62 protein-coding genes and 1 pseudogene (2 of these 63 cut by a window edge) are annotated in these 55,193 nt (G+C 62.1%); 35 read left to right on the top strand and 28 right to left on the bottom strand.

Annotated features, from left to right (window positions below):
• Positions 1-661, top strand: the 3' portion of a protein-coding gene (locus AC13F2_RS09530) for an SDR family NAD(P)-dependent oxidoreductase (RefSeq protein WP_196847947.1). It extends 137 nt beyond the left edge of the window; the window shows 661 of its 798 coding nt (coding positions 138-798); its start codon lies beyond the left edge, outside the window; it ends in the stop codon at positions 659-661.
• A 145-nt stretch (positions 662-806) separates the two neighbouring features.
• Positions 807-1,760, top strand: coding sequence for a hypothetical protein (locus AC13F2_RS09535; protein WP_221596208.1), 954 nt, complete (start codon positions 807-809; stop codon positions 1,758-1,760).
• A 40-nt stretch (positions 1,761-1,800) separates the two neighbouring features.
• Here AC13F2_RS09535 and gmk read toward each other — a convergent pair whose 3' ends face one another.
• From gmk to AC13F2_RS09550, 3 genes are read right to left on the bottom strand one after another with little or no spacing between them, the layout of a single operon-like run.
• A complete protein-coding gene (gene gmk / locus AC13F2_RS09540; RefSeq protein ID WP_103022321.1) occupies positions 1,801-2,448 on the bottom strand; it encodes a guanylate kinase in 648 nt (215 codons plus the stop codon).
• Positions 2,449-2,503: 55 nt separating this feature from the next.
• Entirely contained in the window at positions 2,504-2,950 is a 447-nt protein-coding gene (locus AC13F2_RS09545) for a hypothetical protein (RefSeq protein ID WP_482964272.1), read from the bottom strand.
• 32 nt (positions 2,951-2,982) lie between these two features.
• On the bottom strand, positions 2,983-3,486 hold the full coding sequence (locus AC13F2_RS09550) for an SspB family protein (RefSeq protein ID WP_103022323.1): 504 nt from the start codon (positions 3,484-3,486) through the stop codon (positions 2,983-2,985).
• Positions 3,487-3,600: 114 nt separating this feature from the next.
• Here AC13F2_RS09550 and hisB point away from each other — a divergent pair, with 114 nt between their 5' ends.
• From hisB to AC13F2_RS09595, 9 genes are all read left to right on the top strand, one after another.
• On the top strand, positions 3,601-4,194 hold the full coding sequence (gene hisB / locus AC13F2_RS09555; protein ID WP_103022688.1) for an imidazoleglycerol-phosphate dehydratase HisB: 594 nt from the start codon (positions 3,601-3,603) through the stop codon (positions 4,192-4,194).
• Complete coding sequence (gene hisH / locus AC13F2_RS09560; protein ID WP_272020510.1) at positions 4,187-4,813, top strand: imidazole glycerol phosphate synthase subunit HisH; 627 nt, start codon at positions 4,187-4,189, stop codon at positions 4,811-4,813. The genes hisB and hisH overlap by 8 nt, the downstream gene beginning before the upstream one ends.
• The gene (hisA, locus tag AC13F2_RS09565; RefSeq protein ID WP_196846907.1) at positions 4,810-5,538 is read left to right on the top strand and encodes a 1-(5-phosphoribosyl)-5-[(5-phosphoribosylamino)methylideneamino]imidazole-4-carboxamide isomerase; all 729 of its coding nucleotides are present in this window, start codon (positions 4,810-4,812) and stop codon (positions 5,536-5,538) included. The genes hisH and hisA overlap by 4 nt, the downstream gene beginning before the upstream one ends.
• Before the next feature lie 16 nt (positions 5,539-5,554).
• Positions 5,555-6,325 (top strand): imidazole glycerol phosphate synthase subunit HisF, encoded by a 771-nt coding sequence (gene hisF, locus AC13F2_RS09570; RefSeq protein ID WP_482964271.1) that lies wholly within the window; start codon positions 5,555-5,557, stop codon positions 6,323-6,325.
• A gap of 73 nt (positions 6,326-6,398) precedes the next feature.
• Complete coding sequence (locus tag AC13F2_RS09575) at positions 6,399-6,560, top strand: hypothetical protein (RefSeq protein ID WP_482964270.1); 162 nt, start codon at positions 6,399-6,401, stop codon at positions 6,558-6,560.
• 33 nt (positions 6,561-6,593) lie between these two features.
• A complete protein-coding gene (locus AC13F2_RS09580; protein ID WP_221596200.1) occupies positions 6,594-6,908 on the top strand; it encodes a phosphoribosyl-ATP diphosphatase in 315 nt (104 codons plus the stop codon).
• A complete protein-coding gene (locus tag AC13F2_RS09585; protein WP_221596198.1) occupies positions 6,908-7,303 on the top strand; it encodes a histidine triad nucleotide-binding protein in 396 nt (131 codons plus the stop codon). Before AC13F2_RS09580 ends, AC13F2_RS09585 begins: the two co-directional genes overlap by 1 nt.
• 126 nt (positions 7,304-7,429) lie before the next feature.
• On the top strand, positions 7,430-7,555 hold the full coding sequence (gene ykgO / locus AC13F2_RS09590; protein WP_006833921.1) for a type B 50S ribosomal protein L36: 126 nt from the start codon (positions 7,430-7,432) through the stop codon (positions 7,553-7,555).
• Between the two features lie 89 nt (positions 7,556-7,644).
• Positions 7,645-8,250, top strand: coding sequence for an HAD family hydrolase (locus tag AC13F2_RS09595; RefSeq protein ID WP_221596196.1), 606 nt, complete (start codon positions 7,645-7,647; stop codon positions 8,248-8,250).
• 67 nt (positions 8,251-8,317) lie between these two features.
• On the opposite strand, the gene AC13F2_RS09600 is transcribed toward AC13F2_RS09595, so the two are convergent.
• The gene (locus tag AC13F2_RS09600) at positions 8,318-8,659 is read right to left on the bottom strand and encodes a DUF8200 family protein (protein ID WP_103022329.1); all 342 of its coding nucleotides are present in this window, start codon (positions 8,657-8,659) and stop codon (positions 8,318-8,320) included.
• A gap of 183 nt (positions 8,660-8,842) precedes the next feature.
• On the opposite strand from AC13F2_RS09600, the gene AC13F2_RS09605 reads away from it, so the two are divergent.
• Entirely contained in the window at positions 8,843-9,397 is a 555-nt protein-coding gene (locus AC13F2_RS09605; RefSeq protein WP_221596192.1) for a winged helix-turn-helix transcriptional regulator, read from the top strand.
• 48 nt (positions 9,398-9,445) lie between these two features.
• Here AC13F2_RS09605 and AC13F2_RS09610 read toward each other — a convergent pair whose 3' ends face one another.
• Positions 9,446-10,243, bottom strand: a complete 798-nt coding sequence (locus AC13F2_RS09610; protein ID WP_482964269.1) for a hypothetical protein — start codon at positions 10,241-10,243, stop codon at positions 9,446-9,448.
• Positions 10,244-10,475: 232 nt separating this feature from the next.
• On the opposite strand from AC13F2_RS09610, the gene AC13F2_RS09615 reads away from it, so the two are divergent.
• Complete coding sequence (locus tag AC13F2_RS09615) at positions 10,476-10,823, top strand: hypothetical protein (protein WP_199797711.1); 348 nt, start codon at positions 10,476-10,478, stop codon at positions 10,821-10,823.
• Positions 10,824-10,857: 34 nt separating this feature from the next.
• On the opposite strand, the gene AC13F2_RS09620 is transcribed toward AC13F2_RS09615, so the two are convergent.
• A complete protein-coding gene (locus tag AC13F2_RS09620; RefSeq protein ID WP_482964319.1) occupies positions 10,858-12,366 on the bottom strand; it encodes a YifB family Mg chelatase-like AAA ATPase in 1,509 nt (502 codons plus the stop codon).
• Between the two features lie 119 nt (positions 12,367-12,485).
• On the opposite strand from AC13F2_RS09620, the gene AC13F2_RS09625 reads away from it, so the two are divergent.
• From AC13F2_RS09625 to yihA, 6 genes are all read left to right on the top strand, one after another.
• Positions 12,486-13,415 carry an alpha/beta hydrolase gene (locus AC13F2_RS09625; RefSeq protein WP_482964268.1) on the top strand — a complete coding sequence of 310 codons (930 nt, stop codon included), beginning with the start codon at positions 12,486-12,488 and terminating at the stop codon, positions 13,413-13,415.
• 123 nt (positions 13,416-13,538) lie between these two features.
• Entirely contained in the window at positions 13,539-13,673 is a 135-nt protein-coding gene (rpmH, locus tag AC13F2_RS09630; RefSeq protein ID WP_057884309.1) for a 50S ribosomal protein L34, read from the top strand.
• 88 nt (positions 13,674-13,761) lie between these two features.
• Positions 13,762-14,145: a ribonuclease P protein component gene (rnpA, locus tag AC13F2_RS09635; RefSeq protein ID WP_482964318.1), complete on the top strand. Its 384-nt coding sequence runs from the start codon at positions 13,762-13,764 to the stop codon at positions 14,143-14,145.
• A complete protein-coding gene (yidD, locus tag AC13F2_RS09640; protein WP_103022332.1) occupies positions 14,142-14,351 on the top strand; it encodes a membrane protein insertion efficiency factor YidD in 210 nt (69 codons plus the stop codon). Before rnpA ends, yidD begins: the two co-directional genes overlap by 4 nt.
• 68 nt (positions 14,352-14,419) lie before the next feature.
• Entirely contained in the window at positions 14,420-16,216 is a 1,797-nt protein-coding gene (gene yidC / locus AC13F2_RS09645; RefSeq protein ID WP_482964267.1) for a membrane protein insertase YidC, read from the top strand.
• Entirely contained in the window at positions 16,213-16,866 is a 654-nt protein-coding gene (gene yihA / locus AC13F2_RS09650) for a ribosome biogenesis GTP-binding protein YihA/YsxC (RefSeq protein WP_482964266.1), read from the top strand. Before yidC ends, yihA begins: the two co-directional genes overlap by 4 nt.
• Before the next feature lie 45 nt (positions 16,867-16,911).
• On the opposite strand, the gene AC13F2_RS09655 is transcribed toward yihA, so the two are convergent.
• Positions 16,912-17,136: a hypothetical protein gene (locus tag AC13F2_RS09655; RefSeq protein WP_375245982.1), complete on the bottom strand. Its 225-nt coding sequence runs from the start codon at positions 17,134-17,136 to the stop codon at positions 16,912-16,914.
• Positions 17,137-17,802: 666 nt separating this feature from the next.
• Positions 17,803-17,961 (bottom strand): hypothetical protein, encoded by a 159-nt coding sequence (locus AC13F2_RS09660; protein WP_482970464.1) that lies wholly within the window; start codon positions 17,959-17,961, stop codon positions 17,803-17,805.
• 216 nt (positions 17,962-18,177) lie between these two features.
• Here AC13F2_RS09660 and AC13F2_RS09665 point away from each other — a divergent pair, with 216 nt between their 5' ends.
• Complete coding sequence (locus AC13F2_RS09665) at positions 18,178-18,642, top strand: hypothetical protein (protein WP_482964323.1); 465 nt, start codon at positions 18,178-18,180, stop codon at positions 18,640-18,642.
• A gap of 215 nt (positions 18,643-18,857) precedes the next feature.
• On the top strand, positions 18,858-19,943 hold the full coding sequence (locus tag AC13F2_RS09670; protein WP_482964324.1) for a mechanosensitive ion channel family protein: 1,086 nt from the start codon (positions 18,858-18,860) through the stop codon (positions 19,941-19,943).
• Positions 19,944-19,973: 30 nt separating this feature from the next.
• Here the strand turns inward: AC13F2_RS09670 and AC13F2_RS09675 are convergent, their stop codons facing one another.
• The gene (locus tag AC13F2_RS09675) at positions 19,974-20,393 is read right to left on the bottom strand and encodes a VOC family protein (RefSeq protein WP_397489908.1); all 420 of its coding nucleotides are present in this window, start codon (positions 20,391-20,393) and stop codon (positions 19,974-19,976) included.
• Between the two features lie 172 nt (positions 20,394-20,565).
• Here AC13F2_RS09675 and AC13F2_RS09680 point away from each other — a divergent pair, with 172 nt between their 5' ends.
• Both AC13F2_RS09680 and AC13F2_RS09685 read left to right on the top strand, forming a co-directional pair.
• Positions 20,566-21,225, top strand: coding sequence for a glutathione S-transferase family protein (locus AC13F2_RS09680; RefSeq protein WP_103022340.1), 660 nt, complete (start codon positions 20,566-20,568; stop codon positions 21,223-21,225).
• A complete protein-coding gene (locus AC13F2_RS09685) occupies positions 21,192-22,082 on the top strand; it encodes a S1/P1 nuclease (protein ID WP_482964325.1) in 891 nt (296 codons plus the stop codon). The genes AC13F2_RS09680 and AC13F2_RS09685 overlap by 34 nt, the downstream gene beginning before the upstream one ends.
• On the opposite strand, the gene AC13F2_RS09690 is transcribed toward AC13F2_RS09685, so the two are convergent.
• Complete coding sequence (locus AC13F2_RS09690; protein ID WP_482964326.1) at positions 22,079-22,546, bottom strand: cupin domain-containing protein; 468 nt, start codon at positions 22,544-22,546, stop codon at positions 22,079-22,081. The two genes, AC13F2_RS09685 and AC13F2_RS09690, sit on opposite strands and share 4 nt — an antisense overlap.
• Positions 22,547-22,575: 29 nt before the next feature.
• On the opposite strand from AC13F2_RS09690, the gene dapE reads away from it, so the two are divergent.
• On the top strand, positions 22,576-23,712 hold the full coding sequence (gene dapE, locus AC13F2_RS09695) for a succinyl-diaminopimelate desuccinylase (RefSeq protein ID WP_482964327.1): 1,137 nt from the start codon (positions 22,576-22,578) through the stop codon (positions 23,710-23,712).
• A 21-nt stretch (positions 23,713-23,733) separates the two neighbouring features.
• Entirely contained in the window at positions 23,734-24,972 is a 1,239-nt protein-coding gene (locus AC13F2_RS09700; RefSeq protein ID WP_103022344.1) for a dicarboxylate/amino acid:cation symporter, read from the top strand.
• Positions 24,973-24,975: 3 nt separating this feature from the next.
• On the opposite strand, the gene AC13F2_RS09705 is transcribed toward AC13F2_RS09700, so the two are convergent.
• From AC13F2_RS09705 to dapB, 3 genes are read right to left on the bottom strand one after another with little or no spacing between them, the layout of a single operon-like run.
• The gene (locus tag AC13F2_RS09705; protein ID WP_482964328.1) at positions 24,976-25,368 is read right to left on the bottom strand and encodes a hypothetical protein; all 393 of its coding nucleotides are present in this window, start codon (positions 25,366-25,368) and stop codon (positions 24,976-24,978) included.
• 31 nt (positions 25,369-25,399) lie between these two features.
• Positions 25,400-26,071, bottom strand: coding sequence for an endonuclease III (gene nth, locus AC13F2_RS09710; RefSeq protein ID WP_301642191.1), 672 nt, complete (start codon positions 26,069-26,071; stop codon positions 25,400-25,402).
• A complete protein-coding gene (gene dapB / locus AC13F2_RS09715; protein ID WP_482964329.1) occupies positions 26,068-26,799 on the bottom strand; it encodes a 4-hydroxy-tetrahydrodipicolinate reductase in 732 nt (243 codons plus the stop codon). Before dapB ends, nth begins: the two co-directional genes overlap by 4 nt.
• An 81-nt stretch (positions 26,800-26,880) precedes the next feature.
• Between dapB and AC13F2_RS09720 the strand changes: the two genes are divergently transcribed.
• Positions 26,881-27,582 carry an NAD-dependent deacylase gene (locus AC13F2_RS09720; RefSeq protein ID WP_482964330.1) on the top strand — a complete coding sequence of 234 codons (702 nt, stop codon included), beginning with the start codon at positions 26,881-26,883 and terminating at the stop codon, positions 27,580-27,582.
• On the opposite strand, the gene AC13F2_RS09725 is transcribed toward AC13F2_RS09720, so the two are convergent.
• The 4 genes from AC13F2_RS09725 to rpsT all read right to left on the bottom strand — a co-directional run bounded on the left by AC13F2_RS09725 (position 27,571) and on the right by rpsT (position 31,051).
• On the bottom strand, positions 27,571-28,344 hold the full coding sequence (locus AC13F2_RS09725) for a HesA/MoeB/ThiF family protein (protein WP_482964331.1): 774 nt from the start codon (positions 28,342-28,344) through the stop codon (positions 27,571-27,573). The genes AC13F2_RS09720 and AC13F2_RS09725 overlap by 12 nt on opposite strands.
• Positions 28,341-28,775 carry a DUF983 domain-containing protein gene (locus AC13F2_RS09730; protein WP_482964332.1) on the bottom strand — a complete coding sequence of 145 codons (435 nt, stop codon included), beginning with the start codon at positions 28,773-28,775 and terminating at the stop codon, positions 28,341-28,343. The genes AC13F2_RS09725 and AC13F2_RS09730 overlap by 4 nt, the downstream gene beginning before the upstream one ends.
• 112 nt (positions 28,776-28,887) lie before the next feature.
• Positions 28,888-30,351 (bottom strand): chromosomal replication initiator protein DnaA, encoded by a 1,464-nt coding sequence (gene dnaA, locus AC13F2_RS09735; protein ID WP_103022350.1) that lies wholly within the window; start codon positions 30,349-30,351, stop codon positions 28,888-28,890.
• A gap of 439 nt (positions 30,352-30,790) precedes the next feature.
• A complete protein-coding gene (rpsT, locus tag AC13F2_RS09740; protein ID WP_103022351.1) occupies positions 30,791-31,051 on the bottom strand; it encodes a 30S ribosomal protein S20 in 261 nt (86 codons plus the stop codon).
• Positions 31,052-31,262: 211 nt separating this feature from the next.
• Here rpsT and msrB point away from each other — a divergent pair, with 211 nt between their 5' ends.
• On the top strand, positions 31,263-31,664 hold the full coding sequence (msrB, locus tag AC13F2_RS09745) for a peptide-methionine (R)-S-oxide reductase MsrB (protein WP_103022352.1): 402 nt from the start codon (positions 31,263-31,265) through the stop codon (positions 31,662-31,664).
• A gap of 110 nt (positions 31,665-31,774) precedes the next feature.
• Entirely contained in the window at positions 31,775-33,937 is a 2,163-nt protein-coding gene (locus AC13F2_RS09750) for a transglycosylase domain-containing protein (RefSeq protein WP_482964333.1), read from the top strand.
• A 109-nt stretch (positions 33,938-34,046) separates the two neighbouring features.
• Here AC13F2_RS09750 and AC13F2_RS09755 read toward each other — a convergent pair whose 3' ends face one another.
• The 3 genes from AC13F2_RS09755 to hflK form a co-directional block, all read right to left on the bottom strand.
• Positions 34,047-35,579, bottom strand: a complete 1,533-nt coding sequence (locus tag AC13F2_RS09755) for a Do family serine endopeptidase (protein ID WP_221598061.1) — start codon at positions 35,577-35,579, stop codon at positions 34,047-34,049.
• 151 nt (positions 35,580-35,730) lie between these two features.
• Complete coding sequence (gene hflC, locus AC13F2_RS09760; protein ID WP_103022354.1) at positions 35,731-36,564, bottom strand: protease modulator HflC; 834 nt, start codon at positions 36,562-36,564, stop codon at positions 35,731-35,733.
• Position 36,565: 1 nt separating this feature from the next.
• Entirely contained in the window at positions 36,566-37,744 is a 1,179-nt protein-coding gene (gene hflK / locus AC13F2_RS09765; protein ID WP_482964334.1) for a protease modulator HflK, read from the bottom strand.
• 76 nt (positions 37,745-37,820) lie between these two features.
• Between hflK and AC13F2_RS09770 the strand changes: the two genes are divergently transcribed.
• From AC13F2_RS09770 to AC13F2_RS09785, 4 genes are read left to right on the top strand one after another with little or no spacing between them, the layout of a single operon-like run.
• Positions 37,821-38,783, top strand: coding sequence for an Mrp/NBP35 family ATP-binding protein (locus AC13F2_RS09770; RefSeq protein WP_482964335.1), 963 nt, complete (start codon positions 37,821-37,823; stop codon positions 38,781-38,783).
• Positions 38,762-41,059: a xanthine dehydrogenase family protein molybdopterin-binding subunit gene (locus AC13F2_RS09775; RefSeq protein ID WP_482964336.1), complete on the top strand. Its 2,298-nt coding sequence runs from the start codon at positions 38,762-38,764 to the stop codon at positions 41,057-41,059. Before AC13F2_RS09770 ends, AC13F2_RS09775 begins: the two co-directional genes overlap by 22 nt.
• Positions 41,056-42,084: a ferrochelatase gene (gene hemH, locus AC13F2_RS09780; protein WP_482964337.1), complete on the top strand. Its 1,029-nt coding sequence runs from the start codon at positions 41,056-41,058 to the stop codon at positions 42,082-42,084. Before AC13F2_RS09775 ends, hemH begins: the two co-directional genes overlap by 4 nt.
• Before the next feature lie 38 nt (positions 42,085-42,122).
• Complete coding sequence (locus tag AC13F2_RS09785; RefSeq protein ID WP_482964338.1) at positions 42,123-43,523, top strand: cytochrome P450; 1,401 nt, start codon at positions 42,123-42,125, stop codon at positions 43,521-43,523.
• Here the strand turns inward: AC13F2_RS09785 and AC13F2_RS09790 are convergent, their stop codons facing one another.
• Entirely contained in the window at positions 43,524-43,682 is a 159-nt protein-coding gene (locus AC13F2_RS09790; protein ID WP_103022359.1) for a DUF1674 domain-containing protein, read from the bottom strand.
• A gap of 56 nt (positions 43,683-43,738) precedes the next feature.
• On the opposite strand from AC13F2_RS09790, the gene AC13F2_RS09795 reads away from it, so the two are divergent.
• Complete coding sequence (locus AC13F2_RS09795) at positions 43,739-44,971, top strand: RsmB/NOP family class I SAM-dependent RNA methyltransferase (RefSeq protein ID WP_482964339.1); 1,233 nt, start codon at positions 43,739-43,741, stop codon at positions 44,969-44,971.
• 327 nt (positions 44,972-45,298) lie between these two features.
• Positions 45,299-45,898 (top strand): response regulator, encoded by a 600-nt coding sequence (locus tag AC13F2_RS09800; RefSeq protein ID WP_196846879.1) that lies wholly within the window; start codon positions 45,299-45,301, stop codon positions 45,896-45,898.
• On the opposite strand, the gene AC13F2_RS09805 is transcribed toward AC13F2_RS09800, so the two are convergent.
• On the bottom strand, positions 45,884-48,133 hold the full coding sequence (locus tag AC13F2_RS09805) for a sensor histidine kinase (protein ID WP_482964340.1): 2,250 nt from the start codon (positions 48,131-48,133) through the stop codon (positions 45,884-45,886). The two genes, AC13F2_RS09800 and AC13F2_RS09805, sit on opposite strands and share 15 nt — an antisense overlap.
• 113 nt (positions 48,134-48,246) lie before the next feature.
• Here AC13F2_RS09805 and AC13F2_RS09810 point away from each other — a divergent pair, with 113 nt between their 5' ends.
• Positions 48,247-49,056, top strand: a complete 810-nt coding sequence (locus tag AC13F2_RS09810) for a class I mannose-6-phosphate isomerase (RefSeq protein ID WP_482964341.1) — start codon at positions 48,247-48,249, stop codon at positions 49,054-49,056.
• A 45-nt stretch (positions 49,057-49,101) separates the two neighbouring features.
• Here the strand turns inward: AC13F2_RS09810 and AC13F2_RS09815 are convergent, their stop codons facing one another.
• The 6 genes and pseudogenes from AC13F2_RS09815 to AC13F2_RS09840 all read right to left on the bottom strand — a co-directional run.
• Positions 49,102-50,013, bottom strand: coding sequence for an ROK family protein (locus tag AC13F2_RS09815; RefSeq protein WP_482964342.1), 912 nt, complete (start codon positions 50,011-50,013; stop codon positions 49,102-49,104).
• A 133-nt stretch (positions 50,014-50,146) separates the two neighbouring features.
• Positions 50,147-51,526, bottom strand: a pseudogene (locus AC13F2_RS09820) (PepSY-associated TM helix domain-containing protein).
• Positions 51,527-51,540: 14 nt separating this feature from the next.
• Complete coding sequence (locus AC13F2_RS09825; RefSeq protein WP_482964343.1) at positions 51,541-53,544, bottom strand: TonB-dependent receptor family protein; 2,004 nt, start codon at positions 53,542-53,544, stop codon at positions 51,541-51,543.
• Between the two features lie 71 nt (positions 53,545-53,615).
• The gene (locus tag AC13F2_RS09830) at positions 53,616-54,029 is read right to left on the bottom strand and encodes a DUF2946 family protein (protein WP_103022365.1); all 414 of its coding nucleotides are present in this window, start codon (positions 54,027-54,029) and stop codon (positions 53,616-53,618) included.
• Between the two features lie 58 nt (positions 54,030-54,087).
• Positions 54,088-55,065: a GTP 3',8-cyclase MoaA gene (gene moaA / locus AC13F2_RS09835; RefSeq protein WP_482964344.1), complete on the bottom strand. Its 978-nt coding sequence runs from the start codon at positions 55,063-55,065 to the stop codon at positions 54,088-54,090.
• 89 nt (positions 55,066-55,154) lie between these two features.
• Positions 55,155-55,193, bottom strand: the 3' end of a protein-coding gene (locus AC13F2_RS09840; RefSeq protein WP_482964345.1) for a glycoside hydrolase family 3 C-terminal domain-containing protein. Its footprint extends 1,995 nt past the window's final position; the window shows 39 of its 2,034 coding nt (coding positions 1,996-2,034); its start codon lies beyond the right edge, outside the window; its stop codon occupies positions 55,155-55,157.

A 55,193-nucleotide genomic window follows, 5' to 3' on the forward strand; every position in this document is an offset into this window, starting at 1 on the left:
CGACGAGATCGAGGAAACCTGCGCCGAGCTGGGCGACAGGGTGATCGGCATCCAGGGCGATCTGTCGACGATCTCGGGCATCGAGGCGCTGGTGGAAGAGCTGTCGAGCCGCGAGAGCAAGCTCGATATCCTTGTCAACAATGCCGGGGCGGCCTGGGGCGTCGACTATCTTGAGTTCCCGGAAGCGGGCTGGGACAAGGTCATGGACCTCAATGTGAAGACGCCGTTCTTCCTGACCCAGAAACTGCACACGCTGCTGACCGCCGCCGCCAGTGCGGACAAGCCGGGCAAGGTGATCAACATCACCTCGATCGACGGGCAGCGGGTCAATCCGTGGGAGACCTACAGCTACCAAGCGTCGAAGGCTGCGCTCATCCACCTGACCCGCCGGATGGCGGCGCGGCTGGTGAAGGACCACATCTACGTCACCAGCCTGGCACCGGGGGCTTTCCCGTCCAGCATGAACCGTGCAGCGCGCGACCATGAGGAGAAATCGGCCGCCGGCATTCCGAGCAAGCGCGTGGGCGACAAGCTGGATATGGGCGGCACCGCCGTATACCTCGCCAGCAGGGCCGGGGACTATACCATCGGCGAGACGCTGACGGTCGATGGCGGCATTGTGAATGCTCTGCTTCCGACCCACTTTGCCGATCCGGGATAAGGGTTCGAACCGTTGATCCGATAAGCGCCACTACCCGTTGAAGGAGAGCGGAATTTCCTTGCGGGTGGCGTTGCTGCCAAGCTAACTGGCGCGAATATTTTTCAAGCAGTCAGCCGGCATTCGCCAGCGGTGAGGGGTCGATAAAGTGCGTAGTGTTTCCGTCCGTGCCATCAGTGCAGCACTGTGCTGCGTTCTCGTAACCGCGTGCGGCGGTGACGATTCGCCGACCCCGACCCCCACCGAAAGCCCGACGCCCGGGCCCTCGCCGAGCCCCACGCCGACGCCGACCGAAGTCGATTTCGATTTCTCGACCGATTTCACGTCGAGCATCACCAACTCGGCCTATGCCTTCGCCTATTTCGCGCCGGAAGGCGGCACCGAAGTGTGGAGCGACGGTTCGCGCCGCAACGGCCAGAGCACGATCACATATGAGGTCGCGCCGGAGAACGTCGAATACACTTGGCCCGACACGCTCGAGCTGGAAAGTTTCACGGCAGCAAACCTGCTGAATTCGTCCCCCACGATCAGGACGTATCGCAAGGGAACCACGGACGGGCTCCAGATGGAGCTGCCGTTCGAGCACGTTCTGCGCGTCGCCTATGAAAAGTCGCAGTCATTCATCCGCGACACGGTGCCCGGCACGCTGCGCAGCTTCCGCTATGCGCTGTTCTTCAATCCGGTCACCACGGATACCACTATCACGGCCAACCTTTCCTATACCGGCACGCCGCAGGCGACCGGCGGCGAGGCAGGCGTAACGCCGTCCGGCGCCATCACGTCGCCCGAAACCACTTTGGTCGTCGGTCCTGACGGGAACAACATCAAGATCAACGGCACGATCCGTATTCTGGAAACCGTCAATGGCAATAACGTCGTACGGGCCGTTCTCCCCATTTCCGGGAACGTGGGTACCAACGGATTCTTCAATGGGCTGATCGAGGACGAAGCCAATGGCTTCGCCGGCAATTTCGTCGGATCGCTCGCCGGACCTTCGCGCGAGGAAGTGTTCGTCGTCTTCTATGTCGTCAAGGTGGACGATGAAGGCGAGGAAGACGAAGACGATGTGCGCAAGTACATCGGATCGCTGATCGGCAGCTGATCCATAACCGGACGGGCAGGGCGACAGGCCCGCCCGTCTGCTAGTTCATGAGTTCGCGAACGAACGGGATCAGCCCGGTCTGGCGCTGGCGCTTCATGCGTTCGGCATCGAGAATTTCGCGCACTTTCGCAAAACACGCGTTCACATTTTCATTGATGACGACGTAGTCGTAAGCATCCCAGTGGCTGATTTCCGCGCGCGCACGTTCCATGCGGGCGGCGATTACATCGTCGGCATCGGTACCCCGGCTACGCAGCCGCCGTTCCAGTTCGGCGATGCTTGGCGGGAGGATGAACACCCGGACGACGTCCTGCTGATCCTTCTGGTAGAGCTGCTGCGTACCCTGCCAGTCGATGTCGAACAGAAAGTCCTGGCCTTCCTTGAGCGCGCCGCGGATCCGCCCCTTGGGGGTGCCGTAGCGATGGCCGAACACGGGCGCCCATTCGTAGAAATCGTCTTCCTCGACCATGCGGTCGAATTCGGCGTCATCGACGAAATAATAATGCACCCCGTCGATTTCGCCCGGACGAGGAGGGCGGGTCGTCGCGCTGACCGACAGTTTGATCTCTTCGTCGGCGCCCAGCAACATGCGGCTGATCGTCGTCTTGCCTGCACCGCTGGGCGATGAAAGGATGAAGAGCAGGCCCCGCCGGGCCAGTTTGTCGTGCGAAATCGTGGAATCGGTCATGCGCGCTGTTGGCGCATGAGGCACAGGCGAATCAAGTCCTGCCGACGGATAAGTTTCAGTTCTTGTCGTCGCGCCCGGCCTGCCTGCGCAAGGACCGGTCGCCTTCTCTGCGGGCCTTGCGTTTCGACTGACTGCGGTCGAACAGCACTTTCAGGGCAAGGCCGGTGCCCACCACCAAGGCCCCCGGAACAGAACGGGTAGCGACTTTGGTCACGCCGTAAGCCGCCAGCGTTTGCAACACGGAGCGGTTTTCGACCGCTTCCTTGGCAAACTTCGTGCCGTACTGTTTGCCAAGGACGGCTTTCTCAACCGCCATCCGCGACAGGCGCCCGGCACTGCGCAGCGCAATGTCATGAATGATGAGATTGGTTGCGGGGTTCGTGCTGGGCCCGGCGACCACGTGCCGATGTCTCGCGGCGCGATCGGGTGCACTGATGGGTTCACCGACCATGTCGGTGATGTGATCTGGTTTGTCCTGCCTGTTTTTCCGGCGTTTCGCCATGTCCTGCCCCGCTTGCCGGGACGGCCCGGCGCCTACTTCTTGCGGCCGAAATCGACCGTGACGACATTCGAACCGTCGTCTGCTCCCTTAACGCCTTCCTCTGCGGCCTGTTCCGTACCGTCATTGTCGGGATGTTCGGTTGGAGCGGGGGCCATGTCGTTGACAGTGGCCTGAAACTGGAGCCCGAAATCCACGGCAGGATCGACGAACTGCGTGATAGCCGCGTAAGGAATGTCCAGTTCTGCCGGCACCTGATTGAACGACAGGCCGACGGCAAAACCGTCTTCCCGGACATTGAGGTTCCAGAATTTGTTCTGGAGCACGATCGTCATTTCGTCAGGGAACCGTTCGCGCAGGCTGGCCGGGATGGATACGCCCGGAGCATGTGTCTTGAAGGTGATGTAAAAGTGATGGGCGCCGGGAAGTTCGCCGCCACCATCTTCGATTTCACTCAGCACACGCCCGACGACGGCGCGCAAGGCTTCCTGGACGATGGAATCGTAAGGGATCAGGCTGTCGGGCGTCTCTTCGCTCATGCGCTGCTAGGTGGAGCGAGGCGCGTCATGGGTCAAGCGCTTTAAGCGCGCCTTTACCCTGCCGATATGCGCAATTTCTTGCGCCCCGCCCGCCACCGCTCTAGCGCGGCTGCCATGCGTACAGGCCGTATCGAGCGTAACACTGCGGAAACCAATATTCTTGTGGACGTCAATCTCGACGGCACAGGAAGCTATGACGTCGCAACGGGCATCGGTTTCCTCGACCACATGGTCGAACAATTTGCGAAACATTCGCTGATCGACGTGACCCTGAAGGTGGAAGGTGATCTGCATGTCGATCAGCATCATACGACCGAGGACAGCGCATTGGCGCTCGGCCAGGCACTGTCCGCCGCTCTGGGCGATAAAGGCGGTATCGCGCGTTATGGCAGTGCCTATTCGCCCATGGACGAAACGCTGGCCCGGGTAGCGCTCGACATTTCCGGGCGACCCTATCTCGTGTGGCGCGCAGGCTTCAGCCAGGAAAAGCTGGGCGAGTGGGACACCGAGCTGATCGAGCACTGGTTCCATTCGGTCGCGCAGACCTGCGGCCTGACGCTGCATGTCGAACTGCTATACGGCACCAACAACCACCATATCTGCGAGGCGATCTACAAGGGCTTTGCCCGTGCTATGCGGGCTGCGGTCGAAGTCGATCCGCGCAAGGGCGGCACGATCCCGAGCACGAAAGGGCAGTTGGGTGGCTGAGATAGTCGCCCTCGTTGATTACGGCGCGGGCAATCTGCACTCGGTCGAGAACGCGCTCCGCAAGGTGGGCGCGACGGTAAAGGTCACCGCTGACCCGGACGTGCTGCGCGCGGCAGACCGTATCGTTCTGCCGGGCGTCGGGTCGTTCCGGGCCTGCGCCGAAGGACTGCGGGCCGAACAGGGCGTGATCGAAGCGATGCACGAACGTGTCTTCGTCGGCGGGGCGCCCTTCCTGGGCATTTGCGTCGGCATGCAGTTGCTCGCCGCGCGGGGGCTGGAACACGGCGAGACACCGGGTCTCGGCTGGATCGACGGGACCGTTCGTCTGATCGAGCCGATCGATACCAGCGTAAAGGTGCCGCATATGGGCTGGAACGATGTGGCACCCCTGCCGCATGCACGAAGGCACGAAGTCGTTGCCGAAGGCGAAGCCTATTTCCTGCATTCCTACCACTTCAAGGCGCGTTACCGCGAAGATGTGCTGGCGATGAGCGATCATGGCGGCGGGCTGGTGGCGGCAGTGGGCCGCGACAATGTGGTCGGCGTGCAGTTCCATCCCGAAAAGAGCCAGGCCTACGGGCTGGACCTGTTGAGCAAGTTTCTGGAGTGGAAGCCGTGATCGTTTTCCCCGCAATCGACCTGAAGGGCGGCGAAGTCGTCCGCCTTGCCGAAGGCGATATGGACCGCGCGACGGTCTATGGCGATGATCCGGCCGCGCAGGCCAGACTTTTCGACGCTGCCGGGGCAGGCCATCTGCATGTTGTCGATCTGGACGGCTCGTTCGCGGGTTCGGCGCAGAACCGCGAAGCGGTGGAGGCGATCGTCGCGGCATTCCCGGGTTATGTGCAATTGGGCGGTGGCATTCGCACGCCAGCTGATGTCGAAGGCTGGTTCGAGGCGGGCGTTGCGCGCATCGTGATCGGGACCGCGGCGCTGAAAGATCCGCAATTCGTCAAGGACATGGCCCGCGAGTATGAAGGCGGCATAGTCGTAGCGGTCGATGCGCGCGACGGCATGGTCGCGACCGATGGCTGGGCCGAAGTTTCCGATGTGTCGATTGTCGACATGGCGCGCCGGTTCGAAGACGCGGGAGTTGCCAGCCTGCTGTTCACCGACATCGGGCGCGATGGCCTGCTTAAGGGCGTGAACATCGACGCGACCGTCGATCTCGCGAGGCGCGTCGATATCCCGGTCATCGCCAGCGGCGGCGTGAAGGGGCTCGACGACATCCATGTCCTTTCGCTCTACGCCAATGAAGGCATCGAAGGGGTCATCACCGGGCGGGCGCTCTATGACGGGCGCCTGGACCTTGCGGCAGCGCTCGCCATGGCGGCACGGCAATGAGGGTGAGGGTTTTGCCATGACCGTGAGGGTTCGCGTCATCCCCTGTCTCGATGTGCGCGACGGGCGCGTGGTGAAGGGCGTCAATTTCGTCGATCTCAAGGATGCGGGCGATCCGGTAGAACAGGCCCAGGCCTATGACCGGGCAGGCGCCGACGAGCTCTGTTTTCTCGATATTTCGGCCAGTCATGAAGGACGCGGCACGCTCCTCGACATGGTACGCCGCACGGCGGAGTTCTGTTTCATGCCGCTGACCGTCGGAGGCGGCGTGCGCAGTGTCGAGGATGCCCGCGCATTGCTGCTGGCCGGCGCCGACAAGGTCGCCGTCAATTCGGCTGCCGTATCCCGCCCTGAACTGGTGCGGGAGATTGCCGAAAAGTTCGGCAGCCAGTGCGTGGTTGCCAGTGTCGATGCCCGCGCCGCAACGAGCGGTTCGGTGCGCGGCTGGGAGATATTCACCCATGGCGGACGCAAGCCGACCGGTATCGATGCCATCGAACACGCGGTCAGGCTGGCGGAACTGGGCGCGGGGGAATTGCTGGTCACATCGATGGATGGCGACGGCACCAAGCAGGGATACGATGTCGAACTGACTAGGGCGATCGCGGATTCGGTTTCCGTGCCGGTGATCGCCAGCGGAGGCGTCGGCACGCTAGAGCATCTGGTGGAAGGCGTGACGCGCGGCCACGCCAGTGCCGTTCTGGCCGCCTCGATCTTTCATTTCGGGGAACATACCATCGCCGAAGCGCATGCTGCCTTGCGCGCGGCTGGGTTGCCGGCGCGCGGTTAGGGGGTTTCGTCCCGCGGCGGGACGACCCGACTTGATTGCAGGCGCCAGGCAAAGAAGGTGGTAAGGGCGCCCCATGACCCTCCAGTTCGTCTCGCTTGCTGCGCATATTGCGAATATCGGAGGTTCCACTGCCATGCACCTGCAAATGGTCGAACCCAGTGCCATGGTGCTGGTTCTGATCGGGCTAGCCGGTGTGGTGGTCGGGCGTTTCCTGCTGGGACGTAACCCGGATTGACGCTGTAAGGGCGGTCCGTGCATAGCGCGGGTCATGGAAACGCTATCCCGCCTCGAACAGACGATCGCGCAGCGACGTACGGCCGATCCGTCCCAGAGCTATGTCGCGAGCCTCCATGCCAAGGGCCTGCCGCAGATCGCCCGCAAGCTGGGCGAGGAAGGCGTCGAAGCCGCGGTTGCAGTCCTTTCGGGAAGCGGTGAGGAACTGGTCGGCGAAGCAGCCGATATTCTCTTCCACCTGATTGTCGCCCTGAATGCGCGCGACGTTCCGCTTGCCGATGTTCTGGCCGAACTCGACCGGCGCGAGGGCGTTTCGGGTATCGAGGAAAAAGCCAGCAGGAGCGCGTAATGCCGATCGATCCGACCCAGCCGTATGACGACGACAATATCTTCGCCAAGATCTTGCGGGGCGAGATACCATCGAACAAGGTCTACGAGGACGAGTGGGCTTACGCCTTCGAAGATATCAATGCGCAGGCGCAGGTCCATGTGCTGGTCATTCCCAAGGGGCGATATGTCAGCTGGGACGATTTCAGCGCAAAGGCGGGGCCGGACGAGATCGCCGGTTTCGTCCGCGCTGTCGGCAAGGTCGCCCGCGATCTTGGGCTGGTGGAGCCCGGTTATCGCATGATGGCGAATATCGGCGCGCACGGGGGCCAGGAGGTCCCGCATCTGCATGTCCATCTCTTCGGCGGCGAGCCGCTGGGGCCGATGATTGCGAGGGGACGCGGGGCGGGCAAGTAAGTCGACCCGGTCCTGCGGCGAAGCCGGAAAGAGGTTGACCGAATCCCCGGGGCCGGTTAACGGGCCGCTTGATTTCGGCGCGTCGGAGCACCATCTCCGGCGCGCATTTATTTCACGAGAGACATCATGAAGATCCGCAACAGCCTCAAGTCGCTCAAGAGCCGTCATCGCGATTGCCGCGTGATCCGCCGCCGTGGGCGCACCTATGTTATCAATAAGACCAACCGCCGTTTCAAGGCCCGCCAGGGCTAATTGCGGCTCCGCCCGATAAGGGCGGATGCGTTGTTCGACCGGCCCGGCTCCGATGAGGAGTGCGGGCCGTTCGTGTTTGAGGTGGCGTGATGCAGGTCGAAGCGGTCGTGTTCGATGTGGGGCGAGTGCTCTATCAATGGCGTCTCGCCCAGCTGTTCGAGAAGATCGTCGACGATCCGGTGCGTTTACAGACACTGCTCGATGACGTCGTGACCGAGGAATGGCATTTCCAGCACGATCAGGGAAAACCTCTGTCGGAAATGGTGCCGGAACGGATCGCGCAGTTCCCCGATTTCGAACCGGAAATCCGTGCTTATGCCGCGCGTTTCAACGAAACCATTCCGGGGCCGGTGCCCGGCAGTCATGCGCTGGTGGATCGGCTCGACAGACGCGGTGTGCCGCTATTCGCGATCACCAATTTCGGACATGAATTCTGGGCGGGCTTCAGGCCCACGGCACCCATATTCGATACGTTTCGCGATATCGTGGTGTCGGGTACGGAAAAGCTGGCCAAGCCCGACGCGGCAATCTTCGATCTTGCCGAGACGCGGTTCGGCTATCCGGCAGAAGCGATGCTCTTCATCGACGACAATCACGCCAATATCGAAGGTGCGGCGAACTGCGGCTGGCAGGTGCATCATTTCGTCGATGCGCCTCGACTGGAGGCTGATCTCGAGAGGCGGGGGCTGATATGAAAAAGACCCCGGCCTGAGCCGGGGTCCTGAGTTGCCACCCGATGGAGAGGGGTGGGGATCGACTGGATCATGCGTTGCACTTGGCAAGATTGTCGGCATCCAGCGCTTCATCCTTGGCCGTGAAGGATGTGATCTGGCCATGTTCGCGCTGCAGTTCGCGGCAGACGCGGAGCGGGCGCGAGTTGCTTTTCTGCGCGACACAGGTGGTGCCCTTGCAAGCCCAAGCCACGCCGCCAGCGATAGTGGTCGATGTCTTGGTCACCGGCTGTGCCAGTTCGACGGTGTAGAACATGGAGCCGGATTTTGCTTCCGCGCTGGACGGGGCGATGGCGGCGCCGAAGATGAGCGTGGTGTAAGCAAATGCGGCCGCAAGCGCGCCGACATTGGTTGATCGCGAGAGAGTGGTCATGAGAAGTCCCTTTCTAATTGCAAATTTTTCAACGGAGATTGCTGTTGTTGCAACTAGGTTGCAATTCGCAACTTATCCTGAAAGACCGGATAGCGACATAGGTTTCGTAATGCAACCTAAATTTGAAGAATTTGGCAAAATGGTTTTTTGCGCTAGATAGGTTTCTGGAAAAGGACTGAAATTATGGGCGAGATCCGCGAACCGCTGCGTGAACTGACCGAATGTGGCCTGCCACAGGCGTTGGAGGCGATGGGAGAACGATGGTCTTTCATGATTCTGCGCGCGAGTTTCAACGGGCTGCACCACTTCGAAGAATTTCTCACTGAACTGGGCATTGCCCGCAATATCCTGTCCAACCGTCTCGCCAAGCTGGTCGAAAACGGAATTCTCAAGCGGGACCCCTGTGCTGACGACAAGCGCAAGATCGAATATCGCCTGACCGAAAAAGGGCTGGACCTGCTCCCGGCCATGGTGGCTCTGCGCCAGTGGGGGCAGAAATACGGCGCAGAAGTGGTCGAAAATCCTGTGCTCGTCGACGAACGCGACCGGCTGCCGATCGGGCCGACGTCGATCCTCAGTCACGATGGCCGCATTCTCGGCCCGGCAGACCTTCACCTCGTCGAACGGAACAATCTCGGAATTCGTGCGGATGGATCAAAAGCCGAGGGCGGCGAGCCGATCGATCGGGGCGACGTCGTACAATTTACCGGCGGGCAGAAGACCAAGAACGCTGCTTGAGCAGTATGTACCCGCACAATCGGGCGAGGAGCCCCTGCTCACAGTGGTCTATCGCGCTGCAGCGCCTCTGATTCCGTAATCGATCCTTATTCTCACCCATTCGCCCACCATGGGGCGACCGCCTTTTTGCGGTGGGCGGACCTTGAATTGCCATGCCGCCGCCTGGACCGCGCGGCCAATGCCCGAGCCCTGAGGCGATTCGCCGACGATCACGCAATCTTCCACGCGGAAGTCGGGAGCGGTCCTGCAGTCGATCAGGCCCCAGCCGGGGCCTTGGGCAGTAGAAAGATAACCGGCCAGTTCATCATCATACGGTCGCCTGTACCAGCGAGCGGCATATAGCGGTTCGCCATTGGGCCCGCTGCCGGCGATGCGCGGCGTGTCCCCGGGGGCGGGAGTGTCTGGCGGGCCATAGGCCTGCGCGGGCGGACCCTGCGCCGGGGAAGCGGACGGCGCCTGTCTCGGCGTCTCCTGGAGCGAGAAATCGTTCCGCAGGATCGGTCTGGGGACTGGCACTGGCTGCGAAACGGGCGGCTGCGGTGTCGTTTCGTCCTGGGGTGGCTGTTCAGCAGTGGGCTGTTGCGGCGCTGGCGCCGGCGCGGCGGCAGAAGGTGCCGGGGCTTCGTCAGGCTGGTCTGCCTCATCGGGGGCCGACGTGAAAGCAACCAGCGTGTCGCGAACCTGACCTGCCTGCTCTTTCACCGATCCAAGTGAAAGCAGTATAAGAACCAACAGGGCTTCGAGCGCCAGTGCCAGCGCCAGTGCGGGCAACCGCTGGCGCAGTTCGGGACGTAGTTCGCCATAGCGTCGCCGCAGCGAATCGATCGGGGTGGTGCGTTCTGTCACGGATACTGCGGCGTTCTGACGTCAATGCCTCTAGCCGGCGCAAGCCGACAATTCATGCCTACCCCACGTATTTCCGCATGGGCCAAACGATGCGCAGTTACAAGAAAAGCATAGGGGCGTGTGAATATCACCGCTCAGTGCCACCGTGACGTCATCGTTAAAACGATCTCAACACGTCGCCGTCACAAAATGGCATTTCGCGAATCCAACCCTGCAGCGCGGACGGGCCATTGTGATCGAAATCGAAGTTCAGAATGAAACGCACCAGGACGTGCATCGTATCAAAGCGATGTGTGTGCCGCGCATTGGCGAAGGCATCCGACTGAAAGAGCCGAACGGGCAATGGGCGTCCTACGACATTCTCGATGTCTGGTATCAACAGGCCGAATTCGGCGAAATATGGGTGCCGTACATTCATGTCCGCATGACCCCGGAAGAACTGAAGGCGATCGAGATGTCGCGGGCGAACCCGCTGGTCGATCGCGGTCAGCAGATGCCGATCGAGGATTTCCTCAAGAAATTCGAAGGCGATTACGAACACGAAACGGTCAGGCTCAACCTCGACATGAGCGAGGATTGATCGCCACGCGTCATGGCGCTGCGGTCGAGGGCCATCAGGCTCTGGGCGCCTGTCTGCGATAACTGAGCGCCTCAGCAACATGGATCCGGCCGACTTCCTCTGCACCGGCGAGATCGGCGATCGTACGCGCCACGCGAAGCATGCGCGTATAGCTGCGTGCCGACAGGCGCATGGCTGTTGCCGCCTGCATAAGTAGTTGCCGCCCGGCCTCGTCAGGTGTGGCAAAATGTTCCAGCGCGTCCCCTTCGAGATCCGCATTGGTCCGGGCCTTCGTCGCATCGAACCGGGCTGTCTGCCGCTCTCGCGCCTGTGACACGCGCGCGGCAACTTGTGCGCTCCCCTCTGCCGGGGGCGGAAGGGCAAGGTCGGCGGCGCTGACCGGATCGACCTCGACATGCAGATCGATCCTGTCGAGCATGGGGCCGGAAACCTTGCTCTGATAATCGGCGGCACACCGCGGCGCCCGGCTACAGGCCAGCGCGGCATCGCCCAGATGGCCGCAGCGACATGGGTTCATAGCCGCGACAAACTGGACGTTGGCGGGAAAGGACACGTGCGCATTGGCACGCGCAACATCGACCTTGCCTGTCTCGAGCGGCTGTCGCAGCGAATCGAGCACGGCACGCTGGAATTCCGGCAATTCATCGAGGAACAGGACGCCCAGATGCGCGAGGCTGACCTCGCCTGGCTTGACCCGCAACCCTCCGCCAGTGAGCGCTGCCATGCTCGCCGAATGGTGCGGCGCGCGAAACGGACGGGCGCGGCTGATACGCCCTTCTTCCAGCGTTCCGGCCACGGACTGCACCATGCTGACCTCCAGTGCTTCCGACGGCGAAAGCGGAGGGAGAATGCCGGGAAGGCAGCTGGCCAGAAGGCTCTTGCCCGCGCCGGGAGGCCCGATCATCAGGAGATTGTGTCCGCCTGCCGCAGCGATTTCCAGCGCGCGCTTTGCAGTTTCCTGCCCTTTGACCTGCTTGAGATCGCTACCGACCGGTTCGCTTTCGACCACGCCGGGTTCCGGATCGGGCAGACGCTGAGTTCCCTTCAGATGATTGAGCAGACTGGCGAGATCGGGGGCCGCGCATACCGGGACTTCGCTCGCCCAGCGTGCTTCCGACCCCTGAGCCCTGGGGCAGATAAGTCCGATTTCCTGCTCGCTTGCATGGATGGCGGCGAGCAGGACGCCCGGCGAGGGTACGATTCGCGCGTCGAGCGCCAGTTCCCCTACCGCGATCCAGTCGCCCAACTGTTCCGCATCCGTGACCCCCATTGCGGCAAGCAGGGCGAGTGCGATGGGAAGATCGTAATGCGATCCTTCCTTCGGCAGGTCGGCCGGGGACAGATTGATGGTGATTCGCTTGGGCGGCAAGGCAAGCCCCATGCTCGACAGCGCGGCGCGAACGCGTTCCTTGCTTTCGCCGACGGCCTTGTCCGCCAGCCCGACGATATTGAACTTGGGCAAGCCCGGCGCGACGGAGCATTGCACCTCTACGCTGCGCGCTTCCAACCCTAGATAAGCGACCGTTTTTACTAGTGCGACCAGAGTTAACCCCCACCCCGAATTCGCCCGTGTGATGACGGCAAGCCAGACGAATGTCGAGCGGAAAGCGGGTTCAGAACCACGGCGAAGAATCATGCCTAACAACACTTTAGGCATATGCATTGGCAAGCTGGAAACTTGCCCTGCTGCACGCATGCGGGATGTTTCGCTTTGCTGCGCTCCTGCTGTCCGCCCTCGGCGCCCTGATCGCATCGCCGATTTCCGCGCAATCGCTGGCGCTGGTCAATCTGCCAGTGGTGTATGTGTCGATATCCTCCGTACAAAAGACACATCAGGGGCAGGCGATCGCTTCGACCGGGGCAGCCCGACCGACGGTCCCGCAACATGCAGAAACCCTGCAGTTCGCTGCGATCCGCCCGCAAGCCTATGAGGCTGCGGCCTTGCCCGCCTGGACACCGCCCGCATTCGTCGACCGCCGTTTCCGCAGTTATCGCAACGGCATCGCACAATATGGGCCGTTCCTCGTACTCGACGACAGGCGGGTGGCCATGATCGGTGAAACCGATGCTTCCACGCCCGGCCAGTTTCGCGCGATGTTGAGGGATTTCCCCCGTCTGCGCCAGCTCGACTTGGTCGAATGTCCGGGCACCCAGGACGATCGCGCAAATCTCAGGTTGGGGCGCATGATTCGCGCTGCGAGGCTGGTAACTCATGTTCCGGCCATCGGGTCGGTACGGTCGGGCGCGGTCGAGCTTTTCTTCGCCGGCGTTCAGCGGGACATCAGCCAGGGTGCCGAATTCGCAGTGCATAGCTGGATGGATCCCTATGGCCGCGAGGCGGGTGATTTCTCGATCGATTCACCGGAAAACCGGCAGTATCTCGATTACTATCGCGAAATGGGGATGAGCAGCGATCAGGCGCGTGCCTTTTACGATTTCACCAATTCCGTACCGCATCACGGCGCCTTGTGGCTTGGTGCCGGCGACATGCGCCGCTGGACTGGACACCCCCAGCCTGCCACGGTGCGCGCGCAGTCAAAGCCGGTGCAACCGGCCCCGAAACTGGCCTATGCCGACGTTACTTTCTCTTGACGACAAGGCGGGCTTCGCCTAATCGCGCGGCCCTGTAGGCGGTCGCTGGCAGCAGCGGCCCTTTTTGTTGGCGCGATTCGTACGTGCCGAAACTGAACGAAATTCTTTTGTAAGGACGATCCGATGAAGCGGACATTCCAGCCCTCGAACCTCGTGCGTGCACGCCGCCACGGTTTCTTCGCTCGCAAGGCTACTCCGGGTGGCCGCAAGGTTCTCCGCGCTCGCCGCGCCCGCGGCCGCAAGAAGCTCTGCGCGTGATATGAGCCGCTGCGCCTCAGGCGTGGCGACAATCACCGAAAATGCTGGCGGGCTCCCATTCGGGGGCCCGTTCGCGTATCTGGCTTCCATGCATCCATCTCTTTCCGTGATCGGCAAGCGCAGCGACTTCCTCGCTGCGAATCGGGGGTTGCGCGTTGCGCGCCCGGGATTCGTGCTGCTGGCCAATCCCAATGGCGGGAAGGGCATGCGGTACGGCATAACGGTGACCAAGAAGGTCGGTAACGCCGTGGTCCGCAACCGGATGAAGCGGCGCTTTCGCGAACTCCTGTGGGCGGCGCTGCCGGAAGGCGGGCTGCCCGACCATGACCACATCCTTATCGGCCGTGACGGCGGTGTGGAGCGTGATTTCGCTGCCTTGCGCACCGAACTGGCCGCGGCCCTCACCCGCGCCGCGGAAAACAAGGGTGACCGCCCGCGGCCGCCGCGTCACCGCCGGAGCCGCCGGGCATGAAGTATCCGCTCATCTGGATTGCCCGCTTCTGGCAGTTGGGGCCCAGCCTCATTCTGCCTTCCACCTGCCGCTATCAGCCATCCTGCAGCCAGTACGCCATAGAGGCGTTGACGAAATACGGTGCGATCAAGGGTGGATGGTTGGCGACGAAGCGTATAATGCGCTGCCACCCCTGGGGCGGTCATGGCCACGACCCGGTGCCCTAGCACTGTCTTGACAGGCTAAGACACCGCCCCACATTCAGATTTTCGACCGGACATAGACGGGACCGACCTTGGACAACCATCGCAACGTGATCATCGCCATTGCGCTTTCCTTCCTGCTGCTCGTGGGCTGGACTTCGGCGATGGACTTTTTCTATCCGCAGCCCGAACAGGCTCTGGTTCAGGACAAGGCCGATACCCCGGCCGAACAGGCTGCCATTGCCGATGGGCAGGCGCCCGCTGCGACGCGCCACACGCGCACCGGCGGGCTCGTCGATCCGGCGCTGCAGGCTCAGGAAAAAGCCGACCTCAAGACGGCGCTGGCCAGCCCGCAGCGTATCCGCATCGACGCACCGCGCGTTGCCGGCTCGATCAATCTGCGCGGCGGCGTGGTCGACGACGTGGTCCTCAAGGATCACATGGAAGGAACAGGCGACGACAGCGAGCCGGTACGCCTGTTCTCGCCGAACGGGACGCCCGCCCAGCAATTCGCGCAGTTCGGTTATCTCATCAACGGCACGCGCATTGCCGACGATGCCGTCTGGCAGGCCGATGGCCGTGTCCTCACCAGCGAAACGCCGGTGACGCTGACGCACGACCTGGGTGACGGCGTCAGCGCGTCGATCCGCTATTCGATCGACGACGAATACATGTTCACGGTCGAACAGAAAGTTACCAATACCGGGACGAACCCGGCGGTCGTTCAGCCCTATGGCTACGTCAACCGGACCAGCCGCACCGCGAGCGAGGATCTCTGGATCGCGCATTCCGGACCGATCGGCGTGTTCGCCGACGCGGCCGATTACGGCATCGATTACGACGATGTCGACGAAGCGCAGACCATCACACCGGCCGGTCGGCCGAGCTGGTCGGGCTTTGCCGATATCTACTGGCTGTCGGCCCTGGTGCCGCAGACCGGCAGCGCGCCGACCGCGACATTCCGGGCACTCGGTAACGAAATCTACCGTGCCGACATGATCTACGATGCGGTGACCCTTCCCGCAGGCCAGGCGCTGACGACCACGTCGCGGCTGTTTGCCGGGGCGAAGGAAAGCGTCGTGCTCGATCGTTATGAGGACGCTGGCCTGCAGAAATTCGGCCTCGCCATCGACTGGGGCTGGTTCCGCTGGTTCGAAAAGCCGATGCTGTGGCTGCTGCGTACGATCTACGAAGCCGTGGGCAATTTCGGCATCGCGATCATCGCGCTGACCTTCATCGTGCGCGGGCTCATGTTCCCGATCGCGCAGAAGGGCTTCGCGAGCATGGCCGAGATGAAGGCCATCCAGCCGAAGATGAAAGCCATCCAGGAAAAGTACAAGGACGACAAACAGAAGCAGCAGCAGGAGATCATGGCCCTGTACAAGCAGGAGAAGGTGAACCCTGTTGCCGGGTGCCTGCCCATGCTGTTGCAGATCCCGGTCTTCTTCGCGCTCTACAAGGTTCTGGTTCTCGGCATCGAGATGCGGCACCGCGAATTCCTCTGGATCAAGGATCTGGCCGCGCCCGATCCGGCAAACCTCGCCAATGCGCTCTCGCTCGTCGGCATTCAGGTGCCGCAGTTTCTGATGATCGTCTTCGGCATCGGCGTGCTGGCTGTCATGCTGGGCTTCACCATGTGGCTGACGTTCAAGCTCAACCCGAGTGCTATGGATCCGATGCAGCAGCAGATTTTCAACATCATGCCGTGGATCCTGATGTTCGTGATGGCACCGTTCGCGGCAGGGCTGCTGCTGTACTGGGTCACCTCGAACATCCTTACAGTGGCGCAGCAGAAGTACCTCTACTCACGGCATCCGCAGCTGCGCGCTGCCATAGACGAGGAAAAGGCAAAGAAGGCTGCCGAAGCCGAAGCGAAGGCCAGGGGATGAGCGACGAACAAGCAGCCGAACGGGCCGAGCTCGAACGGCGCGCGAACAAGCTGTTTTCGGGGCGGGTGGATTTTCTCCTCTCGGCCCCGCAGCTCAAGTTCCTGCCTGAACCGACCGTGCCGGAGATCGCCTTCTGCGGTCGTTCCAATGTGGGCAAGAGTTCGCTGCTCAACGCGCTGACGGGACGCAAGGCTATCGCACGCGCCTCCGTCACGCCCGGGCGGACGCAGGAGCTGAACTTCTTCGAAGTCGGCGACCCGACCGTTTTCCGCCTGGTCGACATGCCCGGCTATGGCTTTGCCAAGGCGCCGGTGAAAGTGGTCGAGAAGTGGAAGGCGCTGGTCCGCACCTATCTGCGCGGCCGGCCCGTCCTCGCGCGCACGCTCGTGCTGGTCGACGGGCGCCATGGCCCCAAGGATGTCGACCGCGAAATGATGAAGATGCTCGACGAGGCGGCGGTGGGTTACCGCGTCGTCCTGACCAAGGCCGACAAGATGAAGGCGAGCGAACTTGCCAAGATCATCGAAGCCACCCAAGCCGAAGCGCGCAAGCATGTCGCTGCCTATCCCGACATCCACGTAACCAGCGCGGAAAAGGGCATGGGCATCGCCGAACTGCGCGCTGCCGTGCTGAGGGATGCTGGGGTCTAGCCCGTAATTCTTCCAGCCAAACGGCTGGGCGAATACGACCCGAATTCAGCCCAGCGTGCCGATGAAAAAGCCCAATACGGCAAACATCAGTCCGAATGTAATTGCATTTTGCTTGAATGACTTATGGGGTCCGAAGGGTGCCCTGTCGGGATCCGCCCCCTCACCGGCGGAAAATTTCGCCCTGCGCACTTCATGACCTTTGCGGCTGGTTGGATTGGTCATAACCCACGCCATGCCGGCACCGCCGATGGCCCCCATAATCACTGCCATTATTAACGCCGCCATCCGACACTCCTCATCATCTTTTCGTAAATTAAGCAAAGCGTCTCGCCGCGAGCAATAGCCAATCGGTTGAATGGGTTACATCTGCGGCAGTGCTAAGCTTACGATCATGCCCTCGCACAGCGTGACAGAAGGTGAAGCGCGCGAACGTCCCAAGATTATCGAGGCTACCGAAGCGCGAGGCCCAAGGCACGCGACCACACCCGGCGAAGGATCGGGATTGGGGCGTCAGCAGACACACGAAAGCATCCGGCGGCGAGCCCGGACCGTAATGCCTACAGAACAAGATCACGCGGCCGGGGCGAACCTTGCGCGAGACGCGCGGCGTAGCCCGGGAGCGGGATGGCGGTGGCCGGGTAGTATCGGCGCGGTTCGCGTGGCTGCCTGCCGGGCCTCGTGCGAAGGGGCGGTAAGCCGTATCGCACGGATATTTCATGCACTACCGGAGCCTTGAGGCGGGAGGGCATGAACACGAACCTGAACCCCGATTATACTCGAGTGCGACATGGGCAATCGGTGCGACGGGGAGGGTTCGCCTTACAAAGCGTGGAGCCCCAGCCGCTGTCCGCGCGGGCGAAAGGGCCCCGCAACCGCTATCGTACTGCCTGCCGCATCCGGTGAAGGAGGAGAGGTGTCCTTGCGATCCGGATGAGGTCATCCGATCCCGATCTGGACGCCCGCGCCTTTCGCACCGGCCGCGTTACCCTTTTGGACACCGCCGTCGCGGGCCATGGGGGCAAGGAAGGGGGTGCACCAGCTTTCGCGCCCTCCCGATCCGGCGTGGGCTATGCCGAAAAGGTACATGAAAGTCAAGTATTTAGCGCAGAAATAGGATTGTTCGAGAGGGGGTCCTACGGCTGGTGGCGGGCATGGCTGCGGTCATCGACGAGACGGCGATGACGCGCCGGACCAGGCTGGATTCCCGCCTGCGCGGGAATGACGAGAGCTGGTGTGGGACGGGACGCCGACCTCGCGCTCGGAACCTCAATACCTGCCGCGTCGTAGTTTGGAAAAAGACGAGGCGCTGGAATGACCGCAACACCGCAACGCACCAAGCTACACGATGCTTTAAACGTGTTCGTAGGCAAATGGACCGCTCATGGCATCTCCTACGGCGGAACCGACCAGAGCGGAGAAGATCCGAAGAGCAATGGTGAAACGTGGGTGAGCACGCACGAAGCCAACTGGCACACCGGTCGCTTCTTCATCGTTCAGGACGAGCGCGCCGATATTGCCGGAAGTCGTTTCGACACGATGAGTTTCATCGGCGTCGGCGACGATGGAAAATATTTCTCACGAAGTATCGAGAACCACGGCTTCTACCGAGATTATGATGTCATCCACGAGGGCGATACTTGGCGGTTCGAAGGATCGAGTGAACGCGCCATTGTGAAGTTTGAAGATGAAGGGCGGAGACAGGTTTGGATGTGGGAATGGAAACCCGCCGATACCTGGCTCCCCCTTTGTGACCGTATCGCTACAAAGATCGATTAACTAGTGCTGCCCATGGTCTGCTTTAGGCGCTGACAGGCTGGCTGGTCCGCCCCATGACCTGACGAAAGCACGTTTCGACGGAAGCAGGGAGCATTTGCCGGAAGCTCTACCCTTGTCCCCGAACGGAACCTCGCCTTCCGGTTGCCATTGGTAGAGGAGAGTTCGCGCAGACGGATTGCAGGGAGAGGTCGACAACCTTGTACGGGGAAAGCCGAATGCTCGACCGGATCAATGATTTCATCGGTGCCGATATCGGCCTTCATGGAGAGGTGGCGGAAGCGGTTCTGATCGCCGTGCTCGTCGCGATGGTTGCATTGGCTATGCATTGGCTGGTGTTCCGCGGGCTGCAGCACCTTTCCGATGCAAGTGGCAGCAAGGCCGACAATATCGTCGTGTCCCGGCTCCGGCGTCCCACGCGTTTCGCCATTCTCGCGCTCGCTCTGATTATCGTGGCGCGGGAATTGCCGCTTCTGGACGAAATCTGGCAGAAGGTCGCCGGCTTTGTCATGCCTGCCCTGATCGGCTGGATGGTTCTGGCGGTCCTGCATGCCCTGGTGAACACCATGGCCCTGAGCGCGGACGTTTCGGTCGAAGACAATCTGCGCGCACGGCGAAGGCGGACCAAGCTCGCCATGTTCAACCGCATCGCCACTTTCCTGGTGATTTTCGTAACGGTCGGGGTGATGCTTCTATCGATCCCGGGGGTGCGCGATATCGGCATGACACTGGTCGCGTCGGCCGGTCTTGCCGGACTGGCGGTGGGTGCTGCTGCACAGCCTGCGCTGCGTTCGCTCATCGCCGGGGTGCAGATGGCGGCCACGGAACCGATCAACATCGACGATGTCGTGATCATCGAGGGTGAGTGGGGCTGGATCGAAGAGATCCGCACGACCTATGTGGTCGTCAAGATATGGGACGAAAGGCGACTGATCGTCCCCACGACCAAGTTTCTTGAAGAGCCATTCCAGAACTGGACGAAGACGACAGCCAAGCTGCTCGGCACGGTCTTTCTCTATCTCGACCCGGCAGCGCGGGTGGAGCCGATCCGGCAGGAATTCGAAAGGCAGATCAACGCCAACAAGCGCTGGGACGGACGCGTTCAGGTTACGCAGGTGACGGAGACGACGCGCGATACCAAGGAAGTCAGGCTTCTGATGAGCGCCAAGGATTCGCCAACCCTGTTCGATTTGCGGTGCGATATCCGCGAAGGGATCACCGACTGGATATCGGAAAACTGCCCCGAAGCCTTCGCGCGCAATCGATGGATCGAGGAAACCGGGAGAGAGGCGGCCAGTTCTTGAGAGGCTTGGCGGGAAGGTGTCCCGAACCGGCTACGTCGCAAACAGCATCGCATCGTCGGCGAAGGCCTTCATCTCCAGCGCATTACCGCTGGGATCGCGGAAGAACATCGTGGCCTGTTCGCCGGGCTGGCCCCTGAAGCGGATCGTCGGTTCGATCGCGAACTCGACCCCGGCCGCCGTCAGCCTGTCGGCCAGGTCCTGCCAGTCTTCCATGGCGAGCACGATGCCGAAATGCGGCACCGGAACGCCGTGGCCATCGACGTGATTGCTTGTCCGATCTCCAGCCCCGCCGGGGGCGAGATGAGCGACGATCTGGTGGCCGTAGAAGTCGAAATCGACCCATTCGTCGCTCGAGCGCCCTTCGCGGCAGCCCATGGCATCACCATAAAACTCCCGCGCCGCGGCGAGATCGTGGACGGGAAAGGCGAGGTGGAACGGGCGCAATGTCATGGTGATGGAATAGGCGAGCGTTTGACATTTTCCTACAGCCACCTGCGCCTGGCGCCATGGGCTTCCTGTTCAAACCCATCGCTCCGTATAATGCCAGGATCTGCTCCACCGTTCAGCATCGACAGCGACCGGATGAACGCCTAACCCCCAGACGAATCGCAAGGGGCACCGCATGAAGCTCATCATCGGCAACAAGAACTATTCCAGCTGGTCGCTGCGCGGGTGGCTCGCCGCCAAGCAATCGGGCCTGTCGTTCGAGGAAATCGTCGTACCGCTGTTCGGCGAGAACTGGGAAGCCGACAAGCATGGCGGTCAGATCCGACCTTCGTCGGGCAAGGTGCCGCTGCTGTGGGATGGCGACGCGGTGGTGTGGGACAGCCTCGCCATTCTCGAATATCTCGCCGACAAGGTCGGGCGCGACCGGTTCTGGCCCAAGGATGCCGTGGCGCGGGGCATGGCCCGATCGATGGTTTCCGAAATGCACTCGTCCTATGCCGCGCTGCGCGGCGAATGCCCGATGAATGTGCGCAAGCGCTTCGACGGTTTCGAGCCGAGCGAGGCATGCAAGGCCGACATCCTGCGTATCCTCGGCCTGTGGGCCGAAGCGCGCAGCCGTTTCGGCAGCGGTGGGCCGTTCCTGTTCGGCACTTTCGGCGCGGCGGACGTATTCTTCGCCCCGGTCGTGTCACGTTTCATCAGCTATCAGATCCCCGTCCCGGGTTTCGCCGCCGCCTATATGCAGGCGCTGTGGGAACATGAGTGGATGGAAGCATGGATCGCCGCATCGGAAAACGAAGAATGGGTTATCGAACAATACGAAACGGTTGGCTGACCGCCATAGCTGCGCTGAGCGCGCTGTTCCTCCCCGCGCAGGCGCAGGCATGGGGCTTTTACGCCCATACCGTGACCGCCGACATCGCGATGGAGAACGTGCGGCCTGAAACACGGGCGAAGATTGCACGGCTGCTTCGGGCATCGCCGATGCTCGGCACGCCCGATTGCGCCATCGAAACGTTGCAGGATGCGGCCGTATGGCCGGATTGCCTGCGCGGTGCCTACTGGCGGTGGGGTTACACCTTTTCGTGGCACTACCAGACGGAGCCGGTGACCGAGGAGTACGACGCGCGCAAGAACTGTTCCGGCCTCAACTGCGTCAGCGCGCAGGTCGAACGCAACCAGCGTATCCTTGCCGATGAAAGCCTGCCCGACAATGTGCGCGTGGAGGCGCTGGCGTTCCTCGTCCACTTCATCGGCGACATCCACATGCCGCTGCATTCGGGCGACCTCGACGATCGCGGCGGCAACGATCGCGAAACGACCTACGGGATCGTGCCCGGGCTCAATCTCCACTGGGTGTGGGACGGCCCGCTGGCCGAACGTGCGATCAGCGGCGATCCCCCGGTAGCCCGGCGGTATACGGCGCAGGAGCGCGCCGAACTGGCCGGCGGCACGTCCGCCGACTGGGGTCGGGAAAGCTGGGAAATCGCGCGGGAATTCATCTATCCCGAAACCTTCGGCTGCGATCCATGCGAGGGGGATCTGCCTGACGAGGTCGACATGTCGCAGGCGATCATCGACCGCTCGCTGCCGATCGCCCGGCGCCGGGTCTTGCAGGCTGGACTGCGCATGGCCGATTATCTCGACGCGGCGTTCGAGCCCGGCCCCCTGCCGGAGCCGGCGAGCGATTAGGGAACGCGTTTGGTAGGGTAGGGCGTGCCGTCCTTGCGGGTATAACCATCCGGCCCGAAGACCATGTCGATATCGGGATATGCGCCCGAATCGCGGGCCTTGTCGCCCGCGCTCACCGCCACGAACACACAATCGGAAGTGGACCGGTTGTGCAGCCGATGCCCGTTTTCCACGCCCGCCGCCCAGGCGAGGACATCGCCCGGTCGAACGATGCTTTCTCCCTCGTCCTCGATCAGCACGGCCTCGCCGGCGAGCATGACGACCAATTCGTCTTCGAGGCGGTGCCAGTGCCGCTGCGAGGAAAAGGCGCCCGGCTTGAGCGTAACGTGGCTTGCCCCCATACGGGTGAGGCCCGATGCCGGAGCAAGGCGGCGATACCAGCGCCCCTGTACGTCCTCATCGAACGGCGCTGGATAACCGGTGGCATTGGTCTGGGGAATGGCATCGAGATCGAGCTTGGGCATTGTCGTACACTCCTGCTAGCGACGCAGGAATGACGCAAGTTATCGACCTCGCCAAGCGACTGATGGCCGCACCCAGCATCACCCCGGCTACCGGATCGGTGTTCGACGCAATGGAAGCCATGCTCGCCCCTCTCGGTTTCGAGGTCACTCGCTTCATGCGCGGCGACGGGGAGGAAGGCACTCCCGAAGCGCCGGTGGAGAACCTGTTCGCCATCCGGCGCGGGCCCGAAGGGTCGAAGCATTTCGCTTTCGCCGGACATCTGGACGTCGTCCCGCCGGGCGGCGGCTGGGCGAGCGAGCCGTTCGAGCCGGAAGAGCGCGGCGACCTGCTTTACGGGCGCGGCGCGGTCGACATGAAGGGCGCGATCGCCTGCATGGTCGATGCGGTCGCGCAGGTTCCTGCCGATGCCGGCACCATCAGCTTCATCATTACCGGGGATGAAGAAGGCCCAGCACTGCATGGCACAAGGGCGATCATCGATTACATGGCCGCGGAGGGCATAACGCCCGATCTGTGCTTGGTCGGCGAGCCTACCAGCGTGAACCGCCTTGGCGATATGATGAAGATCGGCCGGCGGGGTTCGGTCAATATCTGGCTGGAGGTCGAGGGCACACAGGGGCATGTCGCCTATCCGCACCTTGCCGACAATCCGATCCCGAAGCTCGTCGCCATGCTCGCCGAACTGGATGCACTGGTACTCGATGAAGGGACCGACTGGTTCCAGCCGTCCAACCTCGAGATAACCGATCTCGAGGTCGGCAATCCGGCGCACAACGTCATCCCGGAAAAAGCAAAGGCGCGGATTTCCATCCGTTTCAACGACTGCCATTCGGGCGCGTCACTATCCGAACAGATCGCCGCCATTGCAAGAAAGCATGGCGGCACCGCCCTGCCGATCGTCAGCGGCGAACCCTTTCTGACGCCGCCGGGACAATTCTCGGACATCATCCATGCTGCAGTAAAGGCGGAAACCGGCGTCGAGCCCGAACCTTCCACCACCGGCGGAACGTCGGACGCCCGTTTCCTGCGGGCTGTGTGTCCGGTCATCGAATTCGGCCTGTGCAACGCAACCATGCACAAGCGCGACGAAGCTGTAGCCATGGCCGACCTTTCGACGCTAAGCCGCATCTATACGCGCATTGCTAGGGATGCGCTGGCCCGCTAGCGGACACGAGGGAGGGATCGCATGTTGAGGACCTGGTTCGAAATTCCGCTGTGGCAGCGCGTGATAACTGCGCTCATCCTCGGCGTGCTCACCGGCTGGGCATGGGGCCCGGATGCGGAATCGATCAAATGGATCGGCGATTTCTTCATCAGATCGATCAAGATGCTGGTCGTTCCGCTCATCTTCTTCAGCCTCGTGTCGGGCGTTGCCGCGATTGGCGACCTGCGCAAGCTGGGCGCGGTCGGCGGGCGAGCGATGCTTCTCTTCGTCGTGACCGGCCAAATCTCCGTATGGCTGGGCCTTGGGCTCGGCACTCTGGTCGCACCGGGCAGCGGGGTAGACACCAGCGCGATCGAAATGGGCGCAACGCCCGAACCCAACCCGACCACGGCAGTCGACATGATCCTTTCGATCGTGCCCGAAAGCCCGGTACAGGTCATGGCGGACGTCTCGGTCCTCCCCCTGATCGTGTTCAGCATGCTCATCGGTATCGGCATCCTGATGGCGAAGGAGGAAGGACTCCCGGTTCAGAAGGTCTTCGATAGCGGGGCCGTCATCATGCAGAAGGTGACGATGGTGGTGATGGAACTCACCCCCTTCGGCGTTTTCGCCCTTATGGCCTGGGTGGCGGGAACCCTGGGCTTCGATGCGCTGCTGGCGCTCGGGAAACTCGTGGCGCTCAACTACGCCGGATGCCTGCTGATCATTTTCGTCATGTATTCGGCGATGATCAAGTTTCTCGCCAAATTGCCCGTGCGCGATTTCTTCCGCGGGATCATCGACGCGATGGCGGTGAGCTATTCGACCGCCAGTTCCAACGCGACGCTCCCGGTGACGCTGCGCTGTGCGGAGCGCAATCTGGGCGTATCGAACTCCGTGGCGAGTTTCGTGATTGCCCTTGGCGCGACCATCAACATGAATGGCACGGCGATGTATCTGGGGCTCGCCACGCTGTTCGGCGCGCAGATCTTCGGGGTCGACCTCAGCTGGGCCGATTACTTCCTCATTTCGATCCTCGCGACATTGGGCGCGGTAGGCGCTGCAGGCATTCCGGGCGCCGGACTGATCATGATGGCACTGGTCTTCGGTGCCGTCGGCGTGCCGCTGGAAACGATCGCCTTCGTCGCCGGCGTCGACCGGATCATGGACATGATGCGCACCACGACCAATGTCAGCGGCGATGCTGCCGTGGCGACGACCGTGGCGGTGATGACCGGCGAAATCGACACAGGGGAAATGGTGTCGGCGGACGACGTGTGACGATTAGTTCGCTTTAGCTAGCTCAACGGGCACGAATTCTCCCAGCGCGCATGACACACCGCGTTGGGATGGGCTGCCGGGGCCGTCCAGCACGTAAATTACCTCGCCCGCGCAGAGCGAGTTGCCGCGTACGTCGTAGCTGATGGCGCGCCGGATGCCGAGGTGCAGGCAGCTGTTGGGAAGCGTATTGCGCCAGGTTCGCGAGCCTACCTTGAAATCGATCGTGCGGTCGTCATGCACAATGGTCCGGCTGATCGTGGAGGCATTGAGGCACCGCTGTGGTTCGCCGATAACGGTGGCTGCAGGGGCCTTGCTGACGAAGGGCTGATCGTCTTCGACGGGTGCACAAGCGAGCACCGCAAGGGGCAGAACGAGAACGGTGGCGGTACGGATCATCGCGCATCTCCAGCTGACCCGGCCCGTCACATCAGCCCGGACCGGTCTTTGTGTTGCCCCTGCCTGGTTTCTCTAGCACCTTCTTGCGGTAACTGCACAGGTCCACCACGGTGCACCGCCAGCATTCGGGTGTGCGTGCCTTGCAGACATAGCGGCCATGCAGGATCAACCAGTGATGCGCGCCCAGCCGGAAGGGTTGGGGCACACGCTGTTCGAGCTTTGCCTCGACCTGTTCGGGCGTCTTCCCCTTGGCCAAGCCGGTGCGATTGCCGACGCGGAAGATATGGGTGTCGACCGCGAAGGTCTCCTGTCCGAACCAGCAATTGAGGACCACATTGGCCGTCTTGCGCCCGACACCGGGCAGCCGCACGAGATCCTCGCGCGTGTCGGGCACCTTGCTGTCGTATTCGTCGACGAGCAACTGGCTGAGCGCAATCACGTTCTTCGCCTTGGAATTGAACAGGCCGATGGTCTTGATATGCTCCTTCAGGCCATCTTCGCCCAGGGACAGCATCTGTTCCGGCGTTTCCACCTCGCGAAACAGAGCGCGGGTGGCCTTGTTGACCCCGACATCCGTCGCCTGTGCGGACAGGGCGACCGCGACGACCAACTGATAGGCATTGCCGTATTCCAGTTCGGTTTCGGGCGAAGGATTGTCTTCGGCAAGCCGGCGGAAGAACTCGAAAATCTGGTCCTTCGTCATTGAAGACCCAAAACCTCTTCCATCGTATAGCGGCCCGCCTCGCGCGCGAGCATCCACTCGGCAGCGCGCACGGCGCCGCGGGCGAAGATGCTTCTGTTTTCCGCGCTGTGGGACAATGTCAGCCGCTCTTCCTCGCCGGCAAGGATCACGCTGTGTTCGCCGGCCACGGTCCCGCCGCGCAGACTGGCGAAGCCGACGGCCCCTTCCTGCCGCGCACCGGTATGCCCATCGCGCCCGCGCTCGGACTGCTCGGCAAGGTCGATCCCGCGCCCATGCGCCGCCGCCTCGCCCAGCAATAGCGCCGTGCCGCTGGGCGCATCGACCTTGCGGCGATGGTGCATTTCGAGAATTTCGATATCCCAGTCCGGGCCAAGCCGCGCCGCGGCCTCTCGCACGAGATGCGCGAGCAGCGTCACGCCGAGCGAGGTGTTTCCCGTCTGCAGAACGGCGACGACCCGCGCGGCATTGTCGATTGCATCATGGTGCGATGTATCGAGACCGGTCGTGCCGATGACAATGGGGATACCGGCACCGATGGCGGCGTGAAGGTTCGCATCCAGGGCTTGCGGAACGGAGAAATCGATCAGCACGTCGCTCGCATCGGCCAGCCCCGCCGGATCGCCGCCGCGGTCGATACCGCCGGCCAGTTCGTGTCCGCTCGCCGCGACGACGTGAGCCAGCGCATGGCCCATGGCACCTTCGCTTCCGATTATCCCGATCCGCGCCATTGGTTCTCCATGTGAGGTTTGATTTGGTATCGCTGTTCGCAGGTGGTTTGAATTGCCCTGCGCCTTCGCTACTTGAGGGCAATGGCCGATATGCGCAACATCGTGATCCTGACCGGGGCGGGAATTTCCGCTGAAAGCGGGATCGACACCTTCCGCGATGCAGGCGGGCTCTGGGAACAGCACAAGGTCGAAGACGTCGCGACGCCTGAAGCTTTCGAGCGTGATCCGGACCTTGTGCTGCGCTTTTACGATATGCGGCGAGAGGCGATTCAGGCCAAGCAGCCCAATGCTGCGCATGAGGCGCTGGCGAAGCTGGATGCCGCATGGGACGGCGAATTGCTGATCGTCACCCAGAATGTCGACGATCTGCACGAACGGGCCGGCGCGAGCCGTGTGTTGCACATGCACGGTACGCATCTCAATGCATGGTGCACGGCCTGCGATATGCGGGCGAAATGGACCGGGCCGATGCTCGATCGGCCGGCCTGCCCCGAATGCGGCGAACGTGCACTGCGCCCCGACGTCGTGTGGTTCGGCGAAATGCCGTACGAGATGGACCGCATCTACGCTTCCTTGCGCAAGGCGGATCTGTTCGTGAGTATCGGCACGTCGGGCGCGGTGTATCCGGCGGCCGGCTTTGTACAGGAAGCGCGCGAAATGCGCGTGCGGACGCTCGAACTCAATCTGGAGGCAAGCATGGGTTCGCGCTGGTTCCACGAATCGCGTCATGGCCCTGCCACGCAGTTGGTGCCGCAATGGGTCGACGAGGTGCTAGGCGGCTGACCCGCAGGCGCTGCAGGCCGGGTCCTTGGCGATGGCGAAACTGCGCATGCCCGGCTTCAGGCCATCCAGCAGATGGACGCGGCCCCAATCGGTATCGCCCAAGGTGCTGACGCCGTCGAGCAGGATGCGGATCGCCTGCATCGCTGCAAAGGTGGCAACCCATCCCGCCATGGCGCCAAGCATGCCGTCTTCGGCGCAAGTGTCGCAGTCTTCTGCATCGAAAGCGTCGCCCACGAAACAACGGTAGCAGGCTTCCCCGGCGAGATGTCCGGCAAAGGCGCCGACCTGCCCCTGGAAGCGACCGACAGCGGCCGAGAGGAGGGGTACGCGCTCTGCTACGCAGGCGTCGGAAACGGCAAGGCGCGTGGCAAAATTGTCGGTCCCGTCGAGTACGAGGTCCGCCCCGATCACGAGATCGGGTGCATTGGCTACCGTGATCCGCCGGTCGCTGATCTGCACGTCCAGTTCGGGATCGAAGCCGGTTACCCAACGCTTGGCGATAACCGCCTTGCCATGACCGATGTCGCGTTCGTTGAACAAGGTCTGGCGCTGGAGATTGCTGGCATCGACACGGTCATCATCGATCAGGGTCAGTTTCCCGATCCCCGCACCCGCGAGATATTGCAAGGCAGGGCTGCCGATACCGCCAAGCCCGACCAGCACGAGATGCTTTTTCGCGAGGGCGATCTGCCCCGCGCCGCCGATTTCCGGCAGGACGATGTGGCGCGCAAAGCGATCGAGGCGTTCCGGTGACAGGCTCACGCGCGTTCGTCCTCGCCCTCGGGCGCACGTTCCTTGCGAAAACCATGCATGCCATGCCACCACTGCATGGCGATCACGGCGCCCTTGGACGGCTGGAGCAGCGCCAGCAACATGGCGATGGCGAGCGGGATGATGATCGAAACGATCGCCAGGGCCGAAAGGGCGAAATCGCTGGCCAGCATGATCAGTATCGGCGCGAGCAAATGCCCTGTCACGAAGATGGAGATGTAAGCCGGAAAATCGTCTGCGCTCTGGACCGAAAGATCGAGCGCGCAGGCTGCGCAGCGATCATGCGGCTTGAGCCATTTGCGGAAGATCTTCGCTTCCCCGCAGCGCGGACAATCGCCGCGCGCACCGCGGATGAGCACGGCGGCGAAGGAATGCGGCAGGTCGATATGCGCTCGCGGGGCAGGGGAGTCGTGATGCGGCATCCGCAGCCCTTTGGCCTGTCACGCGCGGCCTGTCGACAGGTCTGTGTATGGCCCTGTCGACAGGCGGTGCATGGATTGTGGAAGCGGCCCGAAGAGCTGCAGGATTTTCCTGTCAGCTTTCCAGCTGTCTCAACAGGCTGCGCACATCGCCATCCATATCGGCATCGCGCTGGCGCAGGTCTTCGATAAGGCGGACGGCATGGATGACGGTGGAATGATCGCGGCCGCCGAACTTGCGCCCGATTTCCGGATAGCTGCGCGGCGTCAGAACCTTGGAGAGATACATGGCAACCTGCCGCGGACGGACCACGGCGCGCGCACGGCGCTTGCTGCTCATTTCGGACCGGTCGATCCGGTAGAACTGGCACACGGTGCGCTGGATTTCGTCGATCGTGATCCGGCGGCGATTGGCCGAAAGGATATCGGTCAGTTGTTCTTCGGCAAGCTGCAGCGACACTTCCTGCCCCGTCAGCTGCGCATAGGCGATCAGCTTGTTGAGGCCGCCGACCAGTTCGCGCACATTGCGCGTGATCGTCCGGGCCAGGAAGTCGAGCACATCCGCCGGTACTTCGAGCGGCGCGAAGCGGGTAAGCTTGGATGTGAGGATCTTCTTGCGCAGTTCGATATCGGCTGCCTGGATATCGGCCACGAGCCCCATCGAGAGACGCGAAAGCAGGCGCGGTTCCACACCGTCCAGAGCCTGGGGCGCGCGGTCTGCGGCAAATACCAGCCGCTTGCCTTCGGCCAGCAGCGCATCGATCGTATAGAGCAGTTCTTCCTGCGCGCTGGCCTTGCCGATGATGAACTGGATGTCGTCCACCAGCAACAGGTCGAAACTGCGCAGGCGGGCCTTGAATTCCAGCATCTGGTTGGCCTTCAGCGCCTGGACGAATTCGACCATGAAGCGTTCGGCGCTGCAGTAGAAAATGCGACTGCGCGGATGCGCCTGCAGGAAGCTGTGGCCGATTGCGTGGAGCAGGTGCGTCTTGCCCTGGCCCGTGGCAGCCTTGAGATAGAGCGGCGAGAACTGCGGCTTCTCGGTGGCGCCCATGCGCTGAGCTGCGTTGAAGGCGAGCACATTCGCTTCGCCGGTGATGAATGCCGCAAAGGTCAGCGACGGGTCGAGGCCGACCGAGCTGGTGAAGCCGGTATCGCCCAGCGTATCGGCGCCGATTGCCATCATCGAGGTATCCGCGCCGTCGTTCGCCGGACGGCGGCCATCGGAATGCAGGCGCAGATCGGTGACCTGACGGCGTCCCGGATGCACCTGGATGCGGACATCGCGCACTTCGCTGCGGGCGATCTTCCATGCCAGGCTCAGGCGGTCGGCAAAGCGATCCTTGACCCAGTTGGCGCTGAATTCGGTGGGCAGGAAAAGGTCGAGCGTGCCCGTATCCTTTTCGATGCCGCCGACCTGGATCGGCTTGATCCACTGGCTGTGAAGCTGGTGTCCCAGATCCTTTCGCAGGCCCTGGCTGATGTCCGCCCAATCCGCCGCCAGGTTTACCGCTTCCAGATCTTCCATGAAATCGTCCTGTGCCTTTTTGGTCGCCCCGGATTTCGCTGCGTCGCGCATTCTCGTACAGTCCCCCGAAGGGCGCCGTGCGGCACCCTTGAATTGATGGTCAGCGAAAGAGGCACAGTCTGGCCATGCTCCGGAATCGGTGCTTCCGGAGGTCTCCCTCACTTTATCGATTTTCTAAGAGCCCGGGCTGTCCCGTCCCGAGCCGATGACCATTGTCTAGGTCGCGGGCCGGATGAGTCGCAAGGGGGATAACTGTAAAAAACCTGAAATATACTTGTTGACTCAGATGTAAGCCGCAGGCCCCCGTTCAAGTCGATGAATTTACTCGCAATTTCTCGAAGTCACGATGCGAATCGCGGGTTTCTGGCGCTTCTTCCCGAGGCCGCCCGAAAGGTGCGTACCAAAACGAAACGCGAAAACGACAAAAGGGCCGCCGGTTCGACCGGCGGCCCCTTTTGTCTTTCCCTGCCGGCGTGCCGGCGAGAGCGAATCAGAGCGCGGAAACGCGCTTCGACAGGCGGCTCATCTTGCGAGCAGCGGTGTTCTTGTGGAACACGCCGCGAGCGACACCGCGTGCCAGTTCCGGCTGGGCTGCCTTGAGCGCGGCCTGGGCATTGTCCTTGTCGCCGCCTTCGATTGCGACTTCCACCTTCTTGAGGAAGTTGCGGATGCGGCTCAGGCGGGCACCGTTGATGTCGGCGCGCTTTTCGTTGCGACGGATGCGCTTCTTGGCTTGCGGCGTATTGGCCATGTTTGTCCTCGTCAGGCCGCACGGCATGCGCGGCGAAATCTCTTTGGGTGCGTGCGAATGGGCGGCACGGGCCGCCGGAAAGCGGCGCACTTAGCGGCGCCCCTGCGAATCGTCAAGCAAATCGTGGTGGCGACCGGAACGCGGTTGCGGAACTGCGTGCATCGGCTCCGGTTGCTCCTATATGTAGGACCTCCGGCAAAAGGACAAGTATGTGAGCGACAAGCCCGACACCAGCGATGCCGAATGGCGCGAAAAGCTGACCCCCGAACAGTACCACGTCCTGCGCGAAGCGGGGACCGAACGCGCGTTCACCGGCAAATACGACAAGCATTACGACGCCGGCGAATATTACTGCGCGGGCTGCGGCCAGAAGCTGTTCGAAAGCGACGACAAATATAACAGCGGCTGCGGCTGGCCCGCCTTCACCGCCCCGGCCGAGGGTGAGGTCGTCGACGAACACCGCGACATATCCCACGGCATGATCCGTACCGAGGTGACCTGCTCGAACTGCGGCGGTCACCTGGGTCACGTCTTCCCCGACGGCCCACCCGATCGCGGCGGCATGCGTTATTGCATCAATTCGGCTGCGCTGGATTTCGAACCCGACGACTGACGCTTCAGGCGCATCCATTCAGGCGGGATTAGACCTCGCCATGCGATGTCCCGATATTTATAGGGCCTCCGACTGGAGCCGGCGACTAACAATGGGTATCTGCATAACCGATGGATAAGAGAGGGAGCCGCCGCAAGAGCGCCGCGCGCAAGGATGGCGCATCGCGCGCAGCAGCGGACGAGCCGCAGAGCCGGGTCAAGTTCTGGATGCGCCGCCTTGTCATCTGGGGCGGGGCGCTGGCGGTCCTTGTCGCCCTGTTCGTCGGCCTGGCCGTCGTCTTCGCGGCCCGGTCGATGCCCGGATATTATCAGCTCAAGGCGACGCAGACGGCGCAGACCATCGTCGTTCGCGCACGCGACGGGACCGAGATCGTGGAACTCGGCCCCAGCTACGGCAAGTGGCTGACTTCCGACGAAATCCCACAGGTGATGAAGGATGCGATGATCTCGGTCGAGGACCGCAGATATTATTCGCATTTCGGGATCGATCCCTATGGCCTCGTCCGCGCCGTCTATACCGCGGCGACCGGTGACCGGCGCGTGTCGGCAACCTCGACCATTACCCAGCAGCTGGCGCGCAACGTCTTTCTCAACAACAACCGTTCGCTCGATCGCAAGCTGCGCGAAGCTGTGCTCGCGATGGCGCTGGAGGCGAAGTTCTCGAAGGAACAGATCCTCGAGCTTTATCTCAACAAGGTCTATTTCGGCGGCGGCGCCTATGGCGTGGATTCTGCCAGCCGCAAATTCTTCAGCCATCCGGCGACCGAACTCTCCACCGCCGAAGCGGCGATCATCGCCGGGCTGGTCAAGGCGCCCAGCCGTTATTCGCCCACGGCCGATGTGAATGCCGCAGTGGGCCGCGCCAGTGTCGTCCTGCGCCTGATGAAGGAACAGGGCCGCATCCCCGCCGATGCGACCGTCGATCCCAGCGCCGTGAAGCTCAAGGAAGAAGCGGGCCAGAACTCGGTCCGCTATTTCACCGACTGGGCTCTGCCGCAGCTCGATCTTCTGCTGCCCGAAACGTTCGAACCGATCGAGGTGTGGACCACGCTCGATGTGGGGATGCAGCGGGCCGCCACCGCATCGATAAAGTCCAATACGCCCGATGGCGCGCAGGGTGCGCTCGTCAGCATGGACCGCGACGGGGCGGTGCTCGCGCTGATCGGCGGCACCGATTACATCCAGACCAATTACAATCGCGCCACCGATGCCCGTCGCCAGCCGGGCTCGTCGTGGAAGCTGTTCGTCTATCTCGCAGCGCTCGAGGCCGGTTACACGCCCGACGACCGCGTGGTGGATACGCCGGTCAGCATCAACGGGTGGAGCCCGCGCAATTCGTCGGGCCGCAATGTCGGTGAAATCGATCTGCGCACGGCCTTTGCCTATTCGATCAACACCGTCGCCGCGCAGCTCGGCAATGAAGTCGGCTTCGGTACGGTCGCGTCCATGGCGCGGCGCTTCGGGATCACGACCGAAATCAACACCTATCCATCGATGGTGCTGGGCACGAACGAGGTTCGCCTGATCGACATGACCCGCGCGTTTGCCGCGGTGTCGGCAGGAGGCAATTCGGTCGAACCCTATGGCATCCTGAAAGTGGAAACGACCGATGGCGACCTGCTTTACGAGCACGAGCGCAATACGCGCAGCACGCAGCTGGTGCCCGATTATGTCGCTGCCGGGATCACGGACCTGCTGCAGACCGCAGTCGCCACCGGGACCGGCCGCGCCGCCGATATCGGCAGGCCGGTAGCGGGCAAGACGGGTACGACAAGCTCCAACAAGGATGGCTATTTCGTCGGCTTTTCCTCCGGCATCACGACCGGGGTCTGGATGGGGCGGGATGACAATGTGCGCGTGGGCGGATTGCAGGGTGGTACTGCACCGGCGCGCGCCTTTGCCGCCTATATGCGTTATGCCGTCAAGGATCGCCCCGTGGAACAGTTCGACACCGATCTGCAGCTTCCGGAATGGCAGCTCGAACCGGATGACGAGTACATGCTCGGCGATCCGGAAGATTACTATTTCATCGACGAGCAGGGCAATCTGATCGAACCCGGCACATCGGACACACCGCGCGAAGATCCCTTCGGCGACGAGTTCGACCGGACGCTCGAAGGCGATCGGCCGCGTCAGCCCGTACCGGGTCAAAGGCCGACGCAGCAGCCGCCCCAGCCCCAACAGCCTCCGCGCGGGGTCGATGGCGCGCCTCAGGCGATCGGGGATGACTTCCTCAACGAAGCTACGGGGGCGAGGCGCGACCAGCGCCCATAGCCCTGGCGGCGCCAGCGCCGCCCCGAAGGCTCAATGATTTGGCCCTGGTACGAAAAGGGGCGGCCCCCATTCCGGCGGCCGCCCTTTTCCTGTGCGTGTTGCTGATGCCTCAGCGAAGGCGCACGGCCACATACTGCGGCGGACGGCCACGGCGTTGCACCCGCAGCAGCAAGGCCTCGCGGTTCTCGCTCTGTGCGGTGCGCACCGCATTCTCCAGGCCTTCCAGCGTGGTAACCGGACGGTAATTCGCCGTCAGGATGATATCGCCGCGCTGCAGGCCCTTGCGGGCTGCGTCCGAATTCTGATCGACACCGGCAACGACGACACCTTGCGTATCGGCATCGACGCCAAGCTGGCGCGCGATCTGACCCGTGAGCGGGAGCACCTGCAGGCCGAGGTTGTCCTCGATCACCGCATTGTCGCCCGGCTCCATCGAATCCTCGTCCTGCGCATCGGGATTGAACTGCTGCTGCTGGCGCAGTTCTTCTTCCGACGGGCGCCGGCCGACGGTCAGATTGACGCGGCGGGTTTCACCGTTGCGGATCAGTTCGACCGGGATGGTCGTGCCGGGCCGGATATTGGCGATGAGGAAGGACAGCGTCTGTTCGGGCGTCACATCCTTGCCGTTGATCTTCGTCACGATGTCGCCAGCCTCGATGCCGGCCTTTTCGGCCGCTTCGCCGGGCTGGACCGACTGGATGAATTCACCACGCTTCTGCGCAATGCCCAGCGATGCTGCCAGATCGTCGGTCACCGGCTGGATCTGCACACCCAGATAACCGCGTTCGATTTCCACGCCGTCACGCAGCTTCTGCACGATAGGCGCGGCGATCTCGGCGGGGATGGCAAAGCCGATGCCCACGCTGCCGCCCGAAGGCGAGAAGATCGCGTTGTTGATGCCGATGACATTGCCCTGCATGTCGAACAGCGGACCGCCCGAATTGCCGCGGTTGATGCTGGCGTCGGTCTGGATGTAGCGGTCGTATGCGCCGCCCTGTCCGGTGACACGCTGGATGGCCGAAATGATGCCGGACGTTACCGTTCCGCCCAGGCCGAAGGGATTGCCGATGGCCACCACCCAGTCGCCCGGCCGCGCCTGACGCGAATCGCCGAACTCGACGAAGGGGAAAGCCTTGCTGCCGCTGATCTTCAGCACTGCGAGATCGGATGATGCATCGGTGCCGACCAGTTCGGCATTATGTTCGGTCCCGTCGGGCATGATGACGGTAATCTCTTCCACCGTCCCGCGCCCTGTCGGGCTGACGACGTGGTTGTTCGTCACGACGTAACCGTCGGCCGAAATGATGAAGCCCGAACCCAGCGACTGGCCTTCGCGGTATTGCGGTTCCTGCTGCGCTCCGCCGCGTTGGCCGAAGAGGCCTTCGAACGGCGTGCCTGCAAAAGGGTTGCCCGAGCTGGTCGGCACTTCGATCCGCTGCCGGGTCGAAATGTTCACCACCGCTGGCTGCAGCTGCGCCGTCAGGTCGGCGAAACTCTCTGGGGCACCGGCGCGCGGGACGACACGGGCCATATGGCTGTCGTCGTTCTGCGCAACCTGGGCTCCAGCCGGAAAACCGGTCGCGAGCGAGATCGCGGCGCCGCCTACCAGCAGCGCACTCGTCACGGAATATGCATATCGCACTGGCTTCACGTCCTTTTCGTCCTCTTCAAATACTTGCACCGACTCTACTGACGGCAGACTTACCGCCTAACGAGCCTGGCGTTCCGGCGAACGACTGTGTCGCTGGCCGCTGAATGCCGATTGAACGGCACCGGGATCGTTCGACGAACGATCAACGCCGACCGCGGAACTGCCGCAGATACTCGTTGTCCGGCGACAGGATGATGCTGCTCTCCGACGGATTCTCGCTGTTGGAAAACGTCGCATCGTAGCTCTGCATCGCACGGTAGAAATCGTAGAATTCCGCATCCTGTCCGAAGCTTTCGGCGTAGATCCGCGCGGCCTCCGCATCGGCATCGGCCCGGATGATACGGGCATCGCGGTCGCCCTGCGCCCGGATCGTTCGCGCTTCACGGGCACGGTCGGATTCCATGCGGCGGAAGGCCGACTGCAACGGCGCTTCGGGCAGGTCGGTGCGCATGATCTTCACATCGACCACTTCGGCACCATACTGGCGCGCCTGGCGGTCGAGATTGGCGCGGACATTGGCCAGCGCGCTGCCGCGCTCTGCCGTCAGCATGGCCTGGAAGGTCCGGCGGCCCAGTTCCTGACGCAGGACGGAGTTCAGGATCGGCTGCAGCGCGTTGCGCACGCCGTCCGTCGATCCGGCACGTTCCACCATGCGGACCGGGTCGGTAATGCGGAAACGGGCATAGGCGTTCACCAGCAGACGTTGCTGATCGGCGGACAGCACTTCCTCGTCGGTCATTTCCAGATCGAGCAGCCGCTTCTCGACGCGGCGAACGCTGTCGATGAACGGTACGCGGAAATAAATGCCCGCATTGGTCGTGCCGTTGGGCGTATTGACCGTGCCGACCGGTTCACCGGTGCGGATGATGACGGCCTGTTCTTCCTCGGGCACGATGTAGGCGCTCATCATGAAGATGACGAGCAATACGCCCAATGCGATGACCGTGTAGCGGTGGTTCTGCAAAAAGTTGCTCATGTCACTGGCCCTCCGGTGCTGTCACAACGGTGGCAGGTGAACTCTGCTGGGCGCGTCGCCGGATCTCGGGAAGCGGCAGATAGGGTGTCACATTGCCGGTCTCGACGATGGTCTTGTCGGTCTGGCTCAGCACACGCTCCATGGTTTCGTAATAAAGACGCTGGCGGGTGACCTGCGGGGCAAGGCGATACTGCTGGTACACCTTGTCGAAGGCTTCCGCCTCACCTTGTGCCTGTGCCAGAACCTGCTGCGCGTAACCGCGCGCCTGGTTGCGGGCGGCATCGGCATTCTGTTCGGCGACCTGCACGTCGCGGAAGGCATCGACGACCTGTGCGGGCGGGTCGGCCTTTTCGATTTCGACGCCGAGCACGTTGACGCCGGCCCGGTAGCCGTCGAGCGTGCGCTGCATGCGCTCGCGCACATCCAGCTCGATCGCGGCGCGACCCTGGCCAGAGAAGGTTTCGTCCAGCTCGGTTTCGGCAACTGCGGCGCGCATGGCGGCTTCTGCCGCTTCGTTGACCGTGTCGACGGGATCGACAACGCGGAACTTGAAGTCCGACAGGTCCTTGATGTTCCAGCGCACGATATAGCTCAGGTCGACTAGGTTCTGGTCGCCGGTCAGGATCAGCTTGGCCTGATTGTCGTTGCCGGGGATGCGGACGGAACGCACACCTTCGACATCTTCGACTTCGACCGTTTCGATCGGGAAGGGGGCCGAGAAATTGAGACCCGGCTGCATGGCGCGGGTATAATTACCGAGCGTCTTGACCACTGCCTGTTGTTGCGGGCCGACCAGATGCACGCTGGTCGCCAGCACGCCGATGCCGATGATCGCGATCACGGCGATCGGGAACCAGCTTTTGCCGCCGGGCCGCTGCGGGAAGCGCATGTTCGGACCGCCGGGGCCACTGCCACCGCCGCCGCGGCGCCGTGGGCCCTCGGGACCGCGGCTCTTGAAGATATCCTCGATATTGGGGCCGCGGCGACCATCGCCGCTGCCACCGCCGCTACCGGGTGGCAGCCATGGATTGCGCGGACCCTTCGGCTTGTCGCCGCCTTCCGAACCCGTCGGCTTGCCGCCGTCGCTGTCGCCGTCATCCCCGGAGCCTCCGCCCCAAGGGCTTTTCTTGCCCGCCATTGCCAGGGAAATCCTGTGTCCGAACCCGTCAAAAATTCTCATGCGATCCCTTATAGGTGTGGTTCGGCGGAAAAACAGGGGTTGCCGCGCGCTTTTCGATGCTACAGCAGCCTCGCCCATGAGTTCGACCGACCCGAAATCGCTACTTCCCGCCGGCCTTGCCGAACACGTCACCACGCTTTCCGTCAAGGACGGCAGGGCTATTGCCGTGGTCGACGCTGCCGGACTGAACGAGCATCAACGCGACGAAATCAAACGTTTGATTGACACCCGTTTGCTAGAGTATGACGACATTTCCGACGTCCGCATCGTCATGACTGCGGAGCGCAAGCAGCGCCGCCTGATCGCCATCGGCAGCGGCAAGGGCGGTGTCGGCAAGTCGACCCTGACCGCCAATCTCGCCATCGCGCTGAAGATAGCGGGCCGCGCCGTCGGGCTGGTCGATGCCGATATCTACGGCCCGTCGCAGCCGGTGATCTTTGGAAATCAGGGCGAAAAACCCATCGCGCGCGACAAGAAGCTCGTTCCGATCGAAAGTTCCTTCGGCGTTCCGATGCTGTCCATGGGCCATCTCGTGGAGCCAGGCCGCGCGCTTGCATGGCGCGGGCCGATGGCGGGCAATGCGCTCTCGCAGTTGATCGATGCCCACTGGGGCGATGTCGATACGCTGCTGGTCGATCTGCCCCCCGGCACCGGCGACGTCCAGCTCACCATGCTCCAGCGCTACAAGCCCATGGGCGCCGTCCTCGTCTCGACGCCGCAGGACCTCGCCCTGATCGACGCGGCGCGGGCGGGCCAGTTGTTCGACCAGGCCGGCGTGCCGGTCATCGGGCTGGTTGAAAACATGGCCGGCTATGCCTGCCCGCACTGCGGCGAGGTTTCTGACCCTTTCGGCAAGGGCGGAGTGGAAACGGCGGCGGAACGGCTGGAATTGCCTTTTCTCGGCCGCATCCCACTCGACCTCGCCATTCGGCAGGGAAGCGATCGCGGTACACCGCCGGCCGCAGGCGATGATGCGCTCGCGAAGCCCTTTCACGATATCGCTGCCAAGGTCGACGAATGGATTGGCGCGAAAAGTTAAGCCAGCTCCCTGTGACCCGGCGCGGCCTTATTGCAGGCGCAGCGGCGGGTGGCGGGCTTGCTGTCGCGTGGTGGCTCTGGCCGCGTCACTATTCGAGCCCCCTAGCGCCCGGACCGGACGAGCGCGAATTCGGCGGCTGGATCACCATCGGCCGGGATGGCGTGGTGACGGTAGCCGTTCCCCAATTGGAGATGGGGCAGGGGGTCACAACCCTGCTTACGCAGGTCGTGGCCGTCGAGCTTGGCGCGGACTGGCGACAGATTGCCGTCGAGCCCGCGCCGCCTTCCGGTCTTTACGCGAATGTTCCTCTCGCTGCGAAATGGGCGTCGCTCTGGTCCAATCTGCCTAGTCTTGCCGATGATCCTGGCAGTCGGCTGGCGGAAAACTTCGCCCGCAGCAACGCCTTCATCGCAACGGCAGATGGCACTAGTTTGGCAGGATACGAGCCACCCCTGCGCGAAGCTGCTGCCACCGCACGGTCCCTGCTCGCCATGGCAGCGGCAGCGCGATGGAATGTCGACTGGGAGGAATGCGAAGTTGTTGGCGGCCTCGTCCGCCATGGCGACCAGCAATTTGCATTCGGCGATCTGGTGGTCGATGCAGCGCAATTCGATCCGCCCGAACCGCCCCCGGTGAAGGTCGAACGCGCCGCCGAAGATCCCTCGCCTGCCGAAGCCGAACTTGCCCCGGCTTTCCCCCGCCTCGACCTTCCTGCCAAGGTCGATGGCAGTTTCCTCTTCGCAGGCGACATCCGGTTGCCGGGAATGGTCTATGCATCGATCAGGCATGGCCCTCTCGGTGCATCGCACCTGCTGCGGTTCGACCCCGAGGCGGTTGCTGGCATGTCGGGTGTCGTCGCCGTGGTGAAGTCGCAGAAATACCTCGCAGTAGCAGCCGAGAGCTGGTGGGTCGCCGAGCAGGCGTTACGCAAAATCCGGCCCGTTTTCGGCGGGGATGGCGCTGTAGAAAGCGACGCCGCGATGGAAGCGCTGGAGGCCGCGCATGGCGCCGTCGATGCACAGCGTACCATCGATGTGGGCGATGCCGACGATCTGCTGGCTCGTCCCGATTATGCGGAAACCTACACGGTCGCTCCGGCAGTCCACGCTGCCATCGAGACGGCCAGCGCCACCGCACGTTTCGACGGCAACACGCTCGAATTATGGATCGCCGCACAGGCACCGGAAATGACGCGCCGGGCGGCGGGAAGGGCGATCGGACTGTCACCGCAAGATGTCGTTCTCTATCCCACGGCGGCGGGGGGAAGCTTCGATGCCCGCCTCGAGAGGCGGCATGCCATCGAAATAGCGCAAATCGCCAAAGAGGTTGGCCGACCAGTGCAACTGACATGGCCTCGCGTGCAGGAATTTCAGTCGGTGCCGGTCCGCACCCCGGTCAGTGCGCGCATGGAGGCCGCATTCGTGCCTGCCAGCGGTGGGCGCATAGCCGCATGGCGCGCACGCCTTGCCATGCCCGCCACCGCTCGCGAATTCGGCAGACGGCTGTTCGACAACAAGACCGCCGAAGCTGCAATGAAACACTCCGAGGGTGAAGCGGACGTGCTGGCCTGTGAAGGCGCGGTTCCGCCCTATGCGATCGATAACGTGGCCATCGATCATCTGCCCGTTTCATTGCCGTTTCCGACGGGGCGGCTGCGCGGCAATGCGCCGGCCTACACGGCGTTCTTTACGGAATGCTTCATCGATGAACTGGCCGAACGCGCGGGGCGTGATCCATTCCTCTATCGCATGGAGATGCTGGGCCGCATGCCGCGCATGGCCGATTGCCTGCGCCGGGCAACCCGGCTTGCCGGTTGGGACGGCGGCAGACGCGGCACCGGTCAGGGGCTGGCCATGGTCCGGATGGGCTCTCCCGACAGCGGCGGGCGTATTGCCTGCGTGGCGCAGGCTGCACTGGGCGAGGGCGGGGTCCGTGTCACGAAACTGCATGCGGCCGTCGATATCGGACGGATCGTCAATCATGACATCGCCCGGCAGCAGATCGAAGGCGGATTGATCTTCGGCCTTTCCCTCGCGACCGGGTCCAGCATCGCGTATGAAGACGGCAAACCTGTGCCAAACCGTCTGTCGGGACTGTCGCTCCCGACGCTGGCGGATTGTCCGGACATCGTTGTCGAGTTCATTACCAGCGATGCGCCCGCGTTCGATCCTGGCGAACTCGGCGTGGCGGTTGCTCCGCCTGCAATTGCGAATGCCCTTTACTCTGCGACCGGAGTCCGCTTTCGCCGTCTGCCACTGCTTTCGGAGGGCATATGACCTGGCGTGATCAACAGCTTTCAGCCGACCATCCGCCGGTGAAATCCGGGGCGATCGGCGTTCTTCTCGTCAATCTGGGTACGCCGGATGCGGCAGAGCCTGGGGCGGTCAAACGCTATCTCGCGGAGTTCCTTTCCGACAGAAGAGTTGTCGAGATACCGCCCATTGCCTGGCAGCCCATTCTGCGCGGCATCATCCTCAATACCCGGCCCAAGAAAAGTGCGCATGCTTACCGCCAGGTCTGGACCGACGCTGGGTCACCATTGGCGGTGATTACGCGTCAGCAGGCCGAGGCTATGCAGGCGAGGTTGGGGAACGAAGCAAACGTCGACTGGGCCATGCGGTACGGAACGCCATCGATTCCGGACCGATTGCAGGCTCTCAAGAATTCCGGTTGCGAGCGAATTCTGCTCGCGCCGCTTTACCCGCAATATTCCGGGGCAACGACAGCCACTGTTGTGGACAAGGCTGCGGATTGTCTGCGGACAATGCGTTGGCAACCAGCGCTGCGTACTCTGCCACCCTATCACGACGATCCCGCCTATATCGATGCGCTGGCATCCGATTTGTCGAAGCAGCTCGATGGGCTCGATTTCGAGCCGGAAGTGCTCCTGCTGAGCTTCCACGGCATGCCCGAACGCACACTGCATCTTGGCGACCCGTATCATTGCCATTGCCAGAAGACGTCGCGCCTCCTGCAGGAGAAGCTGCACAGGCCGGGCCTTAAATTCCGAACCACGTTCCAATCGCGTTTCGGCCGCGCGAAATGGCTCGAACCCGCAACGGATACGGTGTTGGCGGAAGAGGCAAAGGTAGGAACGAAGCGGCTGGCCATCGCTGCACCGGGATTTTCTGCCGATTGCCTGGAAACGCTGGAAGAACTGGCGATCCAGGGCCGCGAGCAATTTACCGAGGCCGGCGGCGAGCATTTTGCTGCCCTATCGTGCCTGAATGTATCCGATCCCGGCCTCGCCATGCTGGAGACGCTTTTGCGACGCGAATTGTCGGGGTGGATTAGCGCCTAGGAATTACTTACACTAAGGTAAGTTGTCAGGAGCTACCTATGGCTACGCTTGCCGCTCATCAATCCATCGATGCTGCACCCGCGCACTGGACGCAGGGCAATCCGGATGAGGATACGCTTGCCCACATCCCAGGCGAAAAAGGCTGGCCGCTTGTCGGCAATACCTTCAAAATGCTGGCGGATCCTCATGGCATGGCCAGGGCGATGGTCGCCAAATATGGACGGGTCTACAAGAACAAGGCCTTTGGCGGCTGGAACGTGGCGTTGATCGGGGCGGACGCCAATGAGCTGGTCCTGTTCGACCGCGAAAAGCTGTTTTCTTCCGAACAGGGGTGGGGCCCCATATTGGATCGGCTCTTCCCTCGTGGGCTGATGCTGATGGATTTCGATCACCACCGCGCCGACCGCCGCGCGCTGTCGATCGCGTTCAAGCCGGGACCGATGCGCCATTATGCCGATGCACTCAATCGGGGGATCGGCCGGCAGGTCGAGGAATGGGGCGCGGGAGACATGCGCTTTTACCCAGCGATCAAGGAACTGACGCTGGATCTTGCGGCAGACAGTTTCATCGGCATTTCCTGGGGCCCGGAAGCAGACCGGATCAACCGGGCCTTTGTCGACATGGTGCAAGCCAGCGTGGCGCCCGTACGAAAGCCGCTTCCCTTCACGCAGATGAAAAAAGGGGTCGATGGACGGGCGTTCCTCGTCGACTATTTCACGCAGGAAACGCATCGCCGCCGGGCCGAGGGCGGGGGGCAGGATATGTTCAGTCAGTTCGCCACGGCCGAGTATGACGACGGTAGCCTGATGCCTGTCGACGAAGTCGTCGATCATATGAATTTTCTGATGATGGCCGCGCACGACACGATCACGTCGAGCGCGACATCGCTATTGTGGCTGCTCGCCAAGAACCCTGAATGGCAGGAAAAGCTGCGGCAGGAAGTGGAGGCCGTCACCGGTGGTACGGGCACTGACGGGAGACCGCGCGACCTTGCTTACGAGGATCTGGGCAAACTGGAACTTACCGAAATGGCGTTCAAGGAAGCTTTGCGCTTCGTTCCCCCGGTGCCGTCCATGCCGCGCCGTGCCTTGCGAGAATTCGAGTATGGCGGTTACCGAATTCCTGCCGGGACGCCCGTCGGCATCAATATCCACTGGACGCACCATAGCGAAGAGTACTGGGACGAACCCGAAAAGTTCGATCCGCTTCGCTTCACGCCAGATCAGGTAAAGGCGCGCCATAAATATGCCTGGGTACCGTTTGGTGGCGGCGCGCATATGTGCCTTGGCCTCCACTTCGCCTACATGCAGGTCAAGATATTGATGGCGCAGCTGCTGCCGCGTTACCGGGTAGAACTGGCCGATGGCGATCCGGAATGGCAGGCCTGGCCAATCCCGAAGCCGAAAGATGGATTGAAGATCAGGCTGACAGCGCTCTGATCAGAAATCGATCGCGATACCATCCTTGACCCAGTCGCCGTAGCGGGTCGGACTCAGTTCTTCCTCATCCGTCCCCTTTTTCGGTTCGGGCGGGGGATCGTTGGTCCAGTGCGCGGGCTTTTCGAAACCCTGCGGACGCTTGCTCTCTTGCTTCGTCATGTCCTCTAGATGATGGTGCTGGCGGCATTGCGCAAGTCCGCGTAAGGGCGCGGCCAATGGCTGAACTCCAAGGTATCCATGCTCGCCGCGCTGCGCTGCGCCTGCTCGATGCAGTCCTACGCCGCGGTGAAACGCTCGACGTCGCCTTCAACGGCGCGACCAAGGACGTGCGCAAGTTCGAAGACAAGGCTCTAGCCCGCGCGATTGCCGCCGAGGTTCTGCGCTGGATGGTCGATCTCGACGGGCTGATCGACAGCGCCACGAAAAAGCCTCTGCCCGACGATGCCAAGGTGCGAATGGTTTTGCGCATGATGCTCGCTCAATGGCTTCGGCTACAGACGCCGCCGCATGCCGTTGTGGCTACGGGGCTGGATTTGCTGGCCGGCGGTCCAAGGCGGCTTGCGCATGGGGTTTTCTCAACGCTCACCAAACGCGAGGTCGCTTTGCCGCCCGCCCCGACCTTGCCCGCAGAGGTCGCTACCCGGTGGGGCGATCGTGCCGCGTCCATCGCAGCCGGACTTGCCGATCCACCGCCGCTCGATCTGACCTTGCGCGATCCGGCAGAGACGGAGCACTGGCAGGTCCAGCTATCTGCAGACAGCCTGATGCCGGGCCACTTGCGCCTGGCGCGCGGCGACAACATCGAGAAACTGCCAGGCTTTGCCGAAGGTGCCTGGTGGGTACAGGACATAGCCGCGTCTCTCCCGGCAAGGCTGCTTGGAGATGGAGAAGGCCGCCACGTGCTCGACCTGTGTGCTGCACCGGGCGGCAAGACTTTGCAACTGGCGGCGCAGGGCTGGAAGGTGACTGCGCTCGATATTTCCAAGCGCCGCCTCGAACTGCTCAAAACCAATCTGAAACGCACCGGGCTTGCGGCCAGCACCGTTCGCGCGGATGCGCTGACATGGGAGCCGAAACATCAGTTTGATGCGATTCTGCTGGACGCACCCTGTACGGCCACCGGCACCGCGCGGCGCCATCCAGACGTGCTGCATCGTATCGGAGCTCGGCAGATAGCGGAAATGGCAGAACTGCAGGCGGCCCTGCTAGACCGGGCAAAGGGATGGCTTAAGCCGGGTGGCATATTCGTCTATGCAACCTGTTCGCTGGAGCGCGAAGAAGGCGAGGATCAGACGAGCGCCGTCGATCTTGCGCCGCTGCCGATCGGCTTGGAGAATCTCCCGGCTGGTCTCGAACAGACCGCCGAAGGCTGGTTGCGCACCGATCCGGGCATGCTCGGGGAAGCCGGTGGCCTTGACGGATTTTTCATCGCGCGCTGGGGTAAATAGCTCGCCGCGATTTCGATGATGCGGCAAGGCCTAGAAAAAAGCGCCCCGCCCGAGGGCGAGGCGCTAAAGGTAAAAGGGCTGTTACGCCCTCCGGGTCGCACCTCGATTTGCCCACGCGCGGAGAAGAGTCGCAAGCCGAATTAATTTAGGGTTGATTGCGTATCTGTTTGCGCCAAACTGATGAGCGGACCGCATTCCGGTCGAGAGGTTTTCCGTGCCGCCCGCTCACCTGCTTCCCGGTCGTTCAAATTTTCAAGGTTCCCTTGCATCGTGAGGGATGCAGGCAGTTTGGAACCGGGCAATTGCCGCACTTCGGATCCCTGCAAGGTGCTGATTGTCGATGATCACCCGATAGCCCAGGGCGGTTTGCGTTCCGTCTTTGCCACGAGCGATCGCTATCGAATTGTCGGCGTGCTCGACAATGGGGCACCAGTGAGCGCGTTCATTCGCTCGCAGGAAGTCGATCTGGTGGTGCTGGACATGAATATGCCTGGCCTGCGCGGCATAAACGTATTGGCGGAAATTGTCGGTTCCAATGACATGACCGTGATTATCCTGACCGGCGAAACGCAGTTCACGGAGATCGAGTACGCGCTTAAACTGGGCGCTCGAGGTGCCGTCAGTAAAAGCGAGCCTGCGGCGGAAATTCTACGCGCGTGCGATGCTGCTCTCGATGGTGAAGTCTATCTGTCACCAATGATGCAGAGGGGGCTGGCGTCGGTGCAAGCTCCAGAAATCGCTTTGTCTCCGCGCCAGATGGCGATCCTTCATTATCTGGCTCAGGGGGAAACCAATAAAGAGATTTCCTACCGCCTGTCGATCGCGCAGCCGACTGTCTCTTTCCACATTGCCGAACTGCGCCGGAAGCTCGACGTCCCTAGCAACCGCAAGATCGTGGACCGGGCGCAGGAGCTAAAGCTGCTGTGATTCACGCTTCAGCAGGGGATGGTCGGCCATTTCGCAGCAGAGCGGCTTTATCAGGATGACATCTACGGATCGACTGAGCCTTCCTCGTGTTATGGTAGTATCGTCGTAGGTTGCTGCTGCAAGCTTACGCCCATCCACCCGACGTGCGATCAATGTTTGGTCAGCCGGTACTCGGTCCACATCGATAATGTGCCATCCCGGCGCCCGGCCTTCGAGCTCGGCGATCGTGCACGACTGGTTCTGCTCAAAGGCGCCGGGAAGGATGGCACGAATAGTGGTGCCGTCGGGTCCGGACGTCACGATAGTCAGTTCCCCTCCCAATCCTTCGATCAGGCGCCTGGCCGACCGGAACCCGGAACCGGTACCCTGGCGTTTCTCTCCTGCCGTTGTGCGGTTGGCGTGATCGTCGTGCAATTGTTTCAGCACGCTTTCCTCGATGCCTTCGCCGGTGTCCGTTAGCTCAATGATCAGCTTACCGCCGGTCACGCGCATGGATAGCCGGGCGCCGCCGGAACTGGTGTAGGTGTAGGCATTGCTCAAGATGTTCGCGAGAGCACGCATAAGTACCGGTCGGTCGGAGACAATGCTGGGACCCTCTTCGATATCGTCCTGCAGCGTCAGTCCCTTGGCGGCGAACGAACCACGGAACATCATGATCAGCGGTTCAGCCAGATGGCGCAGACTGAAGCAGCTCAAGGTCGCCGCGCCAGAATTTTCGCCGACGATCGCAGCGCCCGACATGGTCGTCGTTGCGATTTCAGCCAGATAGTCTGCCGAGCTGCGCAGCATGTCGGCCAGTTCGCGGTTGTCGGGATCGCCGCTTTCATCGAGCACATGAACCGCACTGTTGAGCGCCAGAATAACCTGCTGACTGTCATGACCAGAGGCGTGTAGCAGAGCGTTCTGACTGTTCACGGTGGCCAGTGCGAAAGCTTTCTCTTCGGCAAGACGCTGCGCATCTTCGCTGATCGCCAGGCGTTCGGCCATCGATCGCGCATAATTGCTATCTGCCTCGCGCTTGTCCGCCTGAAGCTTTTTGAGATGCAGACCGAGAGCAAGCGTGACCATTAGGGATTCGAACAATCCGACGGGGCCTGCCAAATGCCAGTTTATCGGCAGCCAATCGAATACACCCATCGATGCAACGGCGGCGTATACGATGAATAATGCGAGACTTCCCCAGCCGATCAGCAAGGGCCAGAGCTGGCGCCCGATCGTCCGCATACCCGCCACGGCGAGGAAGGGGAGGTAAAGCGCGACGACGACCGCAACCAGCCAGGCGATGGCATGGATGGCATTGCGCAAAGCAGGTTCGTAGATCGCCAGCCCGGCCTGTAAGGCGATCACCAGCAGACTTACTGCAATCACGATTTTCAGGAACAGGTCGCGCCGCGGAAAGAGTTCGGCAGTGCGCATGAAGCTACGGGCGAACTGCGTCATGGCCGCCGCGAATCCGCATTTGATCGCGTCTTCTATTGCCACGCCTAGCATCGGACTGTCCGGCAGGAAGAATATCGTCAGGTACCCTTCCGCATGAACCGTATTCAGCGCGAACAGCGCTTGAGCCAGCGCCAGCCATGCGAACTCGCGATGTCCGGTTATGGAAAAGAAAACGAAATTCAGAAAGATCAGTACCAGAACGCCCAGCACAACGCCTGCCACCATGGCGATGTTCGTGCGGCGATCTGAAAAGAAATCTCCATAGGTCTGGATGACCAGCGGCATGTAGGTCGAGTTTTCCGACCTGAAGTCGATGACGATCGTCCGTTCTTCGTTCGGCTGCAGAAGCAGTTCGCTGCTGAAGGCCTGATAGGTACGTAAATTTTCCGCCGCCGCCGAAGGATCGGTGCCATCGACCAGTAAAGCGAGACGATCCCCGCGGCTTTCGTACATGCGGAAATAGCTGAGCGATCCGCGTCCGGTCGAAACGATCCAGCTGCCAGCCGTCTGGCCAACGTTACGAACCCGGATGGCAAGGGCTATCCGGTCGCCTGGTGCCCCGAAATGAGCCGCGCTACCGGAAATCGGTTGCAGCCGTTCGTTCAGGAAAGCCGTTAGGCTGAGGCCGTCGATCGCGTCCTGGTCACGCGTGTAGCGGATGTGCGCGACCACGTCCGTTGCGCTGACGTCTGGCTTCAGCTCGATTGCTGGTGGCAATTCATCGGCACGTAACGCTTGTGGCCAGAAAGCCAGTACAAATGCCACCAATGCGGTAAGCCACGAGTGCGACGCCATTGTGCGCGCAATCTTCTACGCAATTGTGTCGGTGTCAATTCGCAATCAGTTTGGTTTGCAACATGGGCCGCTTGGTTTACCCGTTATCGCCATGGCGATGGGTATCTGAGCAAATGGCGGCAACCGAACAACTTCGAACGCGGCATGTCAAAAAGCCTTGGGGGCGGAAGCAGCTCTCGGCGCCGTTCGACAAGACGCCCGGAGATACGATTGGGGAAATCTGGTTCGAGCCGCCCGCTGAGGCCGACGAACTGCTGCTGAAGTATATTTTCACCAGCCAGCGGTTATCGGTGCAGGTGCATCCCAATGACGATCAGGCCATGGCAGCAGGTCTGGGCCGAGCGGGCAAGGAGGAATGCTGGTACGTGCTCGATGCCGAGCCCGGGGCGAAGCTCGCTATCGGTTTCAAGCGCTCCGTTTCGCGCGATGAGATGCAGCGCGGCGCGGAGGATGGGTCGATCATGGATTTGCTTGCCTGGCATAACGTCAAACCGGGCGACTTCTTCTACATCCCCGCAAATACCGTACATGCGATCGGGGCCGGCATCAGTATCATCGAGATCCAGCAGAACTCCGACGTGACCTATCGGCTGTACGATTACGGGCGCCCTCGCGAACTTCATCTCGACGATGCCTTGGCAATCGCGGAGCGCGAACCTTACGACATGTCACTGCATTGCCAAGTAGGTGACGTGGGTAATGCGTTGCTCGTTGACGGCCCTTACTTCCGCCTTTGGCGGGTGGATGGGGCGTCGAATGACGGTAAGCCCGCCAGTTCCGGCAAGGCCTTTGTCTTGCCATATCGCGGCACGGCAACGGTCGGGTCTGAACGGGTTGAGCCCGGGCAATGTATGTTTGCACAAGATGCGGGTGAGATAAGTTTTTCGCCGGGCGCTCTCGGTTTCATGGCCCAGCCTTTGTGATCCCGGTTGCACCGCGCGTAGGCGCTGCTGCGGGTAGCCGGTTCGTCAGGGAGCCGATGTCGCCAGTGCCAATTGCGCTAGGCGAATGGCCCCGAGCGGCCCGGCATCTTCGCCCAGCTTCGCGGTGACGAGAAACTCCGGCATCTGAGCTATCCGAGCGCCGTGCGCATATCCAGCGAGGCTCGCGTTCAGCTTCGCCCGAATGACTTCAAGCAGATATGGTCGGTTGATAGCGACACTGCCTCCCAGCATGATACGCTCCGGGACCACTGTCACAGCAAGATTATGGCACAGGGTCGCAACGATTTGTGCCACATCGTCCCATACATCGTCACTGTCTGCGATGTCCGATGCGGGCTGGCCGCAGCGGGCCTCCAATGCGGGTCCGCTAACGAAGCCTTCGACGCAGCGATCGTGAAAGCTGCAGCTTCCAGCCCATCCCGGCCGCGGCGAGGGGACGATCATATGACCGGCCTCGGCATGTCCGAGGCCGATCACCGGTCGGCGATCAATAATGGGGGCCACGCCGACCCCGGTTCCGATCGTGATATAGCACCAGGATCGCAGATCGCGTGCCGCACCCCAGACGCCTTCGGCGAGGGCCGCGCCGTTGACATCCGTATCGATGAGGAATGGAGTGTCCCAGAGTAGCCTGCGTAAATCCGCCCCGGCCCATCCCGGCTTGGGAGTGGCTAGCAACTGGCCATAGTTGGCGGAGGCGGGATCCGTATCGAGTGGGCCGAAGCTGGCAATCCCGATTGCCGCGATGTCATGTTCATGGCGCCAACCGTGAAGAATCGTCTCGATCCGCGAAAGGGTTTCGCTCGGATGCCCCGTCGCCACCCTTTCCCGCGCGAAGATGGCGCCGGATGTATCCGCAAGAACGCATATACATTTGGTACCGCCAAGTTCGACCCCGGCCAGATATGGCCCGCCGGTCTGTCGATGATTTGCCACCGTCGTTCCCGTAAATAATTGACGTGTCGATCTGTGGGGGGAAGTCGCCAGCGGCGCAAGGGTTTCGCCCCGCAGGCCCTGGTCGAGATCGCCAAGTGGGCGGGGCGGGTTCGGACACCGCCCCTCCCGATAATCATCGCACGCGTTTGCTGCGCCGTTTCCCGAAACGACCGACCACGCGTTCGAGCGCCAAAATTGCCAGTAATGACAGGCCGAACAGGGGTAACAGCAAGCCGAGCAGCACCACTACGATGATCAGACCGGGACCATGAGGAACCGATGATCCTGTAGGTGCACCCAGTTTACCCGACGGCTTTCGCTTGAGCCACATGACCACGCCAAGCACCGATAGCCCGATCAAGGCAAATGCGGTCATCAGACCTATGATCTGATTGGCGAGGCCGAATAACTGCCCTTCATGCCAGGCAATTCCATAATTGATCGCACGATCGATCGGATGTTTGTCTGCAAAGTCGGTGCGCGAAACCTCTCGCCCATCAATCGGATCGAAAGTGGCACTTTGGGTCAAGGGACGGTTCTGCGTTTCCGATTTGATCGTCCATACATCACCTGTTGGCGGGCCGAAACGCTGCGGGGCGTGAGGCGGCAGTACCAGCACCGGAAACGCCATTTCTTCTTCACTGGCTTTCGAGACGAAGCTTGAGAGCGGCAGCGGATCCCCCTTGGTGGCCTGTCGTGCTGGCATCGTTGGCGCTGCCATGTCGCCGTGATCGTGCCCGGCATGGGCATGGGCCGCAGGGGCAATCCAGTTGCCTGCCGGTTCATGCCGAACGATCTCTGGCCCCGACCCGATCTTCTAGTCCTGGGGGCCTTCCACCAGCCCCAGTTCAGTGCGTGCCCATTTGAAGACGCTGCCCCATGTGCCTGCCCATGGCAAACCGCTAGCAATCATGACCAGGACCAGCCCTGCAATCCAGAAACCTGTCACGCGGTGCAGGTCCTTCATCAGCGCGCGTCCTTTGAGAGAGAGGCGCGGCCAGAACGTGCCCGCTGCCCTGAACGGGCGCGGCCACCACAGATACAGGCCGCTCAGGATCATTACGATGGTCCAGCTCGCTGCAAGTTCGACCAGCCGATCGCCCCAATCCCCGAGCAGAAGCGAGCCGTGGAATGTCGCGATGACATTCGGGATGCGTTCGGTCGGATCAAGCGTACCCAGAACTTGGCCCTGCGGCGAAACGAAGACGTCCGTCAGCGCCCCGCCGGGTAGACCAAGCTGGATCATGGCGGCATCGCCGGCATGTTCCGGCATGCGGTAATGGTGAAAGCTGCCTTCCGGATAAGCCGTCTGTGCGGCTTCGAGCTGCCGGTTGGCCGACACTGCGCCTTCGAGCGACAGGCCGCGATATTTACGCTCTTCCCACCGGTCGATCTGTGGCTTGAACAGATAGATCGACCCGCTCAGCGACAGGATGAGGATGAAAGGAAGGACGAACAGGCCGGCATAGAAATGCCAGCGCCAGATCGTACGGTAGGTCGCAGTATCGGCCACGGTCTTATCTCCCCCTAGAACCGTGCGCGTACGCCGCCGAAGACGGCGCGGCGTTCCACGGGATAGAAGACGACGGATGCCGGTGTGGCCGTTATGGCCGCACTGATATCGCCGACGGCTTTCTCGTTAAGCAGATTTCGGGCGTCGAGGAAAAGGTCGATCCCAGCGGTCACCGTTGCTCCGGCTGATAGACCGACCAGCGCATAGCCATCGGTTCTCAACGAGTTGGTGTAGTCCACCCATGCACCTTGCGGCACCCACTCCACATTGGGCGCAACATGTACGCTGTCGGTTCCGAGACGCAGTTCCGCACGATAGACATGGCGCGGTACCACCGGCAGCCGATTATCGCCGTATTGTGCATCATCCTTGAAGCGGAAGTCGCTGTACTGGTACACCTGCCGCAGCTTGGCCCATTCCCCCAGATCGATGGAGAGCGCCGCCTCGATGCCCTGGTGGAGGGTTTCGTCGGCGTTGAAAGTCGATGCAGGGATATCGGGGCCGACATTGAATTGCAGCAACTCGCCGCGAATGTCCGCGCGATAGGCGGCCAAATCCCATTCGGCGATCCCCGCACGCCCACGAGTTCCGACTTCAAAGCTCCACGCCCTCTGTGGATCGAGATTCACGAAGCTTGCCACCTGCGCCAGTTCGATGAAGCCGGGAAATTCCACCGAACGGCTGTAATTGGCGAACAGCTGGATGCCGTCGACCGGTTCGTACAGCACGCCAAACTTGGGTGAAAACGCGTTGAAGTCTGCCGAGCCGGTAACATCGGTGGCGCCGCCGGCAAAGCTGTCGAACAGAAGATGTTGTTCGCGCTGGCCATCGGCATAGATACCGCCGGCAATGAGCTGGAGTCGGTCGACTGGACGGAAGCGGAATTCGCCGTAGATGTTGGCGGTCCGCGCTTCCTGCTTGGCTTCGAACGTCTTTGCTCCGCGTTCGCCGTCGATGTTGACGAAGCGTCTTGAATCGACTTCGCCGAAACGCGCCTCCCCGCCGAGCGTCAGTTCGAATGGACCGGCCGCATAATCGAACCGTGCATAGGCTCCGCGATCTACGGATTTCTGGTCCACGACCTGAAAGATCGGGTGGTGGAGCGACTTGGCATTGATAAACACACCGGCATCGAGCTGACCATCGGCGAAACTGAACCGGGTGCGGTTTTGCAGTCGCAGAGAGTCGATGTCACGCGCCTGATCGTTTACGAAATTGCCGGTTTTCGGCGCCGTCAGCGCGGTCGGCAGGTCGAGCGCGCCGGGAAGTTCCTGATCGATCCGGTTGATACTGGCATAGGTGCGGTTCTCTACGCCATCGGCGATCTGCAATCCGACATTGCCGTGAAAGCGCAGGCTTTCGCGATGGGCATGGTCCCGGTCGCCATTGGAATGATCGTAGCTGACAGCGGCCCACATATCGCCAGCGCCGCTCGCTGCGCCGTATGAGGCCAGACCGCGCCAGGTGTTGAAGCTGCCGGCGTCGGCGCGCAGGTACATGCCGCTGGCCGTCATGCCGGTGGGTGTCACACCATTGATCGCTCCTCCAAGCGTGCCCGACCCGAAGCGCAACGCGTTGGCGCCGCGATATACTTCGAGATAGTCGAAGAAGATCGGCTCCAGTTCCTGGAAGTCGCCATTGTCATCTGCGAGATTGATCGGAACGCCATCCTGCAACAGCGTGATGCCGCGCATGTGATAACCGCGCGAAAGACCCGAGCCCCGGATCGAGATGCGAACCTCTTGGCCATAACGTGGCTGGAGATAGACGCCGGGCGAGAAGGCAAGCGCATCGCGCAGGCTGACCAGCGACTTGTCGGCATAGTCTTCATGCGTGACGACATCGGTGCCGCCCGGCGTGGCATCGGCGCGCCGCTTGGCTTCGCTCGACGCATGCTGGCCGGTCACGATGATCGTACGGTCCGACTCGCCAGCGGCATCGCTTTCGGATGTCTCGGCATAAGCGGGCGCGGCCACGGCGAAGGTTGCCGCCCCAAGGACGAAAATAGAATATTTCACGGTAATTCCCCTGCTGCACGGTGCGGCTCGGCGCACGCATTCCCGCGCAATTGATCTGAAAGTTTACGGGTTCAGATCGACGCCGGTGGTCCGCGCAAGGGCGGGCGGAGGTAGGGGATGGGCGCAACGGGTAGGCGGCCAAGCGGCGCCAGACCCAGCAGAATGATCGCTGCCAGCGCAATCGCGAGCAGTACGGGCGGTATGCCGCCGAGCAAGGGCTGGGCGAGGGAGGAAAACGCGCAATGCGTATCCTTTGCGTCCGGTGAATGCCGGCTTTCATCCGCGTCGGTCTTCATGGGAATGGCAATGGTTGCGAGGCTGCGCTCGCCGGTACCGCCATGGCAGATCGAAACCTCGACCAGCTTTTCGGTCGAAGGCGCGATCATGTACCCGGCAGGGATCGCAGCCCGGACGCAGAACGCCAGAACCAGCAGCAGCATCAAGAGATAGCGGTGGTCCTCAACCAGGCCGCGAACGCGTTTCATGGCGGCCCCATATGCAATCGAAGGTCCGTTGTCAGCACCTATCGCGCAGCGCGTGTTCTCAGCCGCCCGTAGCGCTCATATGGCGTGTCAGGGCAGGCTCGGCGCGGTCTATGTCGAAGTCGTGACGGAGCGGTTTGCCGGCCAGCAGACGATCGAGCGCATCGTCCAGCGTGCCGGGCCCTTCTGCGCGCAGTATTTCGCGCAGTTCGACCTTCTGATCGTGGCCGAGGCATCCGTAAACCGTGCCGGTGGCGGCGATCCGGATGCGGTTGCAGCCCGAGCAGAAATTGTCGCTCAGCGGGGTGATGAAACCGATACGGGTGCCGGTTTCGGCAACGTCGAAATAGCGAGCCGGACCGCCGGTGCGGTGGATGGATGGGGAAAGGGTAAACCGCTCTTGCAGCAGCTTACGCACTTCGGTCAGATCGAGATGGGTCGATTTGCGGTCGACGGAGACGTCACCGAGCGGCATGGCTTCGATCATCGCAAGATCGAAGCCGCGTTCGCCGCACCATGCGAGCAGGGCGGGCAGTTCGCCGTCGTTCACGCCGCGCATCGCTACCGTGTTGATGCGCACGGCGAGGCCGGCGCTGCGCGCCGCGTCGATGCCGCGCATGACCTTGTCGAATTCGTCGCGCCGGGTGAGATCTGCAAAGCGCGCCGGATCGAGCGTGTCGAGGCTGACGTTGATCCGGCGGATGCCGGCGGCTGCCAGGTTATCGGCCAGTTCGGGCAGCAGCGTTCCATTGGTCGTCAGTGTGACTTCGTCCAGCCCGTGCTCGCGCAGATTCGTGAGGCGGGAGACGAGATCGACGATGCCCTTGCGGACGAGGGGTTCGCCGCCGGTGAGGCGGATACGCTTAACGCCGCGGCCGACGAGGTGGAGGGCGAGGCGTTCGATTTCGTCGAAAGTGAGCAGATCCCGGCGCGGCATGAACTGCATGTCCTCGGCCATGCAGTAGGTGCAGCGCAGGTTGCAGCGGTCCGTCACCGAGAGGCGGACGTAGTTGATCCGGCGTCCAAATGCATCGTGCATGGCGACGCCCCTACACGGTGCAGGGCCATCCCGAAACGGAAATAGTGGACCCTACACCAGAAATCACATGTCAATCATACGTTTGATTGTCAGGCCGAACGACGCATTCGCCCGAACAGTGCAGGGAA

This window comes from Qipengyuania sp. L-5Y (assembly GCF_056859455.1).

What these genes read in the sequence shown, in the direction of transcription:
- gmk (WP_103022321.1), bottom strand. Translation starts at nt 2,448, where the DNA reads ATGACCGATTCCACGATTTCGCACGACAAACTGGCCCGGCGGGGCCTG.
- AC13F2_RS09545 (WP_482964272.1), bottom strand. Translation starts at nt 2,950, where the DNA reads ATGGCGAAACGCCGGAAAAACAGGCAGGACAAACCAGATCACATCACC.
- AC13F2_RS09550 (WP_103022323.1), bottom strand. Translation starts at nt 3,486, where the DNA reads ATGAGCGAAGAGACGCCCGACAGCCTGATCCCTTACGATTCCATCGTC.
- hisB (WP_103022688.1), top strand. Translation starts at nt 3,601, where the DNA reads ATGCGTACAGGCCGTATCGAGCGTAACACTGCGGAAACCAATATTCTT.
- hisF (WP_482964271.1), top strand. Translation starts at nt 5,555, where the DNA reads ATGACCGTGAGGGTTCGCGTCATCCCCTGTCTCGATGTGCGCGACGGG.
- AC13F2_RS09575 (WP_482964270.1), top strand. Translation starts at nt 6,399, where the DNA reads ATGACCCTCCAGTTCGTCTCGCTTGCTGCGCATATTGCGAATATCGGA.
- AC13F2_RS09580 (WP_221596200.1), top strand. Translation starts at nt 6,594, where the DNA reads ATGGAAACGCTATCCCGCCTCGAACAGACGATCGCGCAGCGACGTACG.
- AC13F2_RS09585 (WP_221596198.1), top strand. Translation starts at nt 6,908, where the DNA reads ATGCCGATCGATCCGACCCAGCCGTATGACGACGACAATATCTTCGCC.
- ykgO (WP_006833921.1), top strand. Translation starts at nt 7,430, where the DNA reads ATGAAGATCCGCAACAGCCTCAAGTCGCTCAAGAGCCGTCATCGCGAT.
- AC13F2_RS09595 (WP_221596196.1), top strand. Translation starts at nt 7,645, where the DNA reads ATGCAGGTCGAAGCGGTCGTGTTCGATGTGGGGCGAGTGCTCTATCAA.
- AC13F2_RS09600 (WP_103022329.1), bottom strand. Translation starts at nt 8,659, where the DNA reads ATGACCACTCTCTCGCGATCAACCAATGTCGGCGCGCTTGCGGCCGCA.
- AC13F2_RS09605 (WP_221596192.1), top strand. Translation starts at nt 8,843, where the DNA reads ATGGGCGAGATCCGCGAACCGCTGCGTGAACTGACCGAATGTGGCCTG.
- rpmH (WP_057884309.1), top strand. Translation starts at nt 13,539, where the DNA reads ATGAAGCGGACATTCCAGCCCTCGAACCTCGTGCGTGCACGCCGCCAC.
- rnpA (WP_482964318.1), top strand. Translation starts at nt 13,762, where the DNA reads ATGCATCCATCTCTTTCCGTGATCGGCAAGCGCAGCGACTTCCTCGCT.
- yidD (WP_103022332.1), top strand. Translation starts at nt 14,142, where the DNA reads ATGAAGTATCCGCTCATCTGGATTGCCCGCTTCTGGCAGTTGGGGCCC.
- yihA (WP_482964266.1), top strand. Translation starts at nt 16,213, where the DNA reads ATGAGCGACGAACAAGCAGCCGAACGGGCCGAGCTCGAACGGCGCGCG.
- AC13F2_RS09655 (WP_375245982.1), bottom strand. Translation starts at nt 17,136, where the DNA reads ATGGCAGTGATTATGGGGGCCATCGGCGGTGCCGGCATGGCGTGGGTT.
- AC13F2_RS09665 (WP_482964323.1), top strand. Translation starts at nt 18,178, where the DNA reads ATGACCGCAACACCGCAACGCACCAAGCTACACGATGCTTTAAACGTG.
- AC13F2_RS09670 (WP_482964324.1), top strand. Translation starts at nt 18,858, where the DNA reads ATGCTCGACCGGATCAATGATTTCATCGGTGCCGATATCGGCCTTCAT.
- AC13F2_RS09675 (WP_397489908.1), bottom strand. Translation starts at nt 20,393, where the DNA reads ATGACATTGCGCCCGTTCCACCTCGCCTTTCCCGTCCACGATCTCGCC.
- AC13F2_RS09680 (WP_103022340.1), top strand. Translation starts at nt 20,566, where the DNA reads ATGAAGCTCATCATCGGCAACAAGAACTATTCCAGCTGGTCGCTGCGC.
- AC13F2_RS09685 (WP_482964325.1), top strand. Translation starts at nt 21,192, where the DNA reads ATGGGTTATCGAACAATACGAAACGGTTGGCTGACCGCCATAGCTGCG.
- AC13F2_RS09690 (WP_482964326.1), bottom strand. Translation starts at nt 22,546, where the DNA reads ATGCCCAAGCTCGATCTCGATGCCATTCCCCAGACCAATGCCACCGGT.
- dapE (WP_482964327.1), top strand. Translation starts at nt 22,576, where the DNA reads ATGACGCAAGTTATCGACCTCGCCAAGCGACTGATGGCCGCACCCAGC.
- AC13F2_RS09700 (WP_103022344.1), top strand. Translation starts at nt 23,734, where the DNA reads ATGTTGAGGACCTGGTTCGAAATTCCGCTGTGGCAGCGCGTGATAACT.
- AC13F2_RS09705 (WP_482964328.1), bottom strand. Translation starts at nt 25,368, where the DNA reads ATGATCCGTACCGCCACCGTTCTCGTTCTGCCCCTTGCGGTGCTCGCT.
- nth (WP_301642191.1), bottom strand. Translation starts at nt 26,071, where the DNA reads ATGACGAAGGACCAGATTTTCGAGTTCTTCCGCCGGCTTGCCGAAGAC.
- dapB (WP_482964329.1), bottom strand. Translation starts at nt 26,799, where the DNA reads ATGGCGCGGATCGGGATAATCGGAAGCGAAGGTGCCATGGGCCATGCG.
- AC13F2_RS09720 (WP_482964330.1), top strand. Translation starts at nt 26,881, where the DNA reads ATGGCCGATATGCGCAACATCGTGATCCTGACCGGGGCGGGAATTTCC.
- AC13F2_RS09730 (WP_482964332.1), bottom strand. Translation starts at nt 28,775, where the DNA reads ATGCCGCATCACGACTCCCCTGCCCCGCGAGCGCATATCGACCTGCCG.
- dnaA (WP_103022350.1), bottom strand. Translation starts at nt 30,351, where the DNA reads ATGCGCGACGCAGCGAAATCCGGGGCGACCAAAAAGGCACAGGACGAT.
- rpsT (WP_103022351.1), bottom strand. Translation starts at nt 31,051, where the DNA reads ATGGCCAATACGCCGCAAGCCAAGAAGCGCATCCGTCGCAACGAAAAG.
- AC13F2_RS09750 (WP_482964333.1), top strand. Translation starts at nt 31,775, where the DNA reads ATGGATAAGAGAGGGAGCCGCCGCAAGAGCGCCGCGCGCAAGGATGGC.
- hflC (WP_103022354.1), bottom strand. Translation starts at nt 36,564, where the DNA reads ATGAGCAACTTTTTGCAGAACCACCGCTACACGGTCATCGCATTGGGC.
- hflK (WP_482964334.1), bottom strand. Translation starts at nt 37,744, where the DNA reads ATGAGAATTTTTGACGGGTTCGGACACAGGATTTCCCTGGCAATGGCG.
- AC13F2_RS09770 (WP_482964335.1), top strand. Translation starts at nt 37,821, where the DNA reads ATGAGTTCGACCGACCCGAAATCGCTACTTCCCGCCGGCCTTGCCGAA.
- AC13F2_RS09775 (WP_482964336.1), top strand. Translation starts at nt 38,762, where the DNA reads ATGGATTGGCGCGAAAAGTTAAGCCAGCTCCCTGTGACCCGGCGCGGC.
- hemH (WP_482964337.1), top strand. Translation starts at nt 41,056, where the DNA reads ATGACCTGGCGTGATCAACAGCTTTCAGCCGACCATCCGCCGGTGAAA.
- AC13F2_RS09785 (WP_482964338.1), top strand. Translation starts at nt 42,123, where the DNA reads ATGGCTACGCTTGCCGCTCATCAATCCATCGATGCTGCACCCGCGCAC.
- AC13F2_RS09790 (WP_103022359.1), bottom strand. Translation starts at nt 43,682, where the DNA reads ATGACGAAGCAAGAGAGCAAGCGTCCGCAGGGTTTCGAAAAGCCCGCG.
- AC13F2_RS09795 (WP_482964339.1), top strand. Translation starts at nt 43,739, where the DNA reads ATGGCTGAACTCCAAGGTATCCATGCTCGCCGCGCTGCGCTGCGCCTG.
- AC13F2_RS09805 (WP_482964340.1), bottom strand. Translation starts at nt 48,133, where the DNA reads ATGGCGTCGCACTCGTGGCTTACCGCATTGGTGGCATTTGTACTGGCT.
- AC13F2_RS09810 (WP_482964341.1), top strand. Translation starts at nt 48,247, where the DNA reads ATGGCGGCAACCGAACAACTTCGAACGCGGCATGTCAAAAAGCCTTGG.
- AC13F2_RS09830 (WP_103022365.1), bottom strand. Translation starts at nt 54,029, where the DNA reads ATGAAACGCGTTCGCGGCCTGGTTGAGGACCACCGCTATCTCTTGATG.
- moaA (WP_482964344.1), bottom strand. Translation starts at nt 55,065, where the DNA reads ATGCACGATGCATTTGGACGCCGGATCAACTACGTCCGCCTCTCGGTG.